We start from the raw sequence: 57,671 nt of genomic DNA on the forward strand, positions 1-57,671 counted from the left end.
GATGTAGCCATTTTAGAATCGATGAAAATGGAAATTCCAATTGCAGCAGAAGAGGATGGCGTCGTGACGAAAATCATTGCCAATGAGGGAGACTTCATTAACGTTGATGATGATATTTTAGAAATTGAATAAGAGGAGGCTTCTTTATGCAGCTACCTAAGCAAGTCATGATCAAAGAAGTTGGTCCCCGTGATGGCTTACAAAATGAAAAAACGCATATTTCAACAGCTGATAAAGTGCAATTAGTTAATTTATTAAGTCAAACAGGATTAAATTATATTGAAGTGACATCGTTTGTGCATCCGAAATGGATTCCTCAATTGGCAGATTCAGTCGAGGTTCTGCAAGCCATTAAAAGACATAAGGATATTACCTATGCAGCACTTGTACCCAATATGCGTGGCTTAGAACGTGCATTACAGGCTGAAGTAGATGAAGTAAGTATTTTTATGTCTGCTAGTGAAAGTCATAACCAAAGTAATATTAATAAAACGATAGAAGATACATTTCCCATATTAGAGGAAGTTGTGGTAGGAGCTAAGGCTGCAAAGAAACATGTTCGAGGCTATATCTCAACGGTTATTGGTTGTCCTTATGAGGGGTATATCCATCCTGATAAGGTACTACGAGTAACGGAAAAATTATTGGAGATGGGTGTGACTGAAATATCGCTTGGCGACACAATTGGTGTTGGTGTACCGACGCAGGTTGAATTTCTTTTAGAGGGATTACTAAAAAGATATCCTGCTGAAAGATTTGCCATGCATTTTCATGATACGCGTGGAACAGCACTAGCTAATATTATGAAATCCTTAGAAATGGGTATTTCTAAGTTTGATAGTGCGCTTGGTGGGCTAGGGGGTTGTCCATATGCTAAGGGTGCCTCAGGCAATGTAGCCACAGAAGATTTATTGTATTTATTCGATGAGATGGGCATTGAAACAGGAGTAGATCAACAAAAGGTGCTAGAGGCGGCACTCTTTATTGAAGAGAAATTAGGCAAAGCTGTTGCATCGAAGCAAATGGCTATTGTCCGCAATGAAAGGAGTGCAAATCAACGATGACACAACTCGTTCGTTTTGAATTACTAGAGGGTAGTATTGGACTAATTACTCTTTCAAGACCAGAAGCTGCTAACGCTATGTCGGTTCAATTACTTCATGAGCTGTCTGACACGCTTGATCAAATCAATGGAGATCCAGCAGTGCGCGTAGTCCTTCTAACAGGTGCAGGCGAAAAGGCATTTTGTGCAGGTGCTGATTTAAAGGAACGTAAAGGAATGTCTGATCGACAAGTGAAGCAGATTGTGCAGCTGATTGGCGCCACTGTGGCAAAAGTTGAAACGCTTGCACAGCCTGTCATTGCTGTCCTAAATGGCGTAGCCTTTGGCGGAGGCTTGGAGTTGGCACTAGCTTGTGATTTACGTATTGCGGCTACAAATGTAAAGCTAGGTCTAACAGAAACATCGCTCGGTATTATTCCAGGAGCTGGGGGAACACAGCGACTTCCACGTCTAATTGGTCTTGGCAAAGCAAAGGAATTAATTTATACAGCACGTAGGCTGAATGCCGAAGATGCTAAACATTATGGCATTATCGAGTATGTTTATGAAGGACATGAGGTATTAGAGAAGGCACAACAGCTTGCACTGGAAATGGCAAAAAACGCACCACTCTCTTTAGTGCAAGCCAAAGTTGCGATCAATCAAGGTGTTGAGGTAGATTTAGCTACCGGGTTAAAAATTGAATCACTTGCATATAGTGCACTGATCCCAACAGAAGACCGATTAGAGGGCTTACTTGCCTTCCAAGAGAAGCGAGCGCCACAATATTCAGGGAAATAAAACGCCAAGAAATAATTTTGGTGTAATCGATTGGGCAAAGGGAGGAAATAAACATGAGCAATATCTCGACAGAAAATACGCCACCTACAATGAAAGATAAAATTTTAGCAGGTGGATTACCAAAATATCATGACAAAAATGCACAACAAGGCAAGCTATTTGTACGTGAGCGTCTTGAACTATTACTAGATGATGGTCTTCAATCAGAGGATGGCCTCTATGCGAACTGTTTAGCAGGAGATTTACCTGCAGATGGTGTTGTCACTGGTATTGGTAAAATTCATGGTCGCACGGTTTGTGTGCTAGCCAATGATTCAACGATTAAAGCGGGTTCTTGGGGAAAACGCACAGTTGAAAAAATGATTCGCATTCAAGAAACTGCTGAAAAGTTGAATTGTCCATTACTCTATTTAGTAGATTCAGCAGGTGCACGTATTACAGATCAGCTAGAAATGTTCCCAGGACGTAGAGGTGCAGGACGCATTTTCTACAACCAAGTCAAGCTGTCAGGAAAAGTTCCGCAAATTTGCTTATTATTCGGTCCTTCCGCAGCAGGCGGTGCCTATATCCCTGCATTTTGCGATATCGTTGTGATGATAGAAGGGAATGCTTCCATGTATTTAGGATCTCCTCGTATGGCCGAAATGGTTATCGGTGAGAAAGTGGATTTAGAAACAATGGGTGGCGCAAAAATGCACTGTTCCGTTTCTGGTTGTGGAGATGTGCTTGTTAAAACAGAACAGGAGGCCATTACTTATGCGCGTAAATATTTGGGTTACTTCCCGAATAACTATGCAGAACGCAGCAAGGTAGAGGCACCTAAACCGCCGGCTACATTTGATAAATCTATTGAAGAATTAATTCCTCAAAACCAAAATGTTCCATTTGATATGTATAAGCTAATTGATCGTATTATCGATGAAGATTCGTTTTGTGAGGTCAAGAAATTATTTGCACCCGAATTAATTACAGGCCTTGCCCGAATTAATGGACAATCAGTTGGCATTATCGCTAACCAACCACGTGTCAAGGGAGGCGTGCTATTCCATGATTCTGCTGATAAAGCGGCGAAGTTTATTTCCCTTTGTGATGCATTCAATATACCGCTGTTATTCCTAGCAGACGTTCCAGGCTTTATGATTGGTACTCAGGTAGAAAAAGCAGGAATCATCCGTCATGGTGCTAAAATGATTTTTGCTATGAGTGAGGCAACTGTTCCTAAGCTAACGGTCATTGTGCGTAAAGCGTATGGTGCAGGATTATATGCGATGGCTGGCCCTGCGTTTGAACCAGACTGCTGTATTGCATTATCAAATGCACAAATTGCCGTAATGGGACCAGAAGCTGCTGTCAATGCCGTCTATGCCAATAAAATTGCAGAACTTCCAAAAGAAGAACAAGCAAGCTTCATTGCCGAGAAACGTAAAGAATATCAAGAGGAAATTGATGTGTATCGTTTAGCTTCAGAGCTTATCATTGATGATGTGATTGAACCTAATGAGCTACGTAAGGTACTAGAAAATCGCTTAGAACTTTATATGTCAAAATACTTATTATTCTCACAACGTAAGCATGGGGTAAACCCAGTTTAAACATACTTATTGCAAGGCTGTCTCTGCTGCTAGGAGACAGCTTTTTTGGATGATAATTTTTTTCAGCTACTTGCAAGCTATAGTTGAGCATATTAAAATATGGGAAGGAATAAAGGGAAGTGGGTGTTAAGCTTGTCTAAAAACAACATAGCGGATGTTCAGAATAATGCCAAGCTCCCATTACCATATCGGGATGTCATTGATACATATTATTTGCCGCTAAAGATCGCAGGTTGGATTTTATTTAGTATCTATTCATTTATGGCTTTTTATAAATTGGTTATTGATCGCTTAGTAGATGTAGTCGTCGTTTTATTTAAAGGAGATTACTCGATAGGTGACTTAGGATTGTTTGATTATAGTAGTTGGCGGTTAACTACTAATTTTATTCCCTTCGAAACGATTCTCCGTTATATAAACTACTCTCAATATTTTAATTGGGAAATTATAATCGTTAACTTACTTGGCAACTTATTAATTTTTACGCCAATGGGCTTTTTACTGCCATTACTATCGAAGAAATTCCGAAAAGCGTGGGTCATTATTTGTTTAGGCTTTTTTTCTAGTCTTGCTGTCGAAACCGTTCAATTTATTTTTACCGTCGGCTCTGCGGATATTGATGATTTAATTTTAAATACAATTGGTGCATGGCTTGGTTACTTAGCTTATAAAGGTATATTGATTAGACCCAAAAAATGAGAAAGACAGTCCAGAATGAGGGGCTGTTTTTTTACGTCGATTAACACTGTTTGATTAGTGTATATGGTAATAAATTTTATTGAAAATAGTATGGAGTTAATAAATGAATGTGAAAAATATTGACTTTATAAGAGTCTTTATACCTAATTTCGAAAATAGTTAGTATCTCTTTAGGAGGTTAGTAGTAATTAGTGCTTGAATTTAATAGTGAAAATTCCGATAATGAGTGTACAGAAACTATTCAAATGGTATAGATAGAGTGTAAGTAAGTATGTTCATATCTATTATCTAATTAGCATATGAAGATAGAAGGGCGAGGTGAAAACTATGAAAATATCAAATTTAATGGAACAAGAAAGAATTTCATCGCAGCATAATCGTAAAAAGATATTGCAACGTAAAGAGGCGGGAGATGCATATAGAAAAAATGCGATGTATTTCCAGCCAAAGAAAAACCCATTATTGATTGAACTTGAAAATTTATTGCTAGGACGTACTGACCAGGATTTATATGAACAGCAACAAGTAGAGTCGAAAGAAGTAACGCCTCAACAGCAAGCCATTATGGAAGATTTGCAGCAAACAGAAAAGAATGTACGTGCCCATGAACAAGCCTATAAAGTAGGAATGAATGATAATGCTGATTCCTCGGATATATCCGATTCAGAGCTAAATGACACACTGCATATTTTAGAGCAGGTACGTAATGCAGCATTGTCATCAGCAGAGCCTTCTCCACAAGATTTACGTGTGGCACAAAGCGTTGATGCTCAAATACAGCATATGTTAAATGATTCAAGTTTTGACGATGTTACCACTAACGAAGGCGAACCATCTTTTGTACGTGACATTATTGAAGTGAAGGTTCCTGAACGTTTCTCGAAGGAATTGAAATTGGACCCATTTGCAGATACAATTTTCGGTAAGAACTATGAGACTGCATTCAGGTTAAGAGCATTCAAACAGGCATCGGAAAGATATGCGGCTCACGTTCAAATGACGAAAAATGGCTATCGCCCAGACAAGGATTCTATGTACTCTTTGATAGCCTGATGCTGTAGATAGGAGATTGTTGAAATGGCAAAGGCAAAGCATGCGAAAACGAATGCAATTCGATTATTAGAACAACAAAAAATTCATTTTGATGTGATTGAATACGAAACCGGGGATGGTCAAGTTGATGGTGTTTCTGTAGCTGAGAAAATTGGTCAGCCTGTTGCTCGGGTATTTAAAACATTAGTAGCAAAAGCAAGTGCACAAAAGTTATTTGTATTTGTCATTCCTGTAGCCGAGGAGCTGGACTTAAAAGCAGCTGCAAAGGTAGTTGGGGAAAAGAAAATTGAAATGTTAGCGGTAAAAGATCTACTTGGCCATACTGGTTATGTTCGTGGTGGATGTTCACCAGTGGGGATGAAGAAGTTATATCCAACGGTCATTGATGCATCTGCTCAAGGTCAAGGAAGCATAATCGTTAGTGCTGGGAAAATTGGTATGCAAATTCATGTTCAAGTAGAAGATCTGAAGACTATAACAAAGGCACAACTTGCCTCAATTACAACTACCCATGAGTGAGAAAATGGGTAGTTTTTTATGTGGTAAGATGAACGGTTTAGTTCAAGCACTATAGCTTAATTTTTGTTGAAAGTATGATACAGTAATAGCAATATATTCATAGAGAGAAGGATAAGGAATGCGTAGAATAATGGGGTGGCGTTGGACCTTTTTTATTGGTGGCTTAATTGTGATGTCACTTGGCATCACGATGTCTATAAAAGGAAAAATTGTTGGGACAAGCCCGTGGGATGTTTTACATGTGGGTCTATTCCAAAATTTTGGTTTAAGTATTGGTACTTGGTCTATTGTAACAGGACTCTTTATAGTTGCTTCAACATCCATTGTGTTGCGTCAATGGCCAAAGATAGGCACTTGGCTCAATATGCTACTAATCGGCTCATTCATTGATGTATTTAACTGGATGTTGCCCTCAACGGATGTATATGGCTTACAAATTACATATTTTATTATTGGTTTATTTGTTTTGAGCTTTGGCTGTGGGATGTATATCGCACCGAATATGGGCGCAGGACCAAGGGATACCTTAATGATGATACTTGTCGAAAAGTTTGGCGGATCTATTAAAACAGCAAGAATGGGAATTGAAGTACTCGTAACCATCGTTGGCTGGCTACTAGGAGGACCAGTTGGAGTAGGGACAGTATTAATCGCCTTAACTTCAGGCTATATTGTGCAATATTCATTACCGTATTGTCGTAAAATATTAATGAAATGTATTGGGCATATTGAAGGTATGAAGCCATTTTATTAAATCATGAAGCTACTTAGATCTGTAAAGGATAGAAGTAGCTTTTCATTTTTTTTAGCGTTCCTTCATATAATGCAGGGCAGAAGCTAAAGGAGGAACGACATTTGAACGGAAATGTAACGTATTATTTTGGACACGCATTGACTGGGCAAGGTGTGAAAAATTTATATAAAGAAATGATGGAAGAAGCGGCTCTCGTTTATTTTTTGCAAGGGCCTGCTACCTTTAAAGGTTCAGAACTGTTAAAAGAACTAGGATATTTTTATGTGAAACAGGGCTTTGCTGTTGAGTGGTTTAAGCATGCTTTATTAGAAGAGGTTGTAGAAGCCGTTTATGTAAAAGGCTGTAACAGACTTTTTGTATGGGCTTCTGAGTGGAATATCGAGCCAACTTTCCTCGGTACAAAGCATCGTGTCATGTCTTTCTATGATTGTTTAGAGGACATACAGCTTGAAAAGGTTGGAGAACAGCTTGCAGAGGCGATGCAGGAGCGGGCAACTTGGCGTGAAAAATGCATAGCGAAACTGGATCAAGCAATCAAGCTTCATGATGACTGGGAGGTTGTCACACAAAGCTGTATGAACTGGCAGGCATTAAATGAACAGGTGGAAAATTTAAAGATGGAAGTGTTCCAATCCATTGTTTTGAATAAAACGGGCATGCGGACACATCGTTTACTTGGTACGTTAACTCCTAGAGGTGCGGAAAATACAGTGGATAGTATCACCAAAAGTATCACGACTCGCTTCATGATTAAAGGCAAGCCAGGCACAGGTAAATCTTCACTAATGAAAAGCTTAGCGGATGAGGCAAATGCAAGAGGGCTTGATGCACAAATTATTTGGTGTGGCTTAGATGCGGGATCTGTGGATATGGTCATTATCCCAGAGCTCAATTTCTGTATCTTTGATAGCACAGAGCCCCATATCTTTGATCCAGAGGATGGTAGGTTAGGGGATAAGATTTTTGATATTGGGCAACATTGTGCGCTTTCAGAGGAAGCAGAGACTGCGATTGAGGCAGTCCGAGCACAATACAAAGAAGCTATACAGGATGCGATGGGTCATTCCAAACGATATGCAGAAGCTGAATATACCGTTCGGCGTTTATTAGATCATTGTCTATCTGCCTCTTTATGGCGAGAAAAAACAGCGCCACTATTCGAAAGATTAACAAAGTAATGTAGCTAATGGCTTGCATGTGCTAAACTAGGAGCGAGAACAGTTTTCCTAGGAAAGGATGATACGCTTGTCTAAAGTATTGAATGCATTTTTAGATGAAAACCTACAAGCCCTACATGAACAAGGCTTATACAATGAAATCGATCCAGTAGAGGGAGCAAATGGGCCGATTATTCAGGTCCGTGGCAAAAATCTTGTTAACTTATCCTCTAACAACTATCTTGGTTTAGCAACAAATGAAGAATTAAAGCGTATTGCCAAAGTGACAATTGATAAATACGGTGTTGGAGCAGGTGCTGTTCGTACAATCAATGGGACACTTGACTTGCACGTTAAATTAGAAGAAAAGCTTGCGGAATTTAAAGGAACAGAAGCGGCTATTTCTTATCAATCTGGCTTTAATTGTAATATGGCTGCTATTTCGGCTGTAATGGATAAAAATGATGCCATTCTATCTGATCAATTGAACCATGCCTCTATTATTGATGGCTGTCGTTTATCAAAGGCGAAAATTATTGCGTTTAATCACTCCGATATGGATGATTTACGTGCTAAGGCAAAGGCGGCAAAGGAATCAGGCTTATACAATAAAATCATGGTTATCACAGATGGTGTGTTCTCAATGGATGGTGATATTGCTAAATTACCTGAAATTGTGGAAATTGCTAAAGAGTTTGATTTAATAACGTATGTGGATGATGCACATGGTTCGGGTGTAACAGGTAAAGGAAAAGGAACTGTGAAGCATTTTGGATTAGAAAAAGAAATTGATTTCCAAATTGGTACATTATCAAAAGCCATTGGTGTAGTAGGTGGCTATGTAGCAGGTAAGAAAAATTTAATTGATTGGCTAAAAGTTCGTTCACGCCCATTCCTATTTTCAACAGCGTTACCGCCAGGTGATGTAGCAGCTATTACAGCAGCTGTGCAAATGCTGATTGATTCAACAGAGCTACACGATAAGCTGTGGGATAATGGAAACTATTTAAAAGCGGGACTTGAGAAGCTTGGCTTTAATATTGGTGCGTCTGAGACACCAATTACACCATGTATCATTGGAGATGAAAAGTTGACACAGGAATTTTCAAAGCGTTTATTTGAAGAAGGCGTTTATGCAAAATCGATTGTCTTCCCAACAGTTCCAAAGGGTACAGGACGCGTTCGGAATATGCCAACAGCGGCACATACAAAAGAAATGCTTGATAATGCAATTGCGATTTACGAGAAGGTTGGTCGTGAATTAGGCGTTATTCAATAAGAAAAAGGCTTCCTCCTAGATGGGGAAGCCTTTTTTGCGTGATAGAAATGAAAAAGTGCAGGATAGAATCAAAAAAGTGACTGATAGAAGCTGAAATGTAACTGATAGCGATCTAAAACTAGATAATCACTTTATTTTGAACCAATAATTTTGGCTGCCTTGAGCTGTTGAATATCTGGATCCGAAATATTTAATGCCTGTAAAATTTCCTCATTATGTTGCCCTAAAGTAGGAGCTGCACTTGTTAGCTGTCCAGGTGTTTGCGAGAATTTGGCTGGGAAGCCTAGTGTTCGCATTGGTCCAGCAGTTGGGTGCTCATAGGACAGTACCATGCCACGCTCTAGAATATGTGGATCATTCAATGTTTGATCGTAGGAATAGATTGGGCTAGATGGTACGCCGTGTTTATCTAAAAGTTCGAGCCAGTAGGTAGCCTTATGCTTGATTAGCTCGCTTTCAATTTCCGCTTCCAGCTCCTTCACATGTTGGGCACGTGAATAGTTGGTAGCAAAGAGGGGGTTGTCTAACCAATCAGGTCGATTGACAACCTTTGCCGCGAAAATCTCCCATAGCTTTTGATTGCCAGCACCTACTAGAATATAGTCATCCTGTGTTTTGAAACCTTGATAGGGCGCGGACACACGATGGGCTGTTCCTGTTCGCTCAGGTAGCTCACCTTGTCCGAAATAAGCAGCAGCCTCCCAAACAGTCCATGCAAGACCCGACTCCACTAAGGAAACATCAATATATTGTCCTTCGCCACTACGAAGCTTATAAATATAGGCCATTAAAATGGACTGTAAGGCTGTTTGAGCAGCAGCAATATCATTCACCGCAAAGCCAACTTTTACAGGTCGGCCATCTGCTTCACCTGTCATATGCATTAAGCCGCTCAGACCCTGTGCCATAATATCATAGCCACCCTTTTGACTATAAGGACCTGTTTGACCATAGCCTGAAATAGAGCAGTAAATAAGGCCAGGATTGATGGCTTTTAATGTGTCATAATCAATACCCAGCTTTTTCGTTACTCCTGGTCGATAATTTTCAACCAATACATCGACAGATTGAATCAGTTCTTTAAATAAAGCCAGTCCCTCAGCAGTTTTTAAATTGATGCAGACACCTTTTTTATTACGATTAACCATCATGTACATATGACTTTCTTCATTAACGAAAGGACCCATTGTACGGGTATCGTCTCCATTTGGATATTTTTCAATTTTAATAACTTCTGCACCCATATCTGCTAACACCATAGTGCAATAAGGGCCTGCTAAGACTTGTGATAAATCAACAACCTTTAATCCTTGTAATGCTTGTTTCATTTAACCTCAGTCCCATCCTGTTTGACTAATGTGATGTTGCGTAATCCTTTAACAGAGGTGGCACCTGCTAATGCGATGGAAACCTTTAATTCATCATAAAGATTGGTCATCACCTTTTCGACACCTTGTTGACCTTCAAGAGCTAGCCCATAAACGAAAGGACGTCCAATTGCAACGGCATCCGCTCCTAAAGCAAGTGCTTTTAAGGCATCCATGCCACGATATACACCACTATCTAATATAATAGGAATTTGTCCATTCACAGCTTTTGCAATAGCAGGAAGGGCATCAAGTGAACCAATAACGCCATCTAATTGACGGCCGCCATGGTTTGATACAATAATGCCATCAATACCATTGTCGATAGCTAGCTTCGCATCTTCAGGATGTAATATTCCCTTCAATAGTATAGGAAGGTTTGTACGTTTTTTTAATTCTCGAACATGCGCCCAATTAAGTGTTGGGTGGAAGACATTTTGCAAGACACCTTGTACATAGGACTCAAATGAATCATCAGGTAAAGTGGCAGTAAAAACGGGATCATTCATATAATTGCCTCGTGCATAGCCTAGCTTCAATGGTGAAAATTGATTGCGGACATCTTCTTCGCGCCAGCCAAGCATTACGGTATCGACAGTTAAAACGATTGCTTCAAATCCCGCTGCCTCCGCACGTGCAGCCATACTAAAAGCAATTTCTTCATTAGTAGACCAATATAATTGAAACCACTTTGTTGCAGAAGGAGCAGCTTGAGCAACTTCTTCAAGAGCATAAGTGGAAACAGTGCTTTGAATATAAGGGATATTTAAATTCTGGGCGGCACGTGCAACGGCAAGCTCGCCATCATCGTGAACCATTCCGTTCATGCCAACAGGAGCAAAGAGTAAAGGAGTTGGATATGTTTTACCAAACAAATGAATTGATGTATCAACGTTTGACACATCATTTAAAAAGCGGGGAACAATGGAATACTTCTCAAATGCTGCACGATTATTGCGCAGTGTTTGTTCACCACCAGCACCTGAACGGATGTAGCCAAAAGGCCCAGCTTCGATTTTTTTCGCTACGACCTTTTCTAAATCTGCAAAGCAAATGGGGAAGGGGGCTTGTGCAGTGATATTTTTTAAGAGTAGATCACCATCAGTTGTGTTTGTCATCGTTACTACCTCACTTATTTATTGAAAATAGGCTTTCTTTTATTTAAAAAGGCTTGAATACCTTCGTTATAATCGTCTGAACTAAATGAATCCAAAACTAACTGTGCCAGCTCATCGCTTTCTTCATTTTCACCATCTACAATCGCCTGGATAATTTTTTTGATGCCTGCGTTTGCAATGGATGATTTACTTAATAGATGTTCAGCGAATTGCAGTGTGGCATCTTCAATATTCTCTGGCTCATGTAGGACCGTGATTAAACCAATATTTTTGCCTTCTTCAGCTGTAAAAATGTTGGCTGTGTATAAAATTTCCTTTGCCTTAGCGACACCAACAATATTGATGAGACGTTTCGTGCTTTCTAAATTATAGACAATACCAATGTTTGCAGCGGTGATACCCAGCTTACTCTTAGGTGTTGCTATTCTAAAATCACAAGCATTTGCTAACTCTAAGCCGCCGCCAATTGCTAAGCCCTGAATCATAGCAATTGTAGGATGCGGAAATTTATAGAGGGCATCGATCGCCTTTAAAGCCAAATCATTATAGGCTTTGGCATTGTCTGCAGCATAACGAATATCTAAAAACTCGCTAATATCAGCACCAGATGAAAAGGCTACTTCATTGACACCTCGGACAATTAAGAGCTTGATAGAAGAATCTACACGTAGTTGTTCAAGATGGTCTACTATAGCTTGAAACATTGCCCTTGATAAAGAATTTCGTTTATCAGGGCGATTTAATACTAACGTTGCAATATAGCCATTTTTCTCTACATAAATTTCCTTTGTCATCTTCATTCTCCTCTTAATCTTTTTTCAATTTCGCAGCGAAGCGGTTGCCGATAGATTGAATGCTTTGCACAAGGATGATTAAGATAAAGACAGTTGCATACATCACATCAACCTCATAGCGTAAATGACCATAACGATAGGCAAGGTCACCTAATCCGCCAGCACCAACCATTCCTGCCATTGCCGTTGCACCAATTAATCCAATTGTGGCAATCGTTAAGCCTAAAATAATAGATGGACGAGCTTCACGTAATAGTACATGCCAAATAATATGACGACGTTTAATACCCATGGCTGTGTAAGCTTCTACCACTCCTGAATCCACTTCTAAAAGCGCAGATTCCATCAATCGTGCAATATAAGGAGCTGTGTAAACAACTAACGGAACGATTACACCTTTAACACCAATTGTTGTACCAACAATTAACTTGGTAAAAGGTAAGATGAAGAATAATAAAATGATAAATGGCACAGAGCGGACAATATTGATGAATAGATTAAAAAACTGATAGAAAAATTTATTTTCAAAGGATTGTCCTGGTCGTGTTAAAACGATTAATAGCCCTAATGGAATACCAATTAGAATGGAGAACAACAATGAAATTCCGACCATTTGAAATGTTTCGATAATTGCTTTGCCAATAACATCTGACCAATCTGTAAAGAAACTTTGGATACTACTCATTGAACGCACCTCCTAATTCTTCCACTGCCACGCCATTTTCCGAAAAATAAGTTAGCGCCTTTTGAACAATCTGCGTCTCGCCATGTAGATGCACCACAATATTGCCGACAATGCCGTTTTTTAATTCAATAATATTAGCCGTTAAAATATTTGGTTGCACATCGTATACCTTAGTGACTTCTGCTAATAATGGCTTACCAGTGCTTTCGCCAAGGAATGTTAAACGGATTACACTACCTGAAACATTTAATTGCTCAATAAGAGAAGGGGATAAATTACGTTGTGAAATTGTATTTAAAAACTTTCGCGTTGTAGGGTGCTTCGGTTTTGCAAAAAGTTCTATAGCTGTGCCGAATTCCACAACTTTCCCTGATTCTAGAACAGAAACCTCATCGCAAATTTTTTGAATCACATTCATTTCATGTGTAATGAGCAGAATCGTAATGCCTAATTCACGGTTAATTTTTAACAACAATTCAAGAATGGCTTCTGTTGTCTCAGGGTCAAGTGCACTTGTTGCTTCATCACTAAGTAAAATCTCTGGCTCCTGTGCCAAGGCACGTGCAATAGCCACACGTTGTTTTTGACCACCTGAAAGTTGATTTGGGTAACTATCTAGTTTATCTGTTAAGCCTACAATTTCAGCATATTTAGCTACACGGTTTTTTACTTCCGTCTCTTTATAGCCTAGTAGCTTTAAGGGAACGGCAATATTATTGTAAACTGTTGCTGTTTTTAATAGATTAAAGTGCTGGAAAATCATCCCGATTTTTTGGCGTGTTTGACGTAATTCATGAAGAGAAAGGGTCGTAATGTCTACATTGTCTATCACTACTTTTCCTGCTGTAGGACGTTCTAGTAGATTAACACAACGAATGAGTGTACTTTTACCAGCACCACTATAGCCGATCACACCATGAATTTGTCCCTTTTTTACATGAAGATTGATCCCATCCACAGCTTTAATGATGCCTTTTTTCGACTTGAATTCTTTTGAGATATTTTGTAATTGAATCATGCGATTGTTTGCTCCTTTCTCAACCTTCTAAAAAGCAAGAATCTGCTCGTCTTCCCATAGAGGAATTTCGGCAGATTCTTCGGCTTATAGAAGCTTCCTGAATGTATTACCAGCTAGGGATTACTGAACCTTTGAATTCTTCTTCGATGAATTGACGTACTTCATCAGATTGGTAAGCCTCAACGAACTTTTTAATTGTTGGGTCATTTTCATTTTCAGCGCGTACGACAATGTAGTTCACGTATGGAGAGTCAGTAGATTCCAATAAAATAGAGTCGTCTTTAGGGTTAATGCCAGCTTCTAATGCGAAGTTTGTATTTATAGCTGCTACATCTACTTCACTAAGCTGTTTAGGAATTTGAGCTGCTTCTAATTCAATGAATTTTAAATTCTTTTTGTTTTCTTCTACATCACGGATCGAGGCTGTTAAGTCTGCGCCATCTTTTAGCTTAATATAGCCAGCTTCTTGTAAAACAAAGAGGGCACGTGCTCCATTCGTTGGGTCATTTGGTAGGCCAAACGTTGCACCATCCGGAATGTCATCAAAGGATTTATATTTTTCAGAGTAGATACCCATTGGATTCAAAATCGTTTTGCCCACTGGGACTAAATCTGTATCATGATCTTTATTAAATGTATCGAGGAAAGGTTCGTGTTGATAGCTGTTCGCATCAAGATCACCTTCAGCTAAGGAAGTATTAGGTAAAACATAGTCAGAAAATGATTTTAGCTCTACTTCTAGCCCTTTTTCTTTTGCTACTTTAGCTGCTACTTCTGCAATTTGCTCATGTGGACCAGAAGTGACACCTACGACGATTTTCTTTTCATCAATTGCCTCTGCTTGGCCTTTACTATCTTCTTTAGAGCCACAGCCTGCTAGCGCTGCTACTAATGTTAAACTTGCTAAACCTACTAAAAATTTATTTTTCTTTTTCATGAAAACTACCTCCAAGATTGTTTTTATCGGTTTTTTGAAAATAAAAAAACTCTCTTACAAACTAAGAGAGGCTCATGAAAAGATGTCCTCTCTTATCTATCAAACGAAGATCGTTTGCAGGATTTAGCACCTTCCTTTAAAAAGGAGGTTGCCGAGCTTCATAGGGCCAGTCCCTCAGCTACTCTTGATAAGAGATTTATAATATTTTTTTGTAATTCCGATAGAACTAATATAATTTATAGGGTATAGTAAGTCAATAATTAATTTTTAAAATTTTTATATAATTATAATATTTCGACGTGAAAGAGGGATAACAATGTCTGTGAGAGTTAATTATGGTATAGGTTCATTTGGTAGGGTTATTAGTGCTCGACTTCTAATAGGGACAGATATCATTGAGGGAATTGAGGCGCTCTGTGAAGAGAATCATATTGAGTCAGCAACGATTGTTAGCTGTATTGGTAGCTTTCAAAAAAGTAGCTTTGTATATTTAGTGCCAGATGCAACAGCTCAGATTCAAGTTCGTTTTAGTGATGTGGTTAAAAAAGATGGACCACTTGAATTTATTCAAGGCTCTGGTGTGGTGTGTAAGCGTGACGGGGGATATGAAACACATTTCCATGGTTCTATGAGCGATCAATGGGGTGTTGTGTCAGGTGGGCATTTAATAAAAGGGGGAAATCCTGTTATTACTGCTGACATAGTACTGGCTGAGGTACAAGGTATTCAACATATTCGAAAATTGGATGATGAAACAGGTCATGTTCAATTTTATCCATTAGAAAATGGTTTAGGGCAGCCAAGGAAAATCGAAAAATAATGATCCTGTAGCTAGAGTTAGCTACAGGACACATGTTGTGGAAAAAAGATCATGTCACTAGCAGAAATAGACCTTTTAGCAAGGTGAGGGGTTGATTTCCGTTCCGCCAGCGTCCTTTCCAGGGGGCGTCCGATGAGCCGCTTCACTCACTTCCGTTCGCTCCAAGGTCTCCTCTGTGACGCTAAATCCTCCTAGGAGTGACGCTGGCTCCACTCCAATCAACCATTCTGTAAAAATGTCTTTCCCTCTTTCATACTAGTAGTAGTGAACAAAATAACTCATTATTTGTATGATTAGAGAGAGGATAGGCTCTTATTTTCAATGTGGAGAGATGATTAGTCACAACAACCCTCAATAAAAATGAGTAGTGTACACCTTCATTTTATTTGTACAACCTTTGTTAAGACGATAACACTTTTATGGATTGGGGTGGAAGGCCTTTTCACCTTTCACAAATAATCTATTGATGACATTGTCATTTGTTAAATAATTGTAATTGCTCGATTCTATGGATTGCTTCACGTAAACGTTCCTCGCTTACCAACAAACCGATACGGATGTAACCTTCGCCATATTGACCGAAACCATTGCCAGCTGCCACAGCAATATCAGCTTTTTCAAGCAATAGATCGGCAAATTGTTCGCTTGTATAGCCTAGTGGTACAGGGAGCCATGCGAAGAAGGAGCCTTTTGGAGCCGTAACATGCCAGCCGATTCTTTGAGCTTCTTCAATGAGTACATTTCGGCGACGCTCATAAGTAGCTCGTAGTTCATCCGCACATTGTTGGGAAGCTGTCAGTGCTACTGCTGCTGCTTGTTGAATAGCAGGGAATTGACTACAAAACAGATGATCCTGAATAAGATTAATAGCAGCAATAATCTCGGCATTCCCAACGGCGAAGCCTATACGCCAGCCTGCCATATTATAGGTTTTCGATAGGGTATACATTTCAATCCCAACTTCTTTTGCACCCTCTGCTTGTAGGAAGCTAATTGGTTTATTACCGTCAAATCCTATTGCTCCATAAGCAAAATCGTGTGATACGATAATATTGTGTTCCTTCGCAAAACGAACGGTTTCTTCAAAAAACGCGAGTGTTGCTGTACCACCTGTAGGATTGTTCGGGTAATTTAGGTAAAGTAGCTTTGCCTTTTCTTTCACTTCATCAGATAATGCATCATAATCAGGTAAGAAATCATTTTCAGCAAAAAGTGGCATCACTTCAAAATTAACATCCCCTAATACGACACCTGATAAGTAATCTGGATAGCCAGGGTCTGGTAAGAGCATCGTGTCGCCAGGGTTTAACACAGCTAAAGGTAGTTCAACTAGACCTATTTTTGTCCCACCAAGAATCGCTACCTCTGTGTCAGGATTTAGTTCCACATGATATTCACGTTGATAAAAGTCGGCAGCTGCTTGGCGTAATTCAGCAATACCTCGAAATGGTGAATATTTATGGTTTTGTGGGTTTTCAGCCGCCTCCTGTAATGCTTGAATGATGTGAGGAGGCGTGGGTTGGTCGGGATTTCCTTGCCCAAGGTTAATGACATCACGTCCTTCTTCTAAGGCTGTGTTTACTTTTTGAACGAGTGCTGCAAAAAATTGAGTGGGTAGTTGCTGTAGTTTTTTAGAGAATTCCATGCATAATCACCTTTTTCAGAATATAATAATTATTATTGAAGAATATGAAGCAAATAGTATTACTTTTTCTGTTAATTGTCTAGAGGAGGAATAGATATGAAAATCGGTTGTATTCAATTAAATGTTGGCTTTGGCAAAGTTGAAGAAAATTTTGCACGTGCTGAGGATAAGATTCGAGAAGCTGCAAAACAAGGGGCAGAAATTATTGTGTTACCTGAAATGTGGAATACAGGCTATGCTTTGGAAAAACTGCCTGAGCTAGCGGATAGCGATGGGGGGCGGACAAAAGCCTTTTTAGCTAAACTAGCTAAGGAACTAGATGTACATATTGTAGGTGGCTCTGTTTCAACAAAGAAAGGCGACAAATTTTATAATACGATGTATACCTTTGATCGTAATGGAGAGCTTGTAGGGGAATATAGCAAGGCACATCTTTTCCGTTTAATGGACGAGCATCTTTACTTAGAGGCAGGGAATGAAATGAATCGTTTTGCTCTAGGTGACATTGAAGCTGCTGGTGTTATTTGCTATGATATTCGCTTCCCAGAATGGTTACGTGCCCATGCATTACAAGGAGCAAAGGTATTCTTTGTACCAGCGCAGTGGCCAACTCCAAGGATTGACCATTGGAAAACATTGCTGCAGGCTCGTGCAATTGAAAATCAATGCTTTGTCATAGCAGTTAATCGTATTTCGAAAAAGGTAGAAAACTTTAATGGGCAGTCTATGATTATTCAGCCTTGGGGAGAAGTACTTTGGGTTGGTGCTGAGGACGAGGAAGTAGCGGTGATCGATGTAGACTTTTCGATTGTCGATGAAGTACGTGGAAGAATCCCTGTTTACGATGATCGCAGACCTGGACTGTATCAGGATGTAGTTGTGAAAGGGTAATAAAGGGGCACGCATAGGAGGGGAGATCCCCTTTTGAGCGTGCCAACTTTTTTTCTAGCTCTTATCCTCGATCAATGAATTGGCTAGTAGCATAAATTCAAGTGTAATGCGGTTATGCCCCTTCATAAAATTTTTTCCTAGTAAACTTTCAAGCTTTTTTAAGCGGTGATAGAGTGTTTGACGCACAATAAACAATTGGTTCGCTGTTTGCTGTTTAGAGCCATTTGTTTGTAAATACACCTGTAATGTTTCGAGGAGCTTGCTGTTGTTTTTTTCATCGTATTCAATAACGGGCTGTAAATAGTCGTATATCACTTCCTGTAAATTCACTTGCATTTGTAATTTATAGATTAAATGATATAAATGCAGATCATCATAAAAGAACGAGGACGTTTGTACCTTTCGACAAATATATAAGGTTTCTAGGGCAGTTTGATAGCTTTTTGGAATTTCATCAACATCACAAACCACTTTCCCAACGGCTATCTGATAGCCCTGTGTTTGCTGCTTTTTATAAAATTCAGTTTTGGGTAAGGAGGAAAACAGGTTATTTAATATATCACGAGTGGCTTTACTATCTTTTGTATGAAGTAAAATAAAAATAACATAGCTCTTTCTTTCAAATAAAAATGGAATAAAGCCATGCTGCTCAAAGAGATTACGATAATAAAGCTTACTATAGACAATATCCTCTTGTGCCTTTGTCAAAGTATTAGGAGAGGCTAAAATAAAGACAGCCCCACTAGATTGTGTGTAGTTAGCGTAATGTGTAACGATAAATTTATAGATTTCCTCCTTAGATAGTTTTTGATCAATCCAATCGGCTAAAATCGAAGCATCCTCAATATTCTTTTTTTCCTCAATATAAAACTCTCGCATTAAAAGCTGTGCTAACGCTGTTGCTGTACGATCCAATATTAATAATTCAAACTCTGAGAAAAGCCCATCTTCCCGATAAAGTGTTAAATCGGCATAATGTTGATCAAAAATAAAAATAGGCTCATGTTTAAACTGCTGAGTAGACTTGTGCAATGCTAGTAATTGCTGACGCTTTTTGTGTGCCATATTCGGAAAAAAGATAGGCGCCCGTCCCTTAATGGAAAACATGATTTGTGTTTTCAATTCATTATACATATTTTGTAAAATATCCTCTGTATTTTGCCCTAAGACTGCATTTTTGTTCAAAGCTTGTGAGTAAGATTCTAGCGAAGAGATCAATAGATATTGCTGATTGATAATTTGGCTATGTAAATCCTGTGTAATACGAACAAAAGGAACCGCTTCATGAAAAACGATAATAGGAAACTGATGACGGTTAGCTAGTGCTAATATTGCTTCAGGAACTGCTTGAATAGAGGAGCCATATTCAATACAAAGAGCGGCACAATTTTTTTGAATGATGGCTTCTATAAATGCAGTAAAGTCCTCAATGCTATGTTGGAGACTTATCCCCGTTGTTAATACTAACTCTTCACCAACTAAAAAATTATCAACATGTATGATTTCTAGAACATGTGCCCATTTGACGATTCTTGTTAATCCCTCATGACCTGCTACTACCTCTGCCTTTTGAAAATATTTATTGTTCAAAACATCTAGTACTTTTAGTTGAAACGGGCTCAATTTTGCCCCTCCTTTTGACATACTTACCTTCAGATTAATTTTAATTATTTCTGCTTAGTGCTACAAATTATCTTAGAAAATCGTTTTCAAATTATTTTAAGAATATTTAGTCTATTTTACATTATGTATAAAACAAAAGTATAGAATTTTACAGTTTGTCTATTACTTCAACGTTATGAAAGATGTAAGATTTTTGTAAGCGATCAAGCAATTTACTAAAAGAGGTGACAGATATGGGGCAACAAACGCATTTGCAAAGAGGATTAAAAAAGCGGCATATGACGATGATTGCGATTGCCGGAGTAATCGGTGCTGGTCTATTTATGGGAAGTGGCTCGGTCATTAACTTAGCTGGCCCAGGGGCAATTTTATCGTATATATTTGCAGGAATTATCGTTGTATTAGTTATGCGTATGCTAGGTTAGATGGCGGCTGTCAATCCAACGAGTGGGTCGTTTGCACACTATGCACATGAAGCCATTGGTCCGTGGGCAGGTTTTATGATTGGATGGCTGTACTGGTTTTTCTGGGTGATTGCGATTGCTTTAGAGGCCACAGCGGCAGCAGCCATTATTCAATATTGGTATGACGGGATTCCTTTATGGCTAGTAAGTCTGTTATTGACCGTAGCACTTACTTTAACAAATGTTCTTTCTGTCAAAGCTTTTGGTGAGTTTGAGTATTGGTTCTCTCTTATTAAGGTTGCAAGTATAGTCGTTTTTCTTGGTCTTGGTGCATTTATTATTTTTGGTATCGCCCCTAACTTTAATGCTGTAGGTATGACCAACTTAGTTGAACAGGGCGGTTTTTTACCAAACGGTTTTGGCGCTGTTCTAATGGGTGTCGTCATAGTTATTTTTTCTTTTATGGGGACAGAGATCGTGGCCATTGCTGCTGGTGAATCGGATGAACCTTTAGCAGCTGTTACGAAAGCTACCAATTCTATTACTTGGCGTATTTTAATTTTCTATGTGGGTTCTATAGCAGTTGTTGTGACGCTATTACCTTGGCATTCCTCAGATATTTTAACAAGTCCTTATGTAGCGGTACTTGACTATATTGGTATTCCTGCTGCTGCACAAATTATGAATTTTGTTGTTTTAACTGCAGTATTATCGTGCCTAAATTCAGCACTTTATGCTACATCACGAATGGTGTTTTCTTTAGCGGAAAAAGGAGAAGCACCAAAAGCGTTTTTAAAATTAAACAAAAATGGTGCACCTGTCAATGCCATACTTGCCGCAACATTTTTCTCGTATATTGCGGTCATAATGAATTATGTTTCACCAGATAAAGTATTTATGTTTTTATTAAGTTCTTGTAGTGCTATTAAGTTAATTCTTTATTTAATCATTGCCTTTTCACAATTAAGAATGCGACGAAAGATTGAACAAGAAAATCCAGAGCTATTAAAGGTGAAGATGTGGCTATTTCCGTATTTAACGTATTTCACAATACTAGCAACAACAGCATTACTCATTGCGATGTTCTTTATAGAGTCAATGCGCTCACAAATTTTATTTACATGCGTTATTGTGGCCATTGTGATGATTTTCTATATGCTTACTCAAAAGAAAAAGGTGATTAAACAAGCCGATGAATCAAGTTCCCTTTTCACAAAAGACGAGTTTGATTTTGAACAATAAGACGATGAAGGAGTGATCCATTATGACAGTTCAGCAAGAAATGAAAACGCTAACACATTTTATCAAAGGAGAAGAGGTAGCAGGTACAAGTAACAGATTCTCAGAAGTATATAATCCATCAACAGGTGAGGTCATTGCAAGAGTACCGCTTGCTTCAAGAGACGAGGTAAAGCATGCTATTCGGCTTGCAAAAGAAGTCTTTCCAGCATGGAAAAAAACATCCATTGGTAAGCGGGTAGAAGTATTACATCGATTCCGTCAGCTGTTAGTAGAAAAGCAGGAAGAGCTTATCTCTGTGATTTGCCAGGAAAGTGGGAAAACAAAGGAAGACGCGAAGGGTGAAATTGTTCGGGGGATTGAATCAGTGGATATGGCAATCAGTGCCCCACAAATGCTAAAAGGGGAGTACTCCGTTAATGTGGGTGGTAATATTAATGCCTTTTCTGCCAAGTCGCCACTTGGCGTAGTGGCTACGATCGCACCATTTAATTTCCCTGTTATGGTACCTCTCGCAATTACAAGTATGGCTGTTGCAGTGGGGAATGCCGTTATTCTAAAGCCATCTGAACGTGTACCTATCTCAGCATTATACTTGAGCCAATTATGGAAAGAGGCAGGTCTGCCAGACGGTATTTGGACAGTTGTCAATGGTGACAAAGAGGCAGTGGATGAATTGCTAGAAAACAAAGAGATTCAAGCTATCTCATTTGTTGGTTCCACGCCTGTTGCTGAATATATTTATCAAACTGGGACAAAGCACAATAAACGTGTGGCAGCATTTGGTGGTGGGAAGAATTTCATGATTGTTATGCCAGACGCCAATTTAGAACAAACAGCAAATGCCTTTTTAGGAGCAGCATATGGCGCAGCATCTCAGCGCTGTATGGCTATTTCCGGTGCACTTGTTGTAGGCAAGGATACGGAGCAACGTTTTACGGAAATATTGAAAAATAAAATTTCTCAACTAAAGGTTGGGCCTTATACAGAGCAAGACGTCGATTTTGGTCCAGTCATTACTAAACAGTCCAAGGATACAATTATACGCTATATCGATGGGGCAGTCAGTGAAGGGGCAAATCTTGTCATCGACGGAAGAAATCCAAAAGTATGTGAAACGTCTAATGGTTTTTATCTTGGTCCTACTTTACTTAATCATGTCACACCAGAAATGACGATCTTCAAAGAGGAGGTCTTTGGCCCAGCACGTATTGTAGTGGGGGTGGACTCTCTACAAAAGGCTATCGATTTAATAAATGATCATGAGCTTGGTAATGGTGTCACAATGTTTACAAGCAGTGGAGCGGCGGCACGTAAATTCCAAGAAGAAATAGAAGTGGGCATGGTAGGGGTTAATGTGCCAATCCCAATCCCAGTTGGCTATCACAACTTTGGTGGATGGAAACGATCTAAGTTTGGTGAAGGGCATATGTTTGGCCCAGATCAGGCGAGATTCTTTACAAAGGCAAAAACGATTTCTGAACGTTGGCCCGATGAGACAGAGGATACAGCAAGCTCCTTTGCGTTCCCAAGTAATGACGATGCGAAAAACTAATGTAAGAAAAATAATAGTAAGGGGTGTTTGGCGATGACGCAGATCAATCTTAAAAGTGATGTATTAGCAAAGGATGAGCAATATGTATGGCATTCCATGAAACCTTATAATCCGCAGGCTACGTATGTGGTGGAGAAATCTGATGGTGCAAGAATCATTGATACAGATGGTGTAGAATATATTGATGCGATGGCTGGGCTATGGTGTGTCAACGTTGGTTATGGTCGTAAAGAATTAGCGGATGCAGCACATGAACAAATGATGAAAAATGCATATGCACCTTTATCTCAGGGACATTTGCCTGCAGTAGAATTAGCTGAAAAGCTAAATGAAATGCTTGGTGGCGATTATGTTATTTTCTTCTCTAATAGTGGGTCAGAGGCAAATGAAACAGCATTTAAAATAGCGCGACAATATCATCAGCAAAAAGGGCAAAGTTCTCGCTATAAAGTTGTCTCTCGTTACCGTGCGTATCATGGTAACTCCTTTGGGGCATTAGCGGCAACAGGGCAGGCAGAACGTAAATATAAATATGAGCCACTGTCACCAGGTTTTATCCATGTTGCACCACCTGATCAATATCGTGAACATGAAAGTGATACGAGCGCGCCATTAGATTTAGCAAGTGTAAAGGCTGTAGATAAAACCATGACATGGGAACTGAGCGATACGATTGCAGCGATGATCTTAGAGCCTATTATTACAGGTGGTGGTGTCATTATGCCTCCAGAAAACTATTTAAAAGGTATTGAGGAAGTATGTAAAAAACACGGCGCTTTAATGATTGTGGATGAGGTTATTTGTGGTTTTGGTCGAACAGGTAGGCCCTTTGGATTTATGAATTATGGTGTAAAGCCTGATATTATTACGATGGCGAAAGGAATTACAAGTGCTTATTTACCACTATCAGCTACAGCGGTAAAGCGAGAAATATATGAGGCATTTACAGGCTCCGAAGCATACGGCTATTTCCGCCATGTAAATACATTTGGTGGCTCACCAGTGGCATGTGCAGTCGCATTAAAAAATATTGAGATTCTTGAGCAAGAGGCGTTATTTGACCGTTCTAAGGAAATTGGTGCTGCAACACTTGAAACATTGCAACAAGAATTACAGCATCACCCAAATGTAGGGGATGTACGAGGCAAAGGTTTATTGATTGGAATTGAATTAGTGGTAGATAAAGTTTCGAAAGAACCTTTACCCGTGGAGAAAGTGAATGCTGTCATTGCAGCATGTAAAGGGCAAGGGGTCATCATTGGGAAAAATGGAGCTACCGTAGCAGGGTTTAATAATGTCTTAACGTTATCACCACCACTTAATATTGCACAAGAAGATCTTGACCGTATACTAAATGTGGTTGTGAATAGTTTAAATACGCTATAGTGACTATTCATAAAAGTTCTAAAAGCCGTGTAATAAAGGCTTTTAGAGCTTTTATTGTAGTACTTTGGAGCATAAATGAGCTATAGGGATAATTATTATAGCTCAATAAAAATAATTATAAAATTCAGAAATTTATTAAAATAATACTGGAAATATTAGATTTCATAGTTTATAGTTGTTAAAAAATAATTAATTTTCTGATAAAAATTTTAAGAAATGTCCTGATAGGGTATATTTTTTTAATTACTTATTTTCAGCAGTGGAATAAATACATCTTGTAATTTGAACTATACTTTCTGATTAAAAGCAATTGTGATAGTTGAGGAAGCGATGTCTTGCCTGAATTGAATTGTCTAATCATAAGAAAATATAGTTAATTTTTTACCTACTTATTTTCAGCAGTGGAGAAAATAAATGTTTTTTGGTAATTATATTTCTTAAATTAAATTATAAGAAATATTTTTATATATTTTTACAAAGGGAGTAGATGAGATGAATTATGTTAAAAAATTGGTTTTTGTAATTCTATGTACGTTGCTTTTAGCGGCATGCGCAGAGAAAGACAATTCTAACGCATCAAATACTGGGGATAAGTCTACTACAGAATCAGGTACAGCTAGTTCTAAAAATGAACTTGTCATCGCTGTAAATGAAAATTTTATTTCAATGGATCCGCATAACACAGGGGATACTAATTCGAGTTCTGTACAGGAGACAATGCTAGAAGGTTTGCTAGGCTTCGATGCAGATGGACAAATTATTAAGGTTTTAGCAGATGATTATTCAATTAGTGAAGACGCTCTTGTCTATACGTTCAAACTTAAAGAAGGGGTTACCTTCCATGACGGGGAACAGTTTAATGCTGAGGCTGTAAAGGCCAATATTGAACGAATCATGAATGATGAAAGCTTACGCTTATATTCTCGTGGCTTTAGCTTAATCAGCAATGTTGAAATTCTAGGCGACTATGAAATTAAAGTTACTTTAGAAGAACCATATGGACCAATGATTACTCGATTCGGAGTTGCCAAAATGATTAGTCCAAAAATGATTAAAGAAAATTCAGCAGATATACCTAAAAAACCTGTTGGTACAGGTCCTTATAAATTTGTGGAATGGGTACAAGGAGACCATTTAACAATTGAAAACTTTGATGGCTATTGGGATGGTGGAGAACGTGTTGCTAAAATCACCTATAAACCAGTGCCAGAAAACGGATCTCGCGTAGCGATGCTAAAAGCGGGTGATGCACAGGTTATCTATCCAGTGCCAGCTCAAAATATTGATGAGCTTTCTAATAGTAAAGATGTAGAAGTTAATAAGGTTCCTTCTACAATTGCACACTATGTTTCCTTAAATACCTATAAAAAACCTTTGGATGATATTAAAGTTCGACAAGCCTTTAACTATGCGGTGGACAAGGATGCTTATTTAAAAGTGGTGAATGCAGGGCTGGGTGTACCATTAGACTCCATTATTCCTTCAAAAACCGTTTATTATAAGCAACAAAAAATGTATGAACACAATATTGAAAAGGCAAAGGAATTGTTGGCTGAGGCAGGCTATCCTGATGGCTTCGAGATTGAAATCTGGGGGAACACAAACTCGGATACGATGAAAGGCATGCAGTTTATTCAACAACAGTTAGGTCAAATCGGTGTAAAAGTAGAAATTAAATCAATGGAAGAAGGCACTTTATCAGACGAAATCTATGGTGCACAAACACCAGATGATGCGAAATTACAAATGTGGTATGTGAGTTGGTCAGCCTATGCTTCGGATATAACGAATGCGACAAAGCCTCTTTTCCATAGCGTATCATTCCCACCAAATGGTGCAAATACAGCTTACTATCATAATACGGAGGCAGATCAATTAATGGATGAAGCTAACTCCATTTCAGATGTAGATCGCCAAGCTGAACTATATGAAAAATTACAGGAAATCGTTTATCAAGATACACCTTGGATTTTCTTAGGGGTAGATGAGGTTGTATATGGTGTACGTTCAAATGTCAGCGGTGTACTAGTAAACCCGACAGGTGGACTAGATGTGAAAAATGCAAAAGTGGAGTAAAACACAATAAAAGGAATTGATGCTAGTCAATTCCTTTTCTACAAAATAGAAAGGAGGAAGGCGGCGTGTGGAAATATATAGCAAGAAGAACTGTTGAAATGATACCGATATTAATTGTCATTTCCATATTAACATTCTTATTCATTCATTTCATACCAGGTGACCCTGCACGATTAGTAGCTGGTAAAGATGCCACGCTAGAAGATGTTGAAAATGTACGGCATGAGTTGGGTTTAGATAAACCCATTCTTAAACAATACGTGGATTATATGAAAAATCTTATGACGGGTGAGCTTGGCACATCTTTAACAACAGGACTACCTGTCATTGATATGTTTAAAACAAGGTTTATGCCTTCTCTTCATCTTACTTTCCTTTCCATGTTTTGGGCTACATTAATGGGTTTGGTGATTGGTGTTCTTTCTGCCATCAATAAAAACAAATGGCCTGATTATTTTGGAATGGTAACGGCTGTTTCTGGCATTTCGATTCCAGGATTTTGGCTGGGCTTATTATTGATTCAATTATTTTCAGTGCAGCTAGGGTTATTTCCGACAGGTGGATTAGACGGCTTTTCTAGTTATATTTTACCCTCCTTGACCTTAGGAGCTGGCATTATGTCAATGATCGCTCGATTTACTCGTTCTTCCATGCTTGAAACGTTACAAGCAGATTTTATAAGAACAGGGAGAGCAAAAGGACTGAAAGAACACTCCGTTATTGTGACCCATGCTTTAAGAAATTCCTTGATTTCTGTGGTAACAGTAGCAGGACTGCAATTTGGATTTCTCCTAGGAGGATCAGTGGTAGTGGAGACAGTTTTTAGTTTTCCAGGAATGGGACGACTTCTAATCGATTCGATCGCATTTCGAGATTATCCCGTCATTCAGTCTGCACTGCTGTTATTTGCATTTGAATTTATTTTAGTCAATTTAATTGTTGATGTGCTTTATACCGTGTTAAATCCAAAAATCCAATTAAATTCTTAAGGGAGGGAACAAAATGATTTCACCAACTACTGTGCAAAATAGCCAAGTGCAAAATACACAAAAAAAATACTCTCCTCTTAAAGAATTTTGGAAGTCTTTTAAAAAACAAAAGGCTGCTTTGGTAGCAAGTATCTTTATAGGATTGTTAATTGTAGTCGCTTTTATTGGACCTTATATCGCACCGTACGATCCTTTTGAACCCAATTATGATGCTTTATTAGAGGGACCAAGTGCAAGTCATTTGGCAGGAACGGACGAGTATGGTCGAGACATTTTTAGTCGTTTGATAGTAGGCGCAAAAATATCCTTGATGGTGAGTTTTAGTGCCGTATTTTTAGGCCTAATACTAGGAACTATTTTAGGTTTAATTAGCGGTTACTTTGGTGGGTGGATTGACAAAATCATCATGCGTAGCTGTGATGTACTGTTTTCATTCCCTGATTTATTGTTAGCCATTGCCATTGTAGCCTTATTGGGTCCTGGTATTAATAATGTCATCATTGCTGTGATGATCTTTAGTGTGCCATCTTTTGCACGTTTAGTCAGAGGTGCTACATTGAATGCGAAAGAGAATGTATACGTAGAGGCAGCACAATCAATGGGAGCTTCGCATGTTAGGGTGCTGTGGAAACATATTTTCCCTGAAACCATTAGTGAATTAATCATTTTTGTCACAATGCGTATAGGAACAGCCATTTTAGCAGCTTCTGGTTTAAGTTTTTTAGGCTTAGGTGCAAGCCCTGAAATGCCTGAGTGGGGAGTAATGCTAAGTAGTGGGCGTGACTATTTAGGGACATCTTCGCACGTAGTCATCATGCCAGGCATTGCAATATTTTTAACCGTACTAGCATTTAACTTAATAGGTGATGGATTACGAGATGTATTAGATCCAAAAATAAAAAATAATTAAGGAGAATGCCTATGCCAGAACATGTATTGCGAGTAAGTGACTTAGAAACGTCCTTTACGCGTGATAAAAAGGAAATCAAGATTTTAAGAGGTGTCAATTTTTCCATCCGTAAAGGAGAGATATTAGGCTTAGTGGGAGAATCGGGTAGTGGAAAAAGCTTAACATCACTATCCATCATGCAATTATTCCATGGCACTACAGGCAAAATCGTCAATGGCTCTATACATTTTAATGGAGATGACTTGACGAAAATGCCCGAATCAGAAATTCGGAAGATTCGTGGCAAGCAAATGGCCATGATTTTTCAAGAACCTATGACTTCTTTAAATCCTGTCTTAAAAATAGGCAAGCAGTTAATGGAAGCAATTGAGATGCATTTGAAGCTGCCGAAGAACGAAAGTAAGCATCATGCAATCCAAATGTTAAAAAGTGTGGGCATAGGAAGAGCCGAGGAAATCATTTATGAATATCCACATCAGCTATCAGGAGGAATGCGTCAGCGAGTAATGATTGCCATGGCTATGGCCTGCCATCCTAATTTACTCATTGCTGACGAACCAACCACTGCGCTTGATGTCACGATACAAGCTCAAATTTTAGAGCTAATGAAAAAGCTAAAGGAAGAAAATGAGACAGCTATTTTATTAATCACACATGATTTAGGTGTTGTTGCCGAAATGTGCGATAGGGTAGTTGTGATGTATGCAGGGCAGGTTGTAGAGGAAGCAGATGTCTTTGAGTTATTTGCTAGCCCAAAGCATCCCTATACAAAAGGTTTAATTGCATCTGTACCGAAAATTGGTGATAACAAAGAAGTATTAGATTCTATCAATGGTCAAGTGCCATCCCCGCAAAATATGCCGAATGGTTGTAAATTTGCTCCACGATGTAATCAAGCGATGTCTATATGCCATCAGGAGAGTCCACCGACAGTGAAAATTTCAGCTACACGGCAATGTAGCTGCTGGCTATATGCGAAAAAGGATGTGGAAGTAAATGCCTAACAGTATTTTAAAAGTGGAAAACTTAAAAAAAAGCTTTCAAATAGCGGGTGGGTTATTTCAAAAAAAGCAATATGTTAATGCTGTCATAGATGTTTCCTTTGAAATAGAAGAAGGTACGACATTTAGTTTAGTTGGGGAAAGTGGTTGTGGCAAATCAACTACTGGCCGGTTAATCACTAGATTAATAGCACCAACAAATGGAAGTATCGTTGTGGATGGGAAAGAAGTTGCAACTGCAAAGCAATCTGAATTAAAGCATTTAAGGCAAAATGTTCAAATGATTTTTCAAGACCCATATGCCTCATTGAATCCGAGAATGAAGGTAAAGGAGCTTGTTGGTGAGCCTTTAGAAATTCATACAAAACTTTCGAAAGCCGAGCGTGAAAAACTAGTGCTTGAAATGCTGGAAGTCGTTGGATTAAATGCTGAACATGCCGATCGCTATGCGCATGAGTTCAGTGGTGGACAAAGACAGCGTTTAGGCATTGCACGTGCTTTAATAACAAAACCAAAATTAATTATTGCTGATGAGCCTGTGTCTGCGTTGGATGTATCTATACAATCGCAAATATTGAATCTATTAAAGCAATTGCAGCAAGAATATAAAATATCTTATCTCTTTATTTCTCACGATTTAAGTGTTGTAGAACATATTAGCCATTATATAGGTGTCATGTATTTAGGTTCGATTGTAGAAATCGGGCGGAAAGAAACCATATTTAATGAACCAAAGCACCCATATACACAGGCGCTTATTGCTTCTGTGCCTATAGCAGATCCAACATTACGAAAAAAGAAGATCGTTTTAACTGGTGATATTCCGAATCCTAAAAATCCGCCAAGTGGTTGTACCTTCCACACAAGGTGCCCCTTTGCATCAGATATATGTAAGCAAGCTATTCCGGAAATGAAAAAAATTAACGAAGAGCAAAGTGTCGCATGTCACTTTGTCAACTAATCGAGAGGGTGTATATAAATGAAAATAGGGTTAAGCACATATAGTATGGTCAAAAAAATGAGACAGGGGGAAATGAATGTTCTGGATGTTTTGCAATGGGTAGCAGACAACGGAGGGCAGCATGTAGAATTAGTGCCCTATGAATTTACTGTTGTAGATAACTATGAACTTGCAACACAAATTAAAGAAAAAGCAGCAGAGCTAGGATTAGAGCTATCGGCCTATTCGTTGCCAGCTAACTTTATTCAGGATACGGAGGAAGCTTTTCTAGAAGAAGTTGAACGCTTAAAGAAACATGTTGATGTAGTACATCATATGGGCATTAACATTATGCGCCATGATGTTACTCTCTTTACTTTACCAAAGGAGCAGACAACCATTCATTATTACAATGAGCACTTTGAAGAAATGGTGAGAGGCTGTCAGTTGATTGCAGATTACGCGAAGCAATTTAATATTACAACAACGATTGAAAATCATGGCTTTAATGTTCAAACAAGTGATCGTGTACAACAATTAATTCATGCGGTAAACAGAGACAACTTTAAAACAACTTTAGATATCGGGAATTTTTTATGTATTGATGAAGAACCTTTAATTGGTGTTATGAAAAACATTCCTTATGCTGCTACAGTGCATTTCAAAGATTTTTATATTCGTCCTTATTATGAAAATCCTGGTGAGGGCGAATGGTTCCGTACAGTTCATAATAATTACATCAGAGGAGCTATTGTCGGACATGGCGATATAAATATTCGCGAAATTATTAAGCTCGTAAAAGGCAGTGGATATGATGGCTATCTTACAGTGGAGTTTGAAGGTATGGAAGATTGTCAAGTTGGTTCAAAAATAGGAATGGATAATGTACGTCGTTTATGGGACGAATGCAAGCTCTAAAGGGGGAAAGCACATGAACAAGTTAAAGGTTTGTGTAATTGGCACAGGTTCTATTTCAGATTATCACTTAGGTTCCTATAAGAATAATCCATTCGTTGAATTATATGGCGTGTATGATGCTTCCATTGAAAGAGGCAAAGCAAAAGCAGCACAATTTGGAGCAACGCATGTTTTTTCTTCGAAAGAAGAGTTATTCGCAGACAAAAATGTGGATGCTGTAAGTATTTGTACATGGAATAATACGCATGCAGAATTGGCGATTCTTGCTTTGGAAAATGACTTACATGTTCTAATAGAAAAGCCGCTATCCATGACTTATGCAGAGGCTTTAAATATCCAACAGATTGCAGAAAAACATCAGAAAGTATTTCAAGTGGGCTATGTAAGACGGTTTGCAACAAATACTAAAGTACTGAAAAGGTTCATCGACGATAACAAACTGGGCGATATTTATTATGCCAAAGCTTCCTGTCTAAGAAGATTAGGGAATCCAGGCGGCTGGTTTGCAGAAATCGATAAGTCTGGTGGCGGGCCTTTAATTGATCTAGGCGTACATGTGATTGATATTTGCTGGTATTTAATGGGTAGACCAAAGGTGAAGCGAATAACAGGTCATACCTACAATCAATTAGGAAATCGAAACCATATTGAAAATTTATCCTTTTACAAGGCTGCAGACTATGATGCTACTAAAAATACAGTAGAAGACTTAGCAAATGCCCTCATTACATTCGAGAATGGGGCATCGCTAATGGTAGACGTTTCCTATACACTACATGCCATTAAAGATGAAATAAGTATTAAGCTTTATGGCACGAACGGTGGAGCAGAGCTAGAGCCTGAATTAAAAATTGTAAGTGAAGAGCATGATACGATTTTAAATATTCATCCTCAAATTAACGATTTAACATTTGATTTTGCGACAGCCTTTCAAAATGAAATCAATTCATTTGTTGATTGTTGCCTCCATCATTATGATTCTGTTGCACCTGTAGAGGATGGGGTAGAAATTATGAAAATATTAGAAGGCATTTATATTTCTGCAACTGAAGGAAAGGAAGTTGTTTATTAAGATGGTGAAATTGGACAATAAAATTGGCGTGATAGTAGACAGCTTTCGATTGCCTATTCGTGAAGGTTTATTAAAAGCGAAAGAAGTTGGTGCACAAGGGGTACAGATGTATGCCGTTTCAGGAGAGTTGGACCCAGATAATTTAAATACTGCCCAAAGAGCAGAATTGAAGCAGTACATTTCAGAGTTAGGTCTAGAGATTTCCGCATTATGTGGGGATTTAGGTGGGCATGGCTTTCAAGACAAAACAGAAAATGCCTGGAAAATAAAAAAATCAAAAGAAATACTACAATTAGCCAAGGACCTGGGAACATCCATCGTTACAACCCATATTGGTATTATTCCTGAAGATGAAAATGATCCAATCTATCAAACAATGCTGGAAGCCTGCGAAGAATTAGGGCAATATGCTACATCATTAGATGCTTATTTTGCAATTGAAACAGGGCCAGAAACAAGTAAAACATTAAAAGGATTTCTAGATAAGCTTTCAACGAATGGTGTATCGGTTAATTTTGACCCTGCCAATATGGTGATGGTAACAAAAGATGATCCTGTAGCTGGAGTCAAACGATTAAAGAAGTATATTGTACATACACATGTAAAGGATGGTATTCAACTGCAGCCAACGAATCCTAAAGATGTGTACGGGTACTTAGGATACGATTCTGGAACATCTCATGATAAAATAGAAGAAATGGTGGAAAATGGAGAGTTTTTCAGAGAACTTCCATTAGGTCATGGAGATGTCAATTTCGAGCTTTACTTTTCAGCTTTACAAGAAATCGGATACAATGGCTATTTAACTATTGAACGAGAAGTGAGATCAAATCCCGAAAAAGACATCAAAGAAGCTTTACAATTCATAGAAAAGTTTAAATAGGGGTTGAATCTAATTTGAAAAAGCAAGATCAAGTACAAATGCGAAGACAAAATAAATATATTGTGCTTGACGCAATAAGGCAGATGGCGCCAATTTCAAGAATTCAATTATCAAAATATACAAAAATGAGCCCTACGACCATTACTCGTATTGTGCAAGAGCTAGAAGCAGAAGGCTTTATTCTTGAAGGGGTATCGGAAGAAACAGCCATTGGTAGACGTCCTACGTTAATCCATATGCGCGAAGATGCATTATATACGATTGGGATAGAAATTGACTGTTTTACTATTCGAATAGGTATACTAGATTTCTTGGGGAAGCTTATTGCCTTTCAGGAAGTCAAATGTAGTATCAAGCATCAATACGAAGAAGCCATACATCTACTAAAACGATCTATAGAAAATATCATGACAGAATATCAGATTGCTCAGGATAAATTACTAGGCATTGGGATAGGGATTCCAGGAGTAATCAATAACGAGGAAGGAATTATCGTTTCCTCTGAGCAATTGAAGTGGGAAAACTGCCATATAAGAGAAGATTTAAATGGTGTTTTTGGTTGTGAGGTCATCATAGATAATGAATTAAAAATGCAAATCATTGCTGAAATTGGTGATATCTATACGCCACTGTATTCAAATTGTATTTTAGTCGGAATTGGAACGGGAATAGGAGCATCCATATTATTAAATGGAGAAGTGTATCGTGGCATTCAAAATAAAGCTGGAGAAATAAGTCATATAACGATTAATCCCTTTGGTGAAATGTGTCACTGTGGTAAAAGAGGATGCTTATCGATGTATGTTTCTGAAGTTACGCTGTTAAAAAGAACACCTAAAAATCTTAATATTCAATCAATAGAAGAGATTTTGCAGTGTGTTGATCAAGGCGAGCAATGGGCGATCGATATTCAACAAGATGTAGCTACTTTTCTAGCTATTGCTATCAATAATCTAGTTTGTTTATACGAACCAGAGGCTGTCATCGTCAGTGGGGAAATTATTGAGCATAATGTGTCATTTCAAAAACTACTTAGTGAAAAGTGTAAACAGTATATATGGAAGGAATTACAACCCTACTTTGATTTGCAGTTTTCAAATCAATTAAAAGAAGGGGTTGTTAAAGGAGCGGCATTACAAGCACAAAAGCAGTTGCTGTCTGTTTAAAGAAAGGTTGGTTGATTCGTGGCTTACTCAGAATTTTTAAAGGAGTATCGTTCAGGATTAATGGAAAATGTGCATTATGGACAAATGAGTGCTGTGAATCTAACGAAGGAAGAATTCGTCTCTGTAGGTCAAGATTATGAGCCTGTGTATTTTCGTTCTGCAGCAAAACCATTTCAAGCCATTCCCATTTTTATGACTGATTTTATAGAAAAATACGGGATTACTTCAAATGAAAGTGCATTATTTCTGGCTTCACAAAGAGGCGAAATTTATCATCAAGAGGCATTAGTCTCTTTGCTGGAAAAACTCCCTATTAATGAAAATGATTTAATTTGTGCAGCATCCTATCCATTAAATGAGGAACCTAAAACACAATATATTCAACAGGGATATGAAAAGAGAAAACTATTTCATAATTGCGCAGGCAAGCATTTAGGATTCTTAACTGCTTGTCTAGCAAATGGCTATGATGTCAAGCAATATTGCCAGCCAGAACATCCATTGCAGCAGATGATAAAAAAATACATTGCTTATTTAAGTGAATATGATGTGGAGAGTATTCGTACAGGGATTGATGGCTGTGGTGCGCCTGTCTTTGCGATTCCGCTAAAAAATATGGCAATTGCTTATTTAAAGCTAGCACGACCAGAATTGATTGATGATCAACTGATTCGTGAAGCAGTAATAAAGCTTACAGCAGTAATGAATCAAGAGAATCATATCATTGCAGCGCAAAACTTTATTTGTACGGCATTATTAAAGGACCCTAATATTGTGGCGAAGGGCGGAGCACAGGGCGTATACTGTTTTGCTCTAAGAAATGAAGGGCTAAGTTTTGCCTTGAAAATTATGAATGGCTCAGAAAGTCCGTGGCCCAATGTAATTGCTTCTGTATTGGAACAAATTCAGTATACAAATCAAGAAACAATTGAGCGTATTAAAGCATTGTCTCCTTCATTTGTGCGTAATGACGCAGGGGTTGAGGTCGGGGAAATTGTTTCTACAATTAAAATTGTATAGAGGTGAAGGTACTTGTATGTTTTGGCAATAGACGGTGGTGGAACGAAAACAATTGCGACAATCTCAACTTGTCGTGGGCAAATTATGGCGCTAGCAGAAACGGGTAAAAGTAATCCCACATCTATGAGCTTCGAGCAATTTACAGAGACGATAACAGAATTAATAAATGATTTAAAAAGACAACAACCTCACGAATTTCAACACATTACAAAGTGCCATGCGGGACTGTCTGGTGTAACAGAAAATAATAATGAGAAAATTACCCATGCATTATTAACCTCGCTTTTACCGAAAGACTGTCAACTATCACTATCGAATGATGGGTTGAACGCCCTGTATGCGGGAACATTGGGTCAGCCTGGCATTGTACAGATTTCTGGTACGGGTGCGATTACACTCAGTATAGATTCATCTGAAAGAATTGAGCGTACAGCAGGGTGGGGTTATATTTTTGATGATGAGGGCAGTGGCTATGATATTGGCATTCGCACATTAAAAGCGGTATTTAAAGCATTTGATAAAAGAGGTCCTGAAACGCTCCTAACAGCAGCAGTATTAGACTATTTTCAGTTACAATCCGTTCCGCAGATAATTGAAGTGGTATATGGTGAAGGTCATCCGCGTGATACAATATCTCCTTTAAGTAAGGTAGCAATCGAATGCGCTAAACGTGGTGATGGAGAAGCTAATACAATTATTGATCAAGTGTGCCATGTTTTATATCAAAGTATAGACGCTTGTTACAAAAAAAATCCGTTTGCAGATAACCGTGTCAAAGTAGTGCTAGCTGGTGGCGTTTTTAATGAGTTGAGGCTATTTATTGAAAAATTAGTCGCTATTGATAAAAAGAATAGTAATCAGTATGACTTTATGGGTGCTTATAGTTTACCAGTGGGTGGTGCTGCTTTAGCGGCATTAAAATTACCTAGTAATGAAGCTAAGCTATTTATCGATCAATATAATACAAGTATGAAGGCGTTTTTAACGAATTAATCCCCCTTTAATCTAGCAAGTAGAGAATGGTATGTACCATCCTCTACTTGCATTTTGTTAGTCCCCTACTTTAAACATATATCCCTTGTAAGATTTATGTATGATCATGACGATTCCGATAAGCATAAAGTTGGATAATAACGAACTTCCCCCATAGCTTAAAAAGGGTAGGGTGACGCCTGTGACTGGTAAAAGCCCAATGGTCATGCCAATATTTTGAGTAATTTGGAAGGCTAGTAAGCTTGAAATACCTGCCCCCATTAAAGTCATAAAGGGATCTCGCGCTACTACCGTAATAAGAACAATACGATAGATAACAAAAAATAATAGAGTGATCACAAATGCTCCTCCGACAAAACCTAACTCTTCTGCAATAGTAGAGAATATAAAATCGGTATGTTTTTCTGGTACATAGACATTGTTATGTAGATAGCCCTTGCCCACAAACTCTCCTGATCCGATGGCCATAAAGCCTTGACGTACTTGAAAAGAAGAATCTGTATATTCATAAGGCTGAAGCCATCCATAAATTCTTGAAATCTGATGTCCTGATAGAGCACCTAAAACCTTCTCTGTAAAAAATTCATTAAAACTGACATAGAGCACGACAATCGTACTGATGATAACTAAAGGGACAGCTGTAAAAACGACAAGAAGCTTTCTATGAATACCTGAAAAGAAAATCATCGGTAAAATCATTGCCATATACAACATGACCATACCTGTATCGGGTTGCCTATAAACAAGAAGTGAAGGAGGAAGGACAATGAGCCCAATTTTTATAAGTAGCCAAAAATCCGCTAGATAAGAGGGGCGGACATTTTTCTCTTGATGAGCAATAATGACCTTACTCACAACTATTAAAAAAGCGAACTTTAAAAATTCCGATGGTTGGAGGGAACCTAAAAACGGGATTTGATACCATGATTTTGCTTGATTGATTGTCCGGGCAATGCTCTCTGGTGCAACAATAAGCCCAGCCGTTAAAGCAACGATTAGGAAGTAAAATGGCCATCCGATTCTCTTCAACTGTTCAATATCAAGTAAGGATATCCCAAACATGATGGTTAATCCAATGAGATAAAATAAAAATTGCTTGATAATAAAAGAGCTTGAATATTGTTCGAAATTTACACTACTTGAATGGACAAAAAGGCAACTAATACCACCGAGTAAAAGAAGACTTATTACTAAATTCCAGTCTAACTTCTTGAATTGCGTCAAATGTAACACCCCCATTCTCTATTATCAACGTTGGCAATGTATGGAAGGTTGCAGATGGTTATTCAAAAAGTAGTACGAATAAGAAACAATAGTATGAATAGATTTGCAAGTTAAATTACCTAAATAGAACTAAAGGGTGGGTATAAATTCTCAATATATCGATCAAAATTTACAAAAACATAACACTGGCTTTATATCTCTATACTATCATTATTGGTAAGAGTTGGAGGAGGAGCCAAGGATCATGCATTTTTTCCGTTTCGTTAAGGTGAAGGACAAGTTACTTGTACTCATGATTGTTTGTGTATTATCGAATGTATTGCTAGGTGTATTTAGTGTAGATTATTTAAGGAAAATGTCGTGGCATGCAAGTGAGAGTTACACACAGGGACTTGTCCCAATTGGATGGCTAAATGAGCTAGAAGAATCACAGCGTCGATTAGATTTTATAGTAGATTCGAAGGGTGACGAGAAAGAAATGGCAGCCATTTTACAAAACATGGCACAGCCTTTAGAGCATCTAGATAGCCAAGAAATTGATAAAAAGATGAGTCATCAAATTAAGAAGTATAAGTCATTGCTGAAGAAGCAGGAAGAAGCCATTGAGGACTTTAAGCAAATGAACCGTGGTGAGCTAGATCAGTTTTATTTGCAAACTTTTTTACCAATTAGTCAGGAAAGTCATACATTATTAGAGGATACGCAAAATTATTTAGTTCAAAGAGCAAAAGACCAACAGCAGGCTTATCAAAAAGATGTGCAATTTGGCTACTGGTTACTAGGCGGTGTATGCTTAGCGGTTGTCTTGCTTGTAATCCTTATCGGATTTATCGCAACGAAGGCAGTCAATGTGCCAACACGTCAACTAAAGTCATTATTAAAACGTGCAGAACAAGGTGATTTCACTGCCAACGCAAGTTACGTGGCTCATGATGAGCTTGGTGAAGTAGTCCTGTCCTACAATCAAATGGTAACTGAAGTGAAACGCCTACTCCATACTGTTACTGACAGTGCCTATGAAGTAGAAGAAATGACAGGGAAATTGCAGAAATCCTCTGAGCAATCATCAACAACGACATTAAAAATAGCAAAGGATGTACAATCTATTTCCGAGTCAACGACCGCTTCTTCTAATAAATTAGCTTCGAATACGGCTTCCTTAGAGGAAGTTTTAAATGATGTACAGGTTATTTTAGAAAAGATTCAGGTTGTAGAAAGTTTTGCACAAAAAACAGCCAGAGATGCAGAAAGTGGAACAGAAATTGTACAAGCTAATTTAACGCAAATGCAAGCGATTAAGCAGGCGGTTGAAAGATCTAATACAGCAATTTTTAATCTAGTTGAGCGTGCAGCATCGATTGACCAAATGATTGAAGTAATAGAAAGAATAACAGCACAAACTAATTTACTAGCGTTAAACGCATCTATTGAAGCTGCAAGAGCAGGAGAGCATGGGAAAGGTTTTGCAGTAGTGGCTAATGAGGTACGTAAGCTTGCAGAGCAAACCGTTCAATCAACACAAACGATTACATCCATTGTACAGAACATCCATTTAGATTCGAGCTATGCGGTACAAATGATGGAAGGCGTTTTAGTGGCGACTGAAAAAGGTGTTGCTGTCACAGGACAAACGGCATCAAGTTTTGATCAAATCTTAGAAAAAGTACATACTATAAAGCCGTATATTATGGAAGTATCTGCTACGGTTCAAGAGATTGCCAATCATACAAAGACGGTAAGTGAGGATGCGGTTATGTTGACAGCTTTATCTGATACGAATGCCGTGTCTACTAAGCATGTAGCTGCATTAACAGCTGATCAATTAACAGCTCAGCAACAGTTCCATAATTATATTAAAGAATTGCGCAAAGTATCAAAAGTTTTGCAAATAGCTGTCAAACGTTTTTCGATATAATTTAATATTAAAGAATAATATTTAAAAAGGGTCTTCTTTGCAAAAAATAGCAAAGAAGATTCTTTTTTTTGCATGATTACAAAACTAGTTTATGAAAGTGTAAATGATGTGTATTTTTGAGATGTACAATTGTGTTTTATATATTTTTGTAGCACAATATTTTTTATGTCCTCATATACTGTGAATAAGGGATTGTATGTTCCTTGTAAGGAATATTATTAATATAATTGTTGTATTTTCAAAACGAACACATTATAATGAATTTCATTGAAAGTGTTATTAAATCAATGTTTATCAATATATTTTTGTACTTTCTGAAAGTACAATTGTTCACATGTGGAGGTTTTGGGAAATGAAAAAGATTATTGTTACTGGAGCACTTGGTCAAATTGGTTCTGAGCTTGTAGAAAAACTTCGTGGTATTTATGGAGAGGACAATATACTTGCTACAGACATTAGAAAGCTTGAACATACTAAGGGCCCATTTGAAATATTGGACGTGACAGATGGACAAAGAATGCACGATTTAGCAAAAGACTTCGGTGCAGATACAATGATGCATTTAGCAGCATTATTATCAGCAACAGCAGAAAGAAATCCATTGTTAGCGTGGAATTTAAATATGGGCGGTTTAATGAATGCATTGGAAGTTTCACGCGAGCTAAATATGCAATTTTTCACGCCAAGCTCAATTGGTGCGTTTGGTCCGTCTACACCTAAGGAAGATACACCACAGGATACTTTGCAACGACCAACAACCATGTATGGTGTAAATAAAGTAGCGGGTGAGTTATTATGCGATTATTATTTCAATCGTTTTGGTGTTGATACACGTGGAGTACGCTTCCCAGGATTAATTTCTTATGTAACACCTCCAGGTGGTGGTACAACAGATTATGCAGTAGAAATTTTCTATGAAGCCATCGAACAAGGCAATTATACATCGTATATTCAAGAAGGAACGTTCATGGATATGATGTACATACCAGATGCTCTACAAGCTATCGTAGATTTAATGGAAGCGGACGGTAGTAAGCTCGTTCATCGCAATGCTTTTAATATTACTGCTATGAGCTTTGAACCTTCGCAAATCGCGGCTGAAATCAAGAAACACTTACCAAATTTCACAATGAGCTATCAGGTAGATCCAGTTCGTCAAGCCATTGCAGATAGCTGGCCAAACTCTTTAAATATTGAAGCGGCTCAAAAAGAGTGGGACTTCAAAGCAGAGTATGATTTAGCTAAAATGACGGTAGATATGTTAGAGAAATTGAAAATTAAACTGCATAAAAAAGCAATTTCATAATAGATAAGCAACGGGTGAAGAACTAGACTTCATCCGTTTTTTATATGTATATAAAAGAAAATTATTGGAATATATAGATTAAATTATGGAATTAAAATATAATAATATTCGGAATATTAATAGTATTCAGTTAAATTGATGCTGTGACGATTTCACAAGGGGAAAATTCACAAATGAAGGGATGATGGGTTTTATGATGCAAGCACCATTAGTTTTAACTAGTTTTTTCAAACGAGCAGAGAGCTATTTTGCAAGAAAATCAATTATTTCACGGACAAGCCCACACAAAATACACCGTTTAACATATGGACAGTGGGCAAAAAGAACGCGTCGTTTAGCAGATGCTCTTACGAGGCTTGGGATGACAAGAGGAACGAAAGTTGGCTCCTTTGCGTGGAACCAGCATCGACATTTAGAAGCCTACTTTGCTGTACCTTGCTCAGGGGCAATCTTACACATGGTAAATATTCGTTTATCAGAAGAGCATTTGATCTATATTATTAATCATGCAGAAGATGAGATTTTAATGGTCGATGTAGATTTATTACCGATCATTGAAAATATTGCGCCAAAACTAAAGACAGTGAAACACTATATTGTTATGACGGATGATACAGCTTTGCCAAAGACCACAATACAAAATGTTTTATCTTATGAGGAGTTATTAGCTACTGCTGATGAAGAATTTCAATTTCCAGAGGATATTGATGAAGAAGCACCTGCTGGTATGTGCTATACAAGTGCCACGACAGGGAATCCAAAAGGAGTTGTCTATTCACATCGGGGGTTAGTATTACACAGCAACATGCTGAGTATGTCTGATTCTATGGGGATTGCAGAAAGAGATGTCGTGATGCCAATTGTGCCAATGTTTCATGCAAATGCATGGGGGTTACCTTTTGCTAGTGTCAATGTGGGTGCTACACAAGTTCTACCAGGTCCGCAATTTACATCAGCGTTAATAATGGATTTAATCGAACAAGAAAAGGTTACATTAACCGCTGGTGTACCAACAATTTGGATAGGCGCATTACAGGAGCAGGAAAAGAAAGAGCGAGATATTAGTTCTTTAAGAGCGATATGTTGTGGTGGCTCGGCTTCACCAACCCGACTCATTCGGACATTTGAGGAAAAATACGGAATTCCTTATATTGTTGTGTACGGCATGACAGAAACTACTCCAATCGTGGCACTTTCCAACTATATGTCATGGATGGATGATTGGCCGATTGAAAAACGTATTGAAGCTCGAGCGATGCAAGGGATGACGATGGCAGGTATCGAATCTAGTATCATTAATGAGAAGGGTGAAGTACCTTGGGATGGCGAAACAATGGGGGAATTGCGTTTAAGAGGTCCATGGATTTCTAACGAATACTATCGGGATGAACGAACAGCAGATGCCTATCGAGATGGCTGGTTATATACTGGTGATATTGCAGTACGAACAGAGGATGGCTTTATTAAAATTACGGACCGTACGAAGGATCTTATTAAATCAGGTGGCGAATGGATTTCCTCTGTTGATTTGGAAAATGCACTGATGACACATGATGCAGTTTTAGAAGCGGCTGTCATTGCCATGCCTCATGCTAAATGGCAGGAGCGTCCATTAGCTTGTGTGGTATTGAAAGAGGGACAATCAGTAACTGAACATGAGCTTCTTGCCTTTTTAGAAAATCAATTTGCCAAATGGTGGGTACCAGATGCAGTCGTATTTTTAGAGGAAATTCCAAAGACATCTGTTGGAAAATTTCTGAAAGCAAAGCTGCGAGATAATGTAGCAGATTTTTATCCTAGATCATTGGTATAGTTAAAAGAGCGATTTCCCTAAACGGAAGTCGCTCTTTTATTGAGTTATTTAGTTAACATGTGGAAAACTTGTTCAACGTCTTTATCACCACGACCAGAGATATTAATAATAATGCTTTCCTCAGGTGATAAAGTTGGTGCTAATTTTAGAGCATGTGCGACTGCATGTGAGCTTTCAAGAGCAGGAATAATACCTTCAACCTTGGAAAGTACTTGGAATGCTTCTAAAACTTCTTCATTGGTCACGGTCACATACTCAGCACGACCAATTGTTTTCAAATGGCTATGCTCAGGTCCAGCACCGGGATAATCTAAACCAGCTGCTATTGAATAGGTTGGGAGCGGATTACCGTCTGCGTCCTGCAGCACTAAGCATTTGAAGCCGTGTAGCTCACCTGGTGTTCCTTCGTTTAAGGTAGCAGCTTGATCCGGCTCTATTCCAATAAGGCGAACATCTTCGTCTGCAATATAGTCAGCAAATGCCCCAATGGCATTACTACCACCGCCGACACAGGCAAGAACCGCTGTTGGAAGCTTTCCTTCTTTCTCTAAAATCTGTTCACGACTTTCGCGGCTAATCACTGATTGAAAATGTTTAACCATTGTAGGGAAGGGATGTGGACCAACTGCTGAACCTAATAAATAGAACGTAGTTTCATAGTTTTCTACTAAGTCAGCAAATGCTTCATCAACTGCATCCTTTAGGCGACCCTGCCCTTTATCAACCGCTACGACTTTCGCGCCAAGAAGCTCCATGCGAAATACGTTCAATGCCTGACGCTTTGTATCCTCCAAGCCCATATAAATCGTGCAATCCATTCCAAACATGGCACAAGCTGTAGCTGTTGCTACACCATGTTGACCTGCACCTGTTTCGGCAATCACGCGGTTTGCTCCCATACGTTTGGCTAGTAAGATCTGTCCTAGTACATTATTGATTTTATGTGAGCCTGTATGGTTAAGGTCTTCACGTTTTAAATAAATTTTTGCACCACCCAATTGCTTTGTTAAATTTTCTGCAAAATAAAGAGGGGATTTACGACCAACATATTCACGGAAATAGTAATCTAATTCTTGCTTAAAGTCATCATCCTCTTTATACTTTTGAAAATTCTCATCTAGTATATTTAAAACATTTTGAAGCTCCTTTGGAACAAAGCTTCCACCAAATTCACCGAAATATCCCTTTTTCTCTACTATTGTACTCATCTTTACTCGACTCCTCTATGCTAATTTTTCCATAAAAAAAAGCCACTCCAATCCCTCATAAAAAGGACGAGTAACCGTGGTGCCACCTTTATTCGCAATTTTTGCGCGCTTTCCTGCTCCGGTAACGGGGAGCAAATCGGCCTTACATTTGATAAGGCTGCTCTGAAGTCCATTCACAAGTCTGTACTACTGGTTCACACCACCCACCAGCTCTCTTGAAGTAACAATGCTTGCTACTACTCTTCTTCCTTGCATTTATTAGAAAGAATTGTAGAATATTTTCAGAATAGTGTCAAGAAAAAAGACGAATCTAAAAAGACCCGTCAGTTAAATCAAATTATTAAAGTGAAGGCGTTTGTTTAATACATACATAATCGGCGCACCAACAGCTAATACAACAAATTCACCCGCCGCTACTGTTAGCCAAGTCCAAAAGAATGGCAGCTCTAAGGCTAAGTTCAGCTCAAAGGCAATGATAAACATGGTGCATGTAAATAGCAATGTATTAATAATTAAACGTGCCCATATATTTTTGACAAATTTACAGATTAAAATAAACAGGCCAAGTGTAATCATTGAATGACCTACACCAAACACTAAATCGTAAATGCCAAGTGGTGAAAAGAGATTAGAGATCAATACACCAATAATAATCCCTACGGCAAAGCGTGGATTAAATGCTACTAAATGGTTAAACATCTCGGATACTCGGAACTGTACCTCCGTAAAACCAAATGGTGCAACAAGCATGGTCACAGCTATATAGAGAGCCGCAATGATACCACTTGCTGCTAAAAATTTTATTTTCATATTCATTTCTCCTTAGTTTTTTTTCGTGGGATGGTTACGAACCACGGTGCTTTCACACAAGTAAATATTTTATTATACATATCTAGTAGAAGTCAAATGTCAGACTTTGTCTATAATGTCCTATCGTCGCAAAATTGTCATAAATATTTTTTACTATGTTGAAAAAAGAAATAGAATAACTAAAACAGCGTAGTTTAGCGGTTTAAAGCGCCAAATTGAATGAAAAACTAAAATATTTTGTCACTTTTAAAAGTCAGAACATTCATAATGTTGTTGACTGAGCTCGATAATAACGATAATATAGCGATACATTCACACTTTGTTTGGATAAAGTGCGGTAGATATTTGAGAACATAATCGGGGGGATTATTTGTGAAAAGCAATGTGAAGAAGCTATCATTCCTTCTTTTTGGATTAGTGTTACTACTTGCTGCTTGTGGTAGTGGTGGCTCTAGTACAACAGATTCAAAAGGAAATGAAACAAACAATGCAAGTGAGAGCGGAAATGCAGACGATAAAACATATAAAATCGGGATTACTCAAATTGTTGAGCATCCATCGTTAAACGCAGCAACGGAAGGCTTTAAAAAAGCAATTGAAGATGCTGGCTTAAAAGTTGAATACGATCCACAAATTGCGCAAGGAGATAACAGCCTTAACACAACGATTGCTAACAATCTAGTGAGTGCAAACGTAGATTTAATTTTTGCTAACTCTACACCTTCTGCACAAGCAGCTGCAACAGCAACAAGTGATATTCCAATTATTTTCACATCGGTTACAGATGCTGTTGGTGCACAGTTAATCGACTCAATGGAGAAGCCAGGGAAAAATATTACAGGCACAATTGATCTACATCCTGAAACGATTTCTAAAACAGTAGCATTCTTACAAGACCTTGGTGCGAAAAAAGTAGGGATGGTCTACAATGCGGGTGAGCAAAACTCAGTTGCACAAGTTTCAGAAGTGAAAAAGGTTATGGATGAACAAGGTTTAACGGTGGTAGAAGCATCAGCATCCACTTCAGCAGATGTAAAGCAAGCGACAGAATCTCTAATTGGTAAAGTAGATGCTTTCTATATTATTACTGATAACACAGTAGTTTCTGCTTTAGAATCGGTAATTGATGTTGCCAATACGAATAAATTACCATTAGTCGTAGGAGAATTAGATTCTGTGGCACGTGGTGGTTTAGCTGCTTATGGATTTGAATATTTCGATATCGGTTATGAAGCAGGTCAAATGGCTGTGAAAATTTTAAAAGGTGAAGCAACACCTGCTGATACACCAGCACAATATCCTCAAAATCTGAAACTATTAATCAATAAAAAAGTAGCGGATGATTTAGGAATCGAAATGAAAGATTCTTGGGGTGCAGAAATTCTAGAAAAGTAAAACGAAGCGGGGGAGAACTATCCCCGCTTTATCTTCATTTTACAAGCGATATAAATAATTAAGAGATTTAGGAGATGATTCAACGATGTTTTTAGCATTATTTGGCGCAGTGGAGCAAGGAATCATCTATGCAATTATGGCACTTGGTGTATATTTAACATTTCGGGTGTTAGATTTTCCGGATTTAACGGTTGATGGAAGCTTTGTAACAGGGGCGGCAACGGCAGCAACAATGGTTTTGCTTGGCTACCACCCAATCTTAGCGACTTTAGTGGCAATTGTTGCTGGATTTATTGCTGGATGTATGACAGGAATTCTTCACACGAAAGGAAAGATTAATCCACTATTATCAGGGATTTTAATGATGATTGCTTTATACTCGATTAATCTACGCATCATGGGGTTAACTGCAGAAAATACGATAGGTCGCCCGAATATTCCACTATTAAACTCTGAAACAATCTTTTCAAAGTTTCAAGCTTTTTGGAGCAATTTAGGGATCGATGCTGCTCTTAATAACCTATTAAAAGGCATGGGCTTTCAGCATGTACCAGGTACATGGAGTGTGCTGATTGTCGTATTAATCATCACGATTTTAATTAAGTTAATAGCAGACTGGTTCTTAAAGACAGAGGTCGGGCTAGCTATCCGAGCAACTGGTGATAATAAACGAATGATTCGCAGCTTCTCAGCAAATACAGATACACTTATCATTTTGGGGCTAGGACTTTCCAATGCACTTGTCGCATTTTCTGGAGCTTTAATCGCACAATACTCGAAGTTTTCAGATGTAAGTATGGGGATTGGTATGATTGTGATCGGTCTTGCATCCGTTATTATTGGTGAGGCTATTTTTGGGACTAAAACCATTATTCGTACAACTTTTGCAGTCATTGCAGGAGCCATCATTTATCGTATTATATTAGCATTAGCATTACGTGTAGATTTCCTTGATTCAGGAGACATGAAATTAATTACGGCTATCATCGTTATTTTGGCGCTGATTTTACCGCAAATTATCAATAAGAGTAAGGAACGTAAACGTAAAGCCAAGCGTGCTGCGGAACTTTCGTAAGTAAAAACAGTAGAGAAGGGAGGAAAAGGCCTTGCTTAAATTACATGGTATTAATAAGGTATTTAATGAGGGAACACCAGATGAGAAAATTGCACTTGCAGAGATTAACCTACACTTAAAGCCTGGTGATTTTGTGACAATCATCGGTAGTAATGGAGCAGGTAAATCAACGATGATGAATATGATTTCAGGTGCTTTAACACCTGATTTCGGGACAGTGTTAATTGATGGTAATAATGTGACAAGTTTGCCTGAATATAAACGCTCTCAATACATTGGTCGTGTCTTCCAGGACCCAATGGCGGGAACGGCACCTACGATGACAATTGAAGAAAATCTAGCTCTAGCATACTCTCGCAATAAGCATAGAGGGTTACGTAATGGTGTGGATAAAAAGCGTCGTGAATTTTTTAAAGAATCATTAGAGATGCTTGGTTTAAATCTTGAGAATCGCCTTTCTGCAAAAGTAGGCTTACTTTCAGGTGGGGAACGTCAAGCTTTGTCGCTCTTAATGGCTACCTTCACAAAGCCATCTATTTTATTGCTGGATGAGCATACGGCTGCACTTGATCCATCACGTGCAGAATTAATTACTCGTATTACGAAGTACTTAGTGGAAAAAGATAATTTAACGACATTAATGGTAACGCACAATATGCAGCAAGCATTAGATTTAGGCAATCGTCTTATTATGATGGATAAAGGCCAAATCATTTTAGAAGTTGGTGAAGATCGCAAACATGAATTAACAATCCCTGATTTAATGGCTGAGTTTGAACGCATTCGTGGGGAAAAAATGAATTCAGACCGTGCTCTTTTAGGTTAATGATGAAACGCTCATACACTAGTATGAGTGTTTTTTATTTAGGATAATAAGATGATCGATAAACTTTATTACATAAAAAAGCCTCACTTGCAGAGAAGTGAGACTCTTTATGTTAAACGAGTAAACCAAATAGTTGAATGTCGTTGTTTACTTCTTTGTACTTGAAGCCGAATTCATCCATTCGGGCAAGTAGTCCTTCGTATTCAGCACGATCACCTAGCTCAATACCGACGAGTGCAGGGCCACTTTCCTTATTGTTTTTCTTCGTGTATTCAAAGGTAGTAATGTCATCGTTTGGTCCAAGTACACTAGTGAGGAATTGACGTAATGCTCCTGCACGCTGAGGGAAGCTGACGATGAAATAGTAAAGTAAGCCTTCATGAATAAGTGACTTTTCTTTAATCTCCTGCATCCGTCCAATGTCATTATTACCACCACTGATGATGACAACGACTGACTTACCTTTAATTTCTTCTTTATAAAAATCAAGAGCTGCCACTGATAATGCTCCAGCAGGCTCGGCAATAATCGCATGTTTATTATATAAATCTAGAATGGTCGTACATACCTTGCCTTCAGGTACAAGAACAATATCATCTAAATAGCGACGACAAACATCATAAGTGTGGTGACCGACGCATTTTACAGCAGCACCATCAACGAATTTATCAATCCAATCAAGAGCAACTGTGCCACCTTCAGCAAAGGCAGCCTTCATACTACCAGCACCTGCAGGCTCCACACCAATAATTTTGCTAGAAGGAGAGAGGTTTTTAATGTAGGCAGACACGCCTGACATTAAGCCGCCACCACCAATACTACCGAATACGTAGTCGATTGGCTCCTCCATATCATTCATAATTTCTACCGCTACCGTTCCTTGACCGGCAATGACATCGAGATCATCAAATGGATGAATGAAGATTTTACTATGCTCTTCACAATAGCTCAAGGCGCTTTCAGCAGAATCATCGAATGTATCTCCTGCCAAAATAATTTCCACATATTCACGTCCGAACATACGCACTTGGTCTATTTTTTGCTTCGGCGTTGTTTGAGGCATAAAAATGCTTGCTTGAATTTTTAATTGGGCACAGGCATAAGCTACACCTTGTGCATGATTGCCTGCACTTGCACAGACAACCCCAGCATTGCGTGCTTCATCCTCGATTTTTTTAATTTTATAATAGGCACCACGAAGCTTGAATGAGCGTACATGCTGTAAATCTTCGCGTTTAATATAAATATTAGCTCCGTATTTCTCGGATAAATAATCGTTTTTTTGTAGTGGTGTGTGCACAACTACATCTTTTAAAAAATGATGTGCAATCAGGACATTCTCCACTTGCACGGTTCTAGTATCAGCAACTTCCATAGTATTCATCCTCCGTTATACGTTTAAAACATTTATCTATGATAGCACACTTTATTTGCTTTTTGGGAGTAATTTTTAGTAAATTCTAAATTTTCCGTGTCTATTTGAAGATGTAAGCGTTTTATCTTGATATAGCCTATTTTTTTGTAAAAAAAGCGATGTGTCAGACCTCGAAATAGTACATTTTAAGTGGAGAAAATCATTTAAACTCTGTTGAATCAAATCCCAAAAATACAACTCTCATAACAATAATGGCCAAGCATATACTAGATTAGCTTAGGACAAGTAGGAGGGTAAGTAGTGGACATCATTCAAGGGATTTTATCTACATATTGGAAATTTTTCGATTGGGCGATGTGGCAAGAAGTATTAATGGACCCTGTATCCTGGGGACTAATATCCTCATTAATTATTATAGAAGGATTGCTGTCGGCAGATAATGCACTGGTATTAGCGGTACTAGTGAAACATTTACCAGATAAACAACGAAAAAGGGCATTAATGTACGGTATGCTAGGTGCCTATTTTTTTAGATTTTTATTTATTGGCATAGGTGTTTATCTTGTAGAATTTTGGTTTATTAAAGTATTAGGTGCTTTATATTTGGGGTGGCTCTGTGTGGCTCATTTCCTTCAAATAGGGAATGAGGATAGTGTGAAGGAGGTAAAAAGGTCGGGATGGATGGTGCGTCTTTTTGGCACCTTTTGGGCAACGGTCATTTCTGTTGAGCTCATGGATATTGCCTTTTCAATTGACTCCATCTTCGCTGCCTTTGCGGTATCAGATCAAGTATGGGTGCTTTTAATTGGAGGGATGCTAGGGATATTAATGATGAGGACGATTGCAGGTGTTTTTTTAATCATCATTGAAAAAATTCCTGAGCTTGAAGCAACGGCCTTCATTATTATAGGTGTCATCGGCTTGAAAATGTTAGTGAGTGTTTTCAATATTCATATTCCACATTATTTATTTTTCTTATTCTTAGTGATTGCTTTTTCCATCACAATCATTGTGCACATGATGAAGAAAGTAAGAGCTGCCTAATTAAAAAGTACTGTTCTCCAAAAATGAGAACAGTACTTTTCTTAGTGTTGAAAAACAAAACAGTCAATTGAAAGGTAGAAATGGATTTCCGTTGCAGGCTACTTGCTTTCCTGTGGGCGAGCGCCGAATCGCTTCCTCCGCTACCGCTCCGGGTAGGGGCTCGCCTGTCTCGCTTTCCCATAGGAGTCAAGTAGCCTTTCACACCAAACCATAAAAATGTTTCTTTTTAGCAACGGTTTTCAAATAAAGTGAAGGTGTTCACTACTCTTTATGAAGAGGTGTTGTCACTACATTGAAAATAAGAGCCTATCTAATTATACAAATCATGGGCTATTTTGATCGCTACTGCTAGTATGAAAGATAAGAAAAAGACACTTTTGCACATGGTTGATTGGAGTGGAGCCAGCGTCACTCCCAGGGGGTTAAGCGGTTCATCAAACGCCCCCTGGAAAGGACGCTGGCGGAACGGAAATCAACCTCTCACCTTGCAAAGTTGCTTTTTCTGCCGTTGACATCATCTTTTTTCAACAGCATGAAAAGTACTGTTCTCTAAAAACGAGAACAGTACTTTTTTTATTTTACATATTTATCTGGGTCAACAATATAGAATTTTTCAACATTTAGCCAGCTCTCGCTCATTGGTTCGCCATCATCAATACGTTTTTCCGTCTCCTGCATCATCCAACCAGTCTGAGATGCATGAGCTTGTAATGCTTTTAATTTGTCCATTCGCATTTCACGAATATCGTAAACAACATGTGGTTCGCCATTTTTTTCAATCGTATCATTGGCAAAGGCACAGCCGAATACTTGTGGACGAGCAGCCTTTGGCATACGACGTACAGCTTCAACTACAGCACGTGCTGTTGCTTCATGGTCTGGGTGGACAGCAAAGCCAGGCAAGAATGTGAAAATTAAAGAAGGCATTAGTTCTTCGATTAATCCTTCCACTAGCTTTACCATTTTCTCATCATCTTCAAATTCAATTGTTTTATCGCGTAAACCGAGCATACGTAAATCTTGAATACCCATTGCCTCTGCTGCTGCAACCAATTCCTTGCGGCGGATTTCAGGTAAGGACTCGCGCGTTGCAAAGGGTGGATTACCTAAATTACGTCCCATTTCGCCTAATGTTAAACAGGCATATGTAACAGGTGTATTCATTTTCTTTGTATAGTGGGCGATGGTCCCAGCAACTGAAAAAGCCTCGTCATCTGGGTGAGGGTACACAATTAAAATATGACGTTGTGGTTGTAAATTCAAATAGTCGTCCCCCTTAGTAGGTAAATGGCGTTTCACTAATTTCAAGTGCAATCGCCAATTTTCCAGAGTAGTCTAGTCCAGCCATTAATAAACGGCCTAAATCATCTAATTCAAAATGTGTAATGCCTTGTGCATAAACCCAGCCATGAGGTAATTTTAAACCCACACGATGAGGTGCATTGTCTACAACCTTAGCAAGCTCATAATTAATTTTAGCATTGCGAATAAAAGCACCAGCATTAAAAAACTGTTCATCATAGTGTGCTGCATAAGATCCGTTTGTCGTCTCAAGATGAATATAAACGTCTTTGTTGGCGAAAGAATTCAGCAATTTTTGCAACGTCTCTACTTGTACTTCTTGCATCTTAACACTCCTCTCGATCATTTCTCCTTTAAGTATAGTAAAAAAAATTCGCAAAGGGAAATTGATTGCTTTGATATGAAAAATTGATGATTTGTATTTGTATACCTTAGCTCTATTGGGTCTAGATTTTTTTGAGATTGCGAAAATCGATCCTAGCATCAAGGGAAATAAATCATCATCTCTAAATCTATGACACGTTCTTAAGCAATATTCTTGAAAAAATTATTGTAATGTATCAGTATAGGGAGTGTGAAAATAAATATGTACAAAATGTGTCGTTTCGTATTGTATCCGTTTTCACATCTGAAAAGATATTGCAACCATGACTTCTTCCTAATTCGTGTGTGTAGACAGCTCCACCTGTTGAAGGAAGTAATATTTCAGAAATAACGACTTCTATCTTGGTACAATAGATGACGTTCCTTGAACAGGCTATGTATGGTAGTTGTGAATAAGGGAAGAAAAATGAAGCTCATTATCATAGTATAATAAAAAATCGCGACTCTCATTTATGACGGAGAGTCGCGGTTTTTTTATTGAACATTCGTGTAGGCTATGTATTTGTTAGTATCGATTAAGCTTTCGTTCTATTGTATCTAAACGATTATTAACATTTTGTAATTGTTTAAACATTTGCTTCATATAAAGATTTTGATCTTGCGTTTCAGTTGTTTTGGCTTGTGCCAATTCTTCCTCCTCCTGAAGAGCTAATATTGTGGCAAGGGTGGATAATGAGTAACCAAGTGTTAATATGATGGAAGCAATTACTTCAACTTTTGAAGAGGTGATTTCCCCAGCTAGTAAACCTGATTCTTCCGTTAAATCCTCTACTTTGTTTTTTTTCATCTTTTCCCCTCCCATACAGCTAATATATGGGATATGAAGCATTAACGTATCTTGTCCTATTTTTATCTTTATCTAATAAATACTAATCGTTAACGGATTGTTTAATATTTGTAATTTTCTAATAATTAAATTGATTTTTCCATTTAAATATAGCATTATAGTAGGAATAAACAGACGCTTAGAGGGGGAATTAATGTGAATAAGGACTTTAAATATTGTAAGGAATCAAGAGTGATGCGTACAAGTCGTGTGTTTCCAAATGATGTGAATAATCATAATACATTATTTGGTGGGCGACTGATGAGCGATATTGATCAAGTTGCTTCCATTTCAGCAGCAAAGCATAGCAGGAAAGATTGTGTCACAGCTTCAACTGATTCTGTAGATTTCCTACATCCCATTCGCCCCACAGATTCGGTTTATTTCGAATCCTATGTAACATGGACGGGAAGATCTTCTATGGAGGTTTTTGTCAAAGTTATTTCTGAAAACTTGAAAACAGGAGAGAGAAAGGTGGCAGCGACTGCATTATTAACATTTGTAGCATTGGATGAAAATAATAAACCCGCGTTGGTTCCACGAGTAATTCCTGAAACAGTAGAAGAGACAAAATTGCATGAAACAGCTTCAGAGCGAGCGAAGGCACGTGCTGAACGTAAAAAGGAAAGTAAAGCATTAGCGCAATTTATATCAATGAATGATCCATGGGATTATCGGCTAGAAATGGTGGGAAATTATATGTAAAAAGAGGGGTGTCTCAAATGACTTTGAGACATCCCTTCATGCTTATATTTCAGTTACTGTTACTTGAGGAGCACCAAAACGGGATTTCGCTCCATGCATGACAGGACCTACATAATCATTTAGCGCCCAGCCGTGTGCGATGGCTGCGGATACAAACTCTTTCGCTTCAATGACAGAGTCTTTAATAGAAAGACCGTTAGCAAGATTGGCTGTTACAGAAGCAGCAAATGTACAGCCTGCACCGTGGTTATTAGTAGAAGCAACTTTTTCAGCTTCTAATAAGTAGAATGTTTCACCATCAAAGAATAAGTCTGTTGCTTTTTCAGTGGCTAGTGCTTTTCCACCTTTAATGACAACAGCTTTAGCCCCTAGTTCGTGGATTTTACGAGCTGCGATCTTCATGTCATCAATGTTTTTTGGTGTACCTGTGCCAGCTAATTGTCCCGCTTCAAAAAGATTTGGTGTTGTTACCGCTGCTAGTGGTAAAAGATGCTGAACCATAGCATCTGTGTTTCCAGGATTCAGTACTTCATCGTCACCTTTACATACCATAACAGGATCGATGACAACATTTGGAGTGCCTGAATTTGCGATAGCCTCTCCAGCAATGCGAATAATTTCTTCTGTTGAGAGCATCCCTGTCTTAATGGCATCAATTCCTGTGGAAAGAGCTGTGTCAATTTGTTTTTGTAGTAACTCAGTTGGCAAAGGTGTGACGTTGTGTGTCCAGCCATTCGGGTCCATTGTTACGACAACTGTTAATGCCACCATACCATATGTACCATGCTCTTGGAATGTTTTGAGATCAGCCTGCATCCCTGCGCCGCCTGATGTATCTGATCCTGCAATTGTTAATGTTTTTTTTAGAGTCATGTAAAAGATCCCCTTTATCGTTAAGAGTTATAAAATTACCTTCTAGTATAGTCCGATTCTGATTCTATAAGAATAGCCAGAATACTATATTTTTATATGGTCAGTTTCAACTGATGCTTGAATTCATCTTTAATTTTTTGTACCGTTGTAAGAAGAGAAAGGGGCTTAAAGAACGATGAAACAAGTATTCCCGAATGATTGGCAAGAAGTACTCAAAGAAGAGTTGGAAAAACCGTACTATCAACAACTACGTCAATTTGTCGCAAATGAATATTCGACACAAACCATTTATCCACCAATGAATGATGTGATGAACGCATTTTATACAACAGCATATCATGATGTGAAGGTTGTTATTTTAGGACAAGACCCATATCATGGACCTAATCAAGCGCATGGGTTAAGCTTTTCTGTTAAACCAGGTATTCCACATCCTCCTAGCTTACGGAATATGTTTCAAGAGCTACAGGATGATTTAGGCTGTCCAATTCCCCAAAATGGAACGCTAACAAAGTGGGCTGAACAGGGTGTTATGCTATTAAATACGGTGCTTACGGTTCGAGCAGGACAAGCAAATTCGCATAAGGAACAAGGTTGGGAGCAATTTACCGATGCTGTTATCGATCTATTAGCTGCAAGAGAAGAGCCACTAATTTTTGTATTGTGGGGTAAACCAGCGCAACGCAAAAAGCAATTAATCCGAAAATATAAAACACCTCATGTCATACTCGAAGCGCCACACCCAAGTCCATTAAGTGCTTATCGAGGATTCTTCGGTAGTAAACCTTATTCAAAGATTAATCAACAATTAGTGGAGTGGGGCAAGCAGCCAATTGATTGGTGTTTAGAATAGATTGGCACAAATCGTTTACTTTATACACTTAATTAATCATGATACAGTTAATATAGAAGAAAGTGAGGGACGACGATGAAGGTGAATTGTTTTAAATGTCAATTTTTTAAAGTAACCTGGGACCCTCAAACCCCACGAGCATGTGTAGCTTATGGCTTTAAAACAAAGCAAATACCATCCGTTGTTGTGAAGCAATCCTCGGGTGTGGATTGTTTAAAATTCGTACCAAAAGTAGAAAGTGGGAGAATGTAATGATTTCTTATCAAGCCGTTATACAGCAACTTGAAAAACAATTATCTAGTGCAAAAAATGCGGGGAATGATCAGCAAATTCGTGAGGCCCTTACAGCCATCAGAGCATTATGTGATGTGGTGTTAGATTCTCCAGGTGATACAGCATCTATCACTCCCCATAAGCATGTACCGCAGATGCTTGTAACAGAGTCAAAACCATCCACTTTATATACAGCAAAGATTGAAGAAGATGGAGCAAATGGTGATTCCATTTTTGATTTTTAATTCATTTAAAAGGTAGGGTAACGAGAAATGAAAAGATTTATCGTGACAGGTGCTCTTCATGGCCTATTAGCAGTGGCATTCGGTGCATTCGGTGCACATGCTTTAAAGGAAGTTTTAGATGAATATAGTCAAGGTATTTGGGAAACGGCTGTGCAATATCAAATGTTTCACGCTACTGGATTACTAGTTATTGGTCTATTAATGAGCTCTAAATTATTAGGTGAAGTAAAACAATTAAATCTAGCAGGAATATTCTTTAATCTTGGCATTGTTTTCTTTTCTGGTAGCTTATATGTGCTAGCAATAAGTGGTATTAAAGTATTGGGAGCTATTACACCAATTGGTGGTGTACTATTTTTAGCTGGATGGCTACTTATTATTTTAACTGCTCTCAAACATGCTCGTTAATTTTAAATTGACTCTCTTACATGATTTGTAGGAGAGTTTTTCTTTGTTATCAGTCATTTTCTAAAGATAGCAATTTAAATCCTATCCATTTTGTAAGAATTTATAGTACACTACTAATATTACTTGCAATATTTCGAAAATATCAAAAGTGAGGTTATGTAGTATGGAAAAACTATTTGCATTAATAGATGCAAACTATGATGAGATGGTAGGGATTCGTCGTCATTTACATCAATATCCTGAATTATCCTTTGAAGAAGTGGAAACGCCAGCCTATATAGCTGCTTTTCATAGAGAATTGGGTCATGAGGTTCGTGAAGGAGTGGGAGAACGTGGTGTCGTAGCGATATTACGTGGTGGAAAGCCTGGTAAAACAGTAGCATTGCGAGCTGATTTTGACGCATTAGCGATACAAGAGGAGAATGATGTACCGTATCAATCTAAAATAGCTGGAAAAATGCATGCTTGTGGACATGATGGACATACAGCTACATTACTTGGACTAGCTAAGGCACTGAATGCGATGAAGGACGAAATTGCTGGCAATGTGGTATTTATTCATCAGCATGCAGAGGAAGTAGCACCAGGTGGAGCTAAGCCGGTGATAGAGGATGGTTGTTTAGATGGCGTAGATGTAATTTTTGGTACGCATTTATGGGCGCCTACACCATTAGGAGAAATTTTAGTGAAAGATGGAGCCATTATGGCAGCTGCAGATAAAGTAGAAATCACGGTTCAAGGGAAGGGTGGACATGGCGCAGAGCCGCATCATTCCATTGATGCTGTTACCCTTGCCTCACAATTTGTCGTCAATGCTCAACAGCTTGTTTCAAGACGTATTGATCCATTGAAATCAGCTGTTTTAACAATTGGTCATTTTGAGGCCATTAATCCGTTTAATGTTATTGCTGATCGAGTAGTATTGGCAGGAACAATTCGTACGTTTGAAGAAGAAGTACGCACACAAATGGAGCAAGAGTTAGAAGCGGTATTGAATGCGACTTGTCTGGCATTTGGGGCTAGTTACGAATATCGTTACACAAGAGGTTATCCACCTGTTTATAACCATCAGAAAGAAACAGAGTTTGTGGCACAGTTGGCGTCGACTGTCCCAGGTGTAGAGCAAGTAATAACATGTCCACCATTTATGATTGGGGAAGACTTTGCGTATTATTTAGAAAAAGTACCAGGCACATTTTTCTTCACAGGGGCGAAAAAGCCAGAATGGGAAAAGGCCTATCCGCATCATCATGCACGCTTTGATTTTGATGAACGTGCAATGCTCATAGCAGCGAAAACCTTAGGTAAAGCAACTTTAACGTATCTAATAGAAAATTAAATATAGCGAATGATAAAAATCCGCATACGCTCATCGACTTTTTTGGTGAGTGAGTGTATTGCGGATTTTTACACTAGAAGATTGAATTATGGATTTTGATTAAAGTAGGCCATTTCCTCATCATAC

At 38.4% G+C, this 57,671-nt stretch carries 55 protein-coding genes, 1 pseudogene, 2 riboswitches and 1 other annotated feature (2 of these 59 only partly in view); of the genes and pseudogenes, 39 read left to right on the forward strand and 17 right to left on the reverse strand.

The features are described 5' to 3' along the window. The 10 genes from JTI58_RS11330 to JTI58_RS11375 form a co-directional block, all read left to right on the forward strand. A protein-coding gene (locus tag JTI58_RS11330) for an acetyl-CoA carboxylase biotin carboxyl carrier protein subunit (RefSeq protein WP_031418413.1) crosses the window boundary here: on the forward strand, window positions 1-132 show its 3' portion. Its footprint begins 81 nt before the window's first position; the window shows 132 of its 213 coding nt (coding positions 82-213); the start codon falls outside the window, past its left edge; its stop codon occupies window positions 130-132. Between the two features lie 14 nt (window positions 133-146). After that, window positions 147-1,064: a hydroxymethylglutaryl-CoA lyase gene (locus JTI58_RS11335; protein ID WP_205446694.1), complete on the forward strand. Its 918-nt coding sequence runs from the start codon at window positions 147-149 to the stop codon at window positions 1,062-1,064. Continuing rightward, entirely contained in the window at window positions 1,061-1,843 is a 783-nt protein-coding gene (locus JTI58_RS11340) for an enoyl-CoA hydratase (RefSeq protein WP_205446695.1), read from the forward strand. The genes JTI58_RS11335 and JTI58_RS11340 overlap by 4 nt, the downstream gene beginning before the upstream one ends. A gap of 53 nt (window positions 1,844-1,896) precedes the next feature. Next, the gene (locus JTI58_RS11345; RefSeq protein ID WP_205446696.1) at window positions 1,897-3,435 is read left to right on the forward strand and encodes an acyl-CoA carboxylase subunit beta; all 1,539 of its coding nucleotides are present in this window, start codon (window positions 1,897-1,899) and stop codon (window positions 3,433-3,435) included. 123 nt (window positions 3,436-3,558) lie between these two features. Continuing rightward, window positions 3,559-4,134, forward strand: coding sequence for a VanZ family protein (locus tag JTI58_RS11350; RefSeq protein ID WP_243456414.1), 576 nt, complete (start codon window positions 3,559-3,561; stop codon window positions 4,132-4,134). Between the two features lie 327 nt (window positions 4,135-4,461). Then, complete coding sequence (locus JTI58_RS11355; protein WP_205446697.1) at window positions 4,462-5,187, forward strand: hypothetical protein; 726 nt, start codon at window positions 4,462-4,464, stop codon at window positions 5,185-5,187. Window positions 5,188-5,211: 24 nt separating this feature from the next. After that, the gene (gene ybaK / locus JTI58_RS11360; RefSeq protein WP_205446698.1) at window positions 5,212-5,706 is read left to right on the forward strand and encodes a Cys-tRNA(Pro) deacylase; all 495 of its coding nucleotides are present in this window, start codon (window positions 5,212-5,214) and stop codon (window positions 5,704-5,706) included. 118 nt (window positions 5,707-5,824) lie between these two features. Further along, entirely contained in the window at window positions 5,825-6,460 is a 636-nt protein-coding gene (locus tag JTI58_RS11365; RefSeq protein WP_205446699.1) for a YczE/YyaS/YitT family protein, read from the forward strand. A gap of 101 nt (window positions 6,461-6,561) precedes the next feature. Continuing rightward, window positions 6,562-7,638 carry a nucleotide kinase gene (locus tag JTI58_RS11370; protein WP_205446700.1) on the forward strand — a complete coding sequence of 359 codons (1,077 nt, stop codon included), beginning with the start codon at window positions 6,562-6,564 and terminating at the stop codon, window positions 7,636-7,638. 58 nt (window positions 7,639-7,696) lie between these two features. Further along, window positions 7,697-8,896 (forward strand): glycine C-acetyltransferase, encoded by a 1,200-nt coding sequence (locus JTI58_RS11375; RefSeq protein ID WP_205446701.1) that lies wholly within the window; start codon window positions 7,697-7,699, stop codon window positions 8,894-8,896. A gap of 131 nt (window positions 8,897-9,027) precedes the next feature. Here the strand turns inward: JTI58_RS11375 and JTI58_RS11380 are convergent, their stop codons facing one another. The 6 genes from JTI58_RS11380 to JTI58_RS11405 form a co-directional block, all read right to left on the reverse strand. Continuing rightward, a complete protein-coding gene (locus JTI58_RS11380) occupies window positions 9,028-10,224 on the reverse strand; it encodes a CaiB/BaiF CoA transferase family protein (protein WP_205446702.1) in 1,197 nt (398 codons plus the stop codon). Next, complete coding sequence (locus JTI58_RS11385) at window positions 10,221-11,381, reverse strand: alpha-hydroxy acid oxidase (RefSeq protein ID WP_205446703.1); 1,161 nt, start codon at window positions 11,379-11,381, stop codon at window positions 10,221-10,223. The genes JTI58_RS11380 and JTI58_RS11385 overlap by 4 nt, the downstream gene beginning before the upstream one ends. Before the next feature lie 14 nt (window positions 11,382-11,395). Continuing rightward, window positions 11,396-12,175 carry an enoyl-CoA hydratase/isomerase family protein gene (locus tag JTI58_RS11390; RefSeq protein WP_205446704.1) on the reverse strand — a complete coding sequence of 260 codons (780 nt, stop codon included), beginning with the start codon at window positions 12,173-12,175 and terminating at the stop codon, window positions 11,396-11,398. A gap of 13 nt (window positions 12,176-12,188) precedes the next feature. Next, the gene (locus JTI58_RS11395) at window positions 12,189-12,860 is read right to left on the reverse strand and encodes a methionine ABC transporter permease (protein WP_004225517.1); all 672 of its coding nucleotides are present in this window, start codon (window positions 12,858-12,860) and stop codon (window positions 12,189-12,191) included. Then, complete coding sequence (locus JTI58_RS11400) at window positions 12,853-13,878, reverse strand: methionine ABC transporter ATP-binding protein (protein WP_205446705.1); 1,026 nt, start codon at window positions 13,876-13,878, stop codon at window positions 12,853-12,855. The genes JTI58_RS11395 and JTI58_RS11400 overlap by 8 nt, the downstream gene beginning before the upstream one ends. A gap of 106 nt (window positions 13,879-13,984) precedes the next feature. After that, window positions 13,985-14,815 carry a MetQ/NlpA family ABC transporter substrate-binding protein gene (locus JTI58_RS11405; RefSeq protein ID WP_205446706.1) on the reverse strand — a complete coding sequence of 277 codons (831 nt, stop codon included), beginning with the start codon at window positions 14,813-14,815 and terminating at the stop codon, window positions 13,985-13,987. Window positions 14,816-14,904: 89 nt separating this feature from the next. After that, window positions 14,905-15,009: riboswitch (SAM riboswitch) on the reverse strand. 122 nt (window positions 15,010-15,131) lie between these two features. Between JTI58_RS11405 and JTI58_RS11410 the strand changes: the two genes are divergently transcribed. Beyond that, window positions 15,132-15,635 (forward strand): PPC domain-containing DNA-binding protein, encoded by a 504-nt coding sequence (locus JTI58_RS11410; RefSeq protein WP_205446707.1) that lies wholly within the window; start codon window positions 15,132-15,134, stop codon window positions 15,633-15,635. 475 nt (window positions 15,636-16,110) lie between these two features. Here the strand turns inward: JTI58_RS11410 and JTI58_RS11415 are convergent, their stop codons facing one another. Further along, window positions 16,111-17,280 (reverse strand): pyridoxal phosphate-dependent aminotransferase, encoded by a 1,170-nt coding sequence (locus JTI58_RS11415; RefSeq protein WP_205446708.1) that lies wholly within the window; start codon window positions 17,278-17,280, stop codon window positions 16,111-16,113. 96 nt (window positions 17,281-17,376) lie between these two features. On the opposite strand from JTI58_RS11415, the gene JTI58_RS11420 reads away from it, so the two are divergent. Beyond that, window positions 17,377-18,171, forward strand: a complete 795-nt coding sequence (locus tag JTI58_RS11420) for a carbon-nitrogen family hydrolase (protein WP_205446709.1) — start codon at window positions 17,377-17,379, stop codon at window positions 18,169-18,171. Window positions 18,172-18,225: 54 nt separating this feature from the next. Here JTI58_RS11420 and JTI58_RS11425 read toward each other — a convergent pair whose 3' ends face one another. After that, window positions 18,226-19,794 carry a PucR family transcriptional regulator gene (locus JTI58_RS11425; RefSeq protein ID WP_205446710.1) on the reverse strand — a complete coding sequence of 523 codons (1,569 nt, stop codon included), beginning with the start codon at window positions 19,792-19,794 and terminating at the stop codon, window positions 18,226-18,228. Window positions 19,795-20,027: 233 nt separating this feature from the next. On the opposite strand from JTI58_RS11425, the pseudogene JTI58_RS11430 reads away from it, so the two are divergent. From JTI58_RS11430 to JTI58_RS11495, 14 genes and pseudogenes are all read left to right on the forward strand, one after another. Further along, window positions 20,028-21,440, forward strand: a pseudogene (locus tag JTI58_RS11430) (amino acid permease). Between the two features lie 22 nt (window positions 21,441-21,462). Further along, the gene (locus JTI58_RS11435; RefSeq protein WP_205446711.1) at window positions 21,463-22,992 is read left to right on the forward strand and encodes a CoA-acylating methylmalonate-semialdehyde dehydrogenase; all 1,530 of its coding nucleotides are present in this window, start codon (window positions 21,463-21,465) and stop codon (window positions 22,990-22,992) included. A gap of 33 nt (window positions 22,993-23,025) precedes the next feature. Further along, entirely contained in the window at window positions 23,026-24,378 is a 1,353-nt protein-coding gene (locus JTI58_RS11440) for an aspartate aminotransferase family protein (RefSeq protein WP_205446712.1), read from the forward strand. A gap of 492 nt (window positions 24,379-24,870) precedes the next feature. Next, entirely contained in the window at window positions 24,871-26,454 is a 1,584-nt protein-coding gene (locus JTI58_RS11445; RefSeq protein ID WP_205446713.1) for a glutathione ABC transporter substrate-binding protein, read from the forward strand. 65 nt (window positions 26,455-26,519) lie between these two features. Then, the gene (locus tag JTI58_RS11450) at window positions 26,520-27,443 is read left to right on the forward strand and encodes an ABC transporter permease (RefSeq protein ID WP_205446714.1); all 924 of its coding nucleotides are present in this window, start codon (window positions 26,520-26,522) and stop codon (window positions 27,441-27,443) included. A 13-nt stretch (window positions 27,444-27,456) separates the two neighbouring features. Next, window positions 27,457-28,353 (forward strand): ABC transporter permease, encoded by an 897-nt coding sequence (locus JTI58_RS11455; RefSeq protein WP_205446715.1) that lies wholly within the window; start codon window positions 27,457-27,459, stop codon window positions 28,351-28,353. A gap of 11 nt (window positions 28,354-28,364) precedes the next feature. Further along, window positions 28,365-29,357, forward strand: a complete 993-nt coding sequence (locus JTI58_RS11460) for an ABC transporter ATP-binding protein (RefSeq protein ID WP_205446716.1) — start codon at window positions 28,365-28,367, stop codon at window positions 29,355-29,357. After that, window positions 29,350-30,315 carry an ABC transporter ATP-binding protein gene (locus tag JTI58_RS11465; protein ID WP_205446717.1) on the forward strand — a complete coding sequence of 322 codons (966 nt, stop codon included), beginning with the start codon at window positions 29,350-29,352 and terminating at the stop codon, window positions 30,313-30,315. The genes JTI58_RS11460 and JTI58_RS11465 overlap by 8 nt, the downstream gene beginning before the upstream one ends. 18 nt (window positions 30,316-30,333) lie before the next feature. Next, the gene (locus JTI58_RS11470) at window positions 30,334-31,212 is read left to right on the forward strand and encodes a sugar phosphate isomerase/epimerase family protein (RefSeq protein WP_205446718.1); all 879 of its coding nucleotides are present in this window, start codon (window positions 30,334-30,336) and stop codon (window positions 31,210-31,212) included. A 13-nt stretch (window positions 31,213-31,225) separates the two neighbouring features. Then, window positions 31,226-32,284 (forward strand): Gfo/Idh/MocA family protein, encoded by a 1,059-nt coding sequence (locus JTI58_RS11475; RefSeq protein ID WP_205446719.1) that lies wholly within the window; start codon window positions 31,226-31,228, stop codon window positions 32,282-32,284. A gap of 1 nt (window position 32,285) precedes the next feature. Beyond that, the gene (locus tag JTI58_RS11480) at window positions 32,286-33,167 is read left to right on the forward strand and encodes a sugar phosphate isomerase/epimerase family protein (RefSeq protein WP_205447221.1); all 882 of its coding nucleotides are present in this window, start codon (window positions 32,286-32,288) and stop codon (window positions 33,165-33,167) included. A gap of 14 nt (window positions 33,168-33,181) precedes the next feature. Next, window positions 33,182-34,333, forward strand: coding sequence for an ROK family transcriptional regulator (locus tag JTI58_RS11485; protein ID WP_205446720.1), 1,152 nt, complete (start codon window positions 33,182-33,184; stop codon window positions 34,331-34,333). An 18-nt stretch (window positions 34,334-34,351) separates the two neighbouring features. Further along, entirely contained in the window at window positions 34,352-35,353 is a 1,002-nt protein-coding gene (locus JTI58_RS11490; protein WP_205446721.1) for an asparaginase, read from the forward strand. A 12-nt stretch (window positions 35,354-35,365) separates the two neighbouring features. Then, entirely contained in the window at window positions 35,366-36,346 is a 981-nt protein-coding gene (locus JTI58_RS11495) for an N-acetylglucosamine kinase (protein WP_205446722.1), read from the forward strand. A 57-nt stretch (window positions 36,347-36,403) separates the two neighbouring features. Here JTI58_RS11495 and JTI58_RS11500 read toward each other — a convergent pair whose 3' ends face one another. Beyond that, window positions 36,404-37,570: an FtsW/RodA/SpoVE family cell cycle protein gene (locus JTI58_RS11500; RefSeq protein ID WP_243456390.1), complete on the reverse strand. Its 1,167-nt coding sequence runs from the start codon at window positions 37,568-37,570 to the stop codon at window positions 36,404-36,406. Between the two features lie 244 nt (window positions 37,571-37,814). Between JTI58_RS11500 and JTI58_RS11505 the strand changes: the two genes are divergently transcribed. The 3 genes from JTI58_RS11505 to JTI58_RS11515 all read left to right on the forward strand — a co-directional run bounded on the left by JTI58_RS11505 (window position 37,815) and on the right by JTI58_RS11515 (window position 42,604). Beyond that, the gene (locus tag JTI58_RS11505) at window positions 37,815-39,485 is read left to right on the forward strand and encodes a methyl-accepting chemotaxis protein (RefSeq protein ID WP_205446724.1); all 1,671 of its coding nucleotides are present in this window, start codon (window positions 37,815-37,817) and stop codon (window positions 39,483-39,485) included. 352 nt (window positions 39,486-39,837) lie between these two features. Then, window positions 39,838-40,791 carry an L-threonine 3-dehydrogenase gene (locus JTI58_RS11510; protein ID WP_205446725.1) on the forward strand — a complete coding sequence of 318 codons (954 nt, stop codon included), beginning with the start codon at window positions 39,838-39,840 and terminating at the stop codon, window positions 40,789-40,791. A 193-nt stretch (window positions 40,792-40,984) separates the two neighbouring features. Next, window positions 40,985-42,604 carry a long-chain fatty acid--CoA ligase gene (locus tag JTI58_RS11515; RefSeq protein WP_205446726.1) on the forward strand — a complete coding sequence of 540 codons (1,620 nt, stop codon included), beginning with the start codon at window positions 40,985-40,987 and terminating at the stop codon, window positions 42,602-42,604. 44 nt (window positions 42,605-42,648) lie between these two features. Here JTI58_RS11515 and trpB read toward each other — a convergent pair whose 3' ends face one another. Then, window positions 42,649-43,812, reverse strand: coding sequence for a tryptophan synthase subunit beta (gene trpB, locus JTI58_RS11520; RefSeq protein ID WP_205446727.1), 1,164 nt, complete (start codon window positions 43,810-43,812; stop codon window positions 42,649-42,651). Window positions 43,813-43,871: 59 nt separating this feature from the next. After that, window positions 43,872-44,071 (reverse strand) — a binding site (T-box leader). Between the two features lie 68 nt (window positions 44,072-44,139). Further along, window positions 44,140-44,622 (reverse strand): QueT transporter family protein, encoded by a 483-nt coding sequence (locus JTI58_RS11525; RefSeq protein WP_205446728.1) that lies wholly within the window; start codon window positions 44,620-44,622, stop codon window positions 44,140-44,142. A gap of 6 nt (window positions 44,623-44,628) precedes the next feature. Then, window positions 44,629-44,673, reverse strand: a riboswitch (PreQ1 riboswitch). A 321-nt stretch (window positions 44,674-44,994) separates the two neighbouring features. Here JTI58_RS11525 and JTI58_RS11530 point away from each other — a divergent pair. The 3 genes from JTI58_RS11530 to JTI58_RS11540 all read left to right on the forward strand — a co-directional run bounded on the left by JTI58_RS11530 (window position 44,995) and on the right by JTI58_RS11540 (window position 47,918). Beyond that, complete coding sequence (locus JTI58_RS11530; protein WP_205446729.1) at window positions 44,995-46,017, forward strand: ABC transporter substrate-binding protein; 1,023 nt, start codon at window positions 44,995-44,997, stop codon at window positions 46,015-46,017. 85 nt (window positions 46,018-46,102) lie between these two features. Beyond that, window positions 46,103-47,092, forward strand: coding sequence for an ABC transporter permease (locus tag JTI58_RS11535; protein WP_205446730.1), 990 nt, complete (start codon window positions 46,103-46,105; stop codon window positions 47,090-47,092). 31 nt (window positions 47,093-47,123) lie between these two features. After that, complete coding sequence (locus tag JTI58_RS11540; RefSeq protein WP_036078189.1) at window positions 47,124-47,918, forward strand: ABC transporter ATP-binding protein; 795 nt, start codon at window positions 47,124-47,126, stop codon at window positions 47,916-47,918. A 112-nt stretch (window positions 47,919-48,030) separates the two neighbouring features. On the opposite strand, the gene ilvA is transcribed toward JTI58_RS11540, so the two are convergent. After that, a complete protein-coding gene (gene ilvA / locus JTI58_RS11545) occupies window positions 48,031-49,293 on the reverse strand; it encodes a threonine ammonia-lyase IlvA (protein ID WP_205446731.1) in 1,263 nt (420 codons plus the stop codon). 300 nt (window positions 49,294-49,593) lie between these two features. Between ilvA and JTI58_RS11550 the strand changes: the two genes are divergently transcribed. After that, window positions 49,594-50,337, forward strand: a complete 744-nt coding sequence (locus JTI58_RS11550; RefSeq protein WP_205446732.1) for a TerC family protein — start codon at window positions 49,594-49,596, stop codon at window positions 50,335-50,337. 573 nt (window positions 50,338-50,910) lie between these two features. Here the strand turns inward: JTI58_RS11550 and bshB2 are convergent. The 3 genes from bshB2 to JTI58_RS11565 all read right to left on the reverse strand — a co-directional run bounded on the left by bshB2 (window position 50,911) and on the right by JTI58_RS11565 (window position 52,810). After that, the gene (gene bshB2 / locus JTI58_RS11555) at window positions 50,911-51,600 is read right to left on the reverse strand and encodes a bacillithiol biosynthesis deacetylase BshB2 (protein ID WP_205446733.1); all 690 of its coding nucleotides are present in this window, start codon (window positions 51,598-51,600) and stop codon (window positions 50,911-50,913) included. 13 nt (window positions 51,601-51,613) lie between these two features. After that, window positions 51,614-51,964: a YojF family protein gene (locus JTI58_RS11560; protein ID WP_004225428.1), complete on the reverse strand. Its 351-nt coding sequence runs from the start codon at window positions 51,962-51,964 to the stop codon at window positions 51,614-51,616. Window positions 51,965-52,528: 564 nt separating this feature from the next. Further along, complete coding sequence (locus JTI58_RS11565) at window positions 52,529-52,810, reverse strand: hypothetical protein (protein ID WP_048393429.1); 282 nt, start codon at window positions 52,808-52,810, stop codon at window positions 52,529-52,531. A 195-nt stretch (window positions 52,811-53,005) separates the two neighbouring features. Here JTI58_RS11565 and JTI58_RS11570 point away from each other — a divergent pair, with 195 nt between their 5' ends. Then, window positions 53,006-53,554: an acyl-CoA thioesterase gene (locus JTI58_RS11570; protein WP_205446734.1), complete on the forward strand. Its 549-nt coding sequence runs from the start codon at window positions 53,006-53,008 to the stop codon at window positions 53,552-53,554. Window positions 53,555-53,596: 42 nt separating this feature from the next. Here the strand turns inward: JTI58_RS11570 and thiD are convergent, their stop codons facing one another. Beyond that, window positions 53,597-54,427, reverse strand: a complete 831-nt coding sequence (gene thiD, locus JTI58_RS11575) for a bifunctional hydroxymethylpyrimidine kinase/phosphomethylpyrimidine kinase (RefSeq protein ID WP_205446735.1) — start codon at window positions 54,425-54,427, stop codon at window positions 53,597-53,599. Between the two features lie 175 nt (window positions 54,428-54,602). On the opposite strand from thiD, the gene JTI58_RS11580 reads away from it, so the two are divergent. From JTI58_RS11580 to JTI58_RS11600, 5 genes are all read left to right on the forward strand, one after another. Then, window positions 54,603-55,280 carry a uracil-DNA glycosylase gene (locus JTI58_RS11580; protein WP_205446736.1) on the forward strand — a complete coding sequence of 226 codons (678 nt, stop codon included), beginning with the start codon at window positions 54,603-54,605 and terminating at the stop codon, window positions 55,278-55,280. A gap of 75 nt (window positions 55,281-55,355) precedes the next feature. Continuing rightward, on the forward strand, window positions 55,356-55,532 hold the full coding sequence (locus JTI58_RS11585; protein ID WP_205446737.1) for a uracil-DNA glycosylase: 177 nt from the start codon (window positions 55,356-55,358) through the stop codon (window positions 55,530-55,532). Then, entirely contained in the window at window positions 55,532-55,798 is a 267-nt protein-coding gene (locus JTI58_RS11590; RefSeq protein WP_205446738.1) for a YwdI family protein, read from the forward strand. Before JTI58_RS11585 ends, JTI58_RS11590 begins: the two co-directional genes overlap by 1 nt. 27 nt (window positions 55,799-55,825) lie before the next feature. Next, entirely contained in the window at window positions 55,826-56,206 is a 381-nt protein-coding gene (locus JTI58_RS11595) for a DUF423 domain-containing protein (protein ID WP_205446739.1), read from the forward strand. A 163-nt stretch (window positions 56,207-56,369) separates the two neighbouring features. Continuing rightward, window positions 56,370-57,545 (forward strand): M20 family metallopeptidase, encoded by a 1,176-nt coding sequence (locus JTI58_RS11600; RefSeq protein ID WP_279381325.1) that lies wholly within the window; start codon window positions 56,370-56,372, stop codon window positions 57,543-57,545. 86 nt (window positions 57,546-57,631) lie between these two features. On the opposite strand, the gene gerQ is transcribed toward JTI58_RS11600, so the two are convergent. Then, window positions 57,632-57,671 carry the end of a spore coat protein GerQ gene (gerQ, locus tag JTI58_RS11605; protein ID WP_004227629.1) on the reverse strand. The gene runs 296 nt beyond the window's last position, so the window shows 40 of its 336 coding nt (coding positions 297-336); its start codon lies off the right edge, out of view; the stop codon is at window positions 57,632-57,634.

The sequence above is a fragment of the Lysinibacillus fusiformis genome, assembly GCF_016925635.1.
GTDB lineage: Bacteria > Bacillota > Bacilli > Bacillales_A > Planococcaceae > Lysinibacillus > Lysinibacillus fusiformis_F.

Excerpts from the sequence above, each read along its gene's own strand:
- JTI58_RS11335 (WP_205446694.1), top strand. The coding sequence starts at position 147 with ATGCAGCTACCTAAGCAAGTCATGATCAAAGAAGTTGGTCCCCGTGAT.
- JTI58_RS11340 (WP_205446695.1), top strand. The coding sequence starts at position 1,061 with ATGACACAACTCGTTCGTTTTGAATTACTAGAGGGTAGTATTGGACTA.
- JTI58_RS11345 (WP_205446696.1), top strand. The coding sequence starts at position 1,897 with ATGAGCAATATCTCGACAGAAAATACGCCACCTACAATGAAAGATAAA.
- JTI58_RS11355 (WP_205446697.1), top strand. The coding sequence starts at position 4,462 with ATGAAAATATCAAATTTAATGGAACAAGAAAGAATTTCATCGCAGCAT.
- ybaK (WP_205446698.1), top strand. The coding sequence starts at position 5,212 with ATGGCAAAGGCAAAGCATGCGAAAACGAATGCAATTCGATTATTAGAA.
- JTI58_RS11365 (WP_205446699.1), top strand. The coding sequence starts at position 5,825 with ATGCGTAGAATAATGGGGTGGCGTTGGACCTTTTTTATTGGTGGCTTA.
- JTI58_RS11375 (WP_205446701.1), top strand. The coding sequence starts at position 7,697 with ATGATACGCTTGTCTAAAGTATTGAATGCATTTTTAGATGAAAACCTA.
- JTI58_RS11380 (WP_205446702.1), bottom strand. The coding sequence starts at position 10,224 with ATGAAACAAGCATTACAAGGATTAAAGGTTGTTGATTTATCACAAGTC.
- JTI58_RS11385 (WP_205446703.1), bottom strand. The coding sequence starts at position 11,381 with ATGACAAACACAACTGATGGTGATCTACTCTTAAAAAATATCACTGCA.
- JTI58_RS11390 (WP_205446704.1), bottom strand. The coding sequence starts at position 12,175 with ATGACAAAGGAAATTTATGTAGAGAAAAATGGCTATATTGCAACGTTA.
- JTI58_RS11395 (WP_004225517.1), bottom strand. The coding sequence starts at position 12,860 with ATGAGTAGTATCCAAAGTTTCTTTACAGATTGGTCAGATGTTATTGGC.
- JTI58_RS11400 (WP_205446705.1), bottom strand. The coding sequence starts at position 13,878 with ATGATTCAATTACAAAATATCTCAAAAGAATTCAAGTCGAAAAAAGGC.
- JTI58_RS11405 (WP_205446706.1), bottom strand. The coding sequence starts at position 14,815 with ATGAAAAAGAAAAATAAATTTTTAGTAGGTTTAGCAAGTTTAACATTA.
- JTI58_RS11410 (WP_205446707.1), top strand. The coding sequence starts at position 15,132 with ATGTCTGTGAGAGTTAATTATGGTATAGGTTCATTTGGTAGGGTTATT.
- JTI58_RS11415 (WP_205446708.1), bottom strand. The coding sequence starts at position 17,280 with ATGGAATTCTCTAAAAAACTACAGCAACTACCCACTCAATTTTTTGCA.
- JTI58_RS11420 (WP_205446709.1), top strand. The coding sequence starts at position 17,377 with ATGAAAATCGGTTGTATTCAATTAAATGTTGGCTTTGGCAAAGTTGAA.
- JTI58_RS11435 (WP_205446711.1), top strand. The coding sequence starts at position 21,463 with ATGACAGTTCAGCAAGAAATGAAAACGCTAACACATTTTATCAAAGGA.
- JTI58_RS11440 (WP_205446712.1), top strand. The coding sequence starts at position 23,026 with ATGACGCAGATCAATCTTAAAAGTGATGTATTAGCAAAGGATGAGCAA.
- JTI58_RS11445 (WP_205446713.1), top strand. The coding sequence starts at position 24,871 with ATGAATTATGTTAAAAAATTGGTTTTTGTAATTCTATGTACGTTGCTT.
- JTI58_RS11455 (WP_205446715.1), top strand. The coding sequence starts at position 27,457 with ATGATTTCACCAACTACTGTGCAAAATAGCCAAGTGCAAAATACACAA.
- JTI58_RS11460 (WP_205446716.1), top strand. The coding sequence starts at position 28,365 with ATGCCAGAACATGTATTGCGAGTAAGTGACTTAGAAACGTCCTTTACG.
- JTI58_RS11465 (WP_205446717.1), top strand. The coding sequence starts at position 29,350 with ATGCCTAACAGTATTTTAAAAGTGGAAAACTTAAAAAAAAGCTTTCAA.
- JTI58_RS11470 (WP_205446718.1), top strand. The coding sequence starts at position 30,334 with ATGAAAATAGGGTTAAGCACATATAGTATGGTCAAAAAAATGAGACAG.
- JTI58_RS11475 (WP_205446719.1), top strand. The coding sequence starts at position 31,226 with ATGAACAAGTTAAAGGTTTGTGTAATTGGCACAGGTTCTATTTCAGAT.
- JTI58_RS11480 (WP_205447221.1), top strand. The coding sequence starts at position 32,286 with ATGGTGAAATTGGACAATAAAATTGGCGTGATAGTAGACAGCTTTCGA.
- JTI58_RS11505 (WP_205446724.1), top strand. The coding sequence starts at position 37,815 with ATGCATTTTTTCCGTTTCGTTAAGGTGAAGGACAAGTTACTTGTACTC.
- JTI58_RS11510 (WP_205446725.1), top strand. The coding sequence starts at position 39,838 with ATGAAAAAGATTATTGTTACTGGAGCACTTGGTCAAATTGGTTCTGAG.
- JTI58_RS11515 (WP_205446726.1), top strand. The coding sequence starts at position 40,985 with ATGATGCAAGCACCATTAGTTTTAACTAGTTTTTTCAAACGAGCAGAG.
- trpB (WP_205446727.1), bottom strand. The coding sequence starts at position 43,812 with ATGAGTACAATAGTAGAGAAAAAGGGATATTTCGGTGAATTTGGTGGA.
- JTI58_RS11525 (WP_205446728.1), bottom strand. The coding sequence starts at position 44,622 with ATGAAAATAAAATTTTTAGCAGCAAGTGGTATCATTGCGGCTCTCTAT.
- JTI58_RS11535 (WP_205446730.1), top strand. The coding sequence starts at position 46,103 with ATGTTTTTAGCATTATTTGGCGCAGTGGAGCAAGGAATCATCTATGCA.
- ilvA (WP_205446731.1), bottom strand. The coding sequence starts at position 49,293 with ATGGAAGTTGCTGATACTAGAACCGTGCAAGTGGAGAATGTCCTGATT.
- JTI58_RS11560 (WP_004225428.1), bottom strand. The coding sequence starts at position 51,964 with ATGCAAGAAGTACAAGTAGAGACGTTGCAAAAATTGCTGAATTCTTTC.
- JTI58_RS11565 (WP_048393429.1), bottom strand. The coding sequence starts at position 52,810 with ATGAAAAAAAACAAAGTAGAGGATTTAACGGAAGAATCAGGTTTACTA.
- thiD (WP_205446735.1), bottom strand. The coding sequence starts at position 54,427 with ATGACTCTAAAAAAAACATTAACAATTGCAGGATCAGATACATCAGGC.
- JTI58_RS11580 (WP_205446736.1), top strand. The coding sequence starts at position 54,603 with ATGAAACAAGTATTCCCGAATGATTGGCAAGAAGTACTCAAAGAAGAG.
- JTI58_RS11585 (WP_205446737.1), top strand. The coding sequence starts at position 55,356 with ATGAAGGTGAATTGTTTTAAATGTCAATTTTTTAAAGTAACCTGGGAC.
- JTI58_RS11590 (WP_205446738.1), top strand. The coding sequence starts at position 55,532 with ATGATTTCTTATCAAGCCGTTATACAGCAACTTGAAAAACAATTATCT.
- JTI58_RS11595 (WP_205446739.1), top strand. The coding sequence starts at position 55,826 with ATGAAAAGATTTATCGTGACAGGTGCTCTTCATGGCCTATTAGCAGTG.
- JTI58_RS11600 (WP_279381325.1), top strand. The coding sequence starts at position 56,370 with ATGGAAAAACTATTTGCATTAATAGATGCAAACTATGATGAGATGGTA.